Source organism: Salmonella sp. A1325 (assembly GCF_056991255.1).
Map to the genome: position 1 here is coordinate 1 of NZ_JAMLWO010000004.1, position 57,671 is coordinate 57,671.

55 protein-coding genes (1 of these 55 running past the window's edge) are annotated in these 57,671 nt (G+C 53.7%); 21 read left to right on the plus strand and 34 right to left on the minus strand.

Features of this window, described 5'->3' with window-relative positions; all coding sequences use genetic code 11:
- The 9 genes from NAZ64_RS09355 to fkpA form a co-directional block, all read right to left on the minus strand.
- A partial coding sequence (locus tag NAZ64_RS09355; protein WP_000031667.1) for a GTP-binding protein occupies positions 1–236 on the minus strand: 236 nt, incomplete at its 3' end.
- Between the two features lie 71 nt (positions 237–307).
- On the minus strand, positions 308–2,422 hold the full coding sequence (gene fusA, locus NAZ64_RS09360; RefSeq protein WP_000124693.1) for an elongation factor G: 2,115 nt from the start codon (positions 2,420–2,422) through the stop codon (positions 308–310).
- 96 nt (positions 2,423–2,518) lie between these two features.
- Positions 2,519–2,989 carry a 30S ribosomal protein S7 gene (gene rpsG / locus NAZ64_RS09365; RefSeq protein WP_001138042.1) on the minus strand — a complete coding sequence of 157 codons (471 nt, stop codon included), beginning with the start codon at positions 2,987–2,989 and terminating at the stop codon, positions 2,519–2,521.
- Between the two features lie 95 nt (positions 2,990–3,084).
- Positions 3,085–3,459, minus strand: a complete 375-nt coding sequence (rpsL, locus tag NAZ64_RS09370; protein WP_000246815.1) for a 30S ribosomal protein S12 — start codon at positions 3,457–3,459, stop codon at positions 3,085–3,087.
- Between the two features lie 125 nt (positions 3,460–3,584).
- Positions 3,585–3,872, minus strand: coding sequence for a sulfurtransferase complex subunit TusB (tusB, locus tag NAZ64_RS09375; RefSeq protein ID WP_000903398.1), 288 nt, complete (start codon positions 3,870–3,872; stop codon positions 3,585–3,587).
- A gap of 7 nt (positions 3,873–3,879) precedes the next feature.
- Positions 3,880–4,236: a sulfurtransferase complex subunit TusC gene (gene tusC, locus NAZ64_RS09380; RefSeq protein ID WP_000820703.1), complete on the minus strand. Its 357-nt coding sequence runs from the start codon at positions 4,234–4,236 to the stop codon at positions 3,880–3,882.
- On the minus strand, positions 4,236–4,622 hold the full coding sequence (gene tusD, locus NAZ64_RS09385; RefSeq protein WP_001268011.1) for a sulfurtransferase complex subunit TusD: 387 nt from the start codon (positions 4,620–4,622) through the stop codon (positions 4,236–4,238). The genes tusC and tusD overlap by 1 nt, the downstream gene beginning before the upstream one ends.
- Complete coding sequence (locus tag NAZ64_RS09390; RefSeq protein WP_000091471.1) at positions 4,622–5,344, minus strand: helix-turn-helix transcriptional regulator; 723 nt, start codon at positions 5,342–5,344, stop codon at positions 4,622–4,624. The genes tusD and NAZ64_RS09390 overlap by 1 nt, the downstream gene beginning before the upstream one ends.
- A 276-nt stretch (positions 5,345–5,620) precedes the next feature.
- A complete protein-coding gene (gene fkpA / locus NAZ64_RS09395) occupies positions 5,621–6,439 on the minus strand; it encodes an FKBP-type peptidyl-prolyl cis-trans isomerase (RefSeq protein WP_000838221.1) in 819 nt (272 codons plus the stop codon).
- A 219-nt stretch (positions 6,440–6,658) separates the two neighbouring features.
- On the opposite strand from fkpA, the gene NAZ64_RS09400 reads away from it, so the two are divergent.
- Entirely contained in the window at positions 6,659–6,877 is a 219-nt protein-coding gene (locus NAZ64_RS09400) for a protein SlyX (RefSeq protein ID WP_001152701.1), read from the plus strand.
- A 187-nt stretch (positions 6,878–7,064) separates the two neighbouring features.
- Here the strand turns inward: NAZ64_RS09400 and slyD are convergent, their stop codons facing one another.
- From slyD to kefG, 4 genes are all read right to left on the minus strand, one after another.
- Positions 7,065–7,655: a peptidylprolyl isomerase gene (slyD, locus tag NAZ64_RS09405; RefSeq protein ID WP_000861341.1), complete on the minus strand. Its 591-nt coding sequence runs from the start codon at positions 7,653–7,655 to the stop codon at positions 7,065–7,067.
- A gap of 94 nt (positions 7,656–7,749) precedes the next feature.
- Positions 7,750–7,950 carry a YheV family putative zinc ribbon protein gene (locus tag NAZ64_RS09410; RefSeq protein WP_001007735.1) on the minus strand — a complete coding sequence of 67 codons (201 nt, stop codon included), beginning with the start codon at positions 7,948–7,950 and terminating at the stop codon, positions 7,750–7,752.
- Positions 7,951–7,960: 10 nt separating this feature from the next.
- Positions 7,961–9,766, minus strand: a complete 1,806-nt coding sequence (gene kefB, locus NAZ64_RS09415) for a glutathione-regulated potassium-efflux system protein KefB (RefSeq protein ID WP_220569601.1) — start codon at positions 9,764–9,766, stop codon at positions 7,961–7,963.
- Positions 9,766–10,317 carry a glutathione-regulated potassium-efflux system ancillary protein KefG gene (gene kefG / locus NAZ64_RS09420; protein WP_000081820.1) on the minus strand — a complete coding sequence of 184 codons (552 nt, stop codon included), beginning with the start codon at positions 10,315–10,317 and terminating at the stop codon, positions 9,766–9,768. Before kefG ends, kefB begins: the two co-directional genes overlap by 1 nt.
- Positions 10,318–10,582: 265 nt before the next feature.
- Between kefG and NAZ64_RS09425 the strand changes: the two genes are divergently transcribed.
- Positions 10,583–12,490 (plus strand): ABC transporter ATP-binding protein, encoded by a 1,908-nt coding sequence (locus NAZ64_RS09425; protein WP_000634765.1) that lies wholly within the window; start codon positions 10,583–10,585, stop codon positions 12,488–12,490.
- Positions 12,491–12,505: 15 nt separating this feature from the next.
- Positions 12,506–12,727: a helix-turn-helix domain-containing protein gene (locus NAZ64_RS09430; protein WP_220569600.1), complete on the plus strand. Its 222-nt coding sequence runs from the start codon at positions 12,506–12,508 to the stop codon at positions 12,725–12,727.
- A 1-nt stretch (position 12,728) separates the two neighbouring features.
- Here the strand turns inward: NAZ64_RS09430 and NAZ64_RS09435 are convergent, their stop codons facing one another.
- Positions 12,729–13,040, minus strand: a complete 312-nt coding sequence (locus tag NAZ64_RS09435; RefSeq protein ID WP_000047689.1) for a monooxygenase — start codon at positions 13,038–13,040, stop codon at positions 12,729–12,731.
- A gap of 197 nt (positions 13,041–13,237) precedes the next feature.
- Between NAZ64_RS09435 and NAZ64_RS09440 the strand changes: the two genes are divergently transcribed.
- Genes NAZ64_RS09440 through NAZ64_RS09450 form a run of 3 tightly spaced genes read left to right on the plus strand, consistent with a single transcriptional unit; the run spans position 13,238 to position 15,441 of the window.
- Positions 13,238–14,305, plus strand: a complete 1,068-nt coding sequence (locus tag NAZ64_RS09440) for a hydrolase (RefSeq protein ID WP_115285617.1) — start codon at positions 13,238–13,240, stop codon at positions 14,303–14,305.
- Entirely contained in the window at positions 14,302–14,520 is a 219-nt protein-coding gene (locus NAZ64_RS09445) for a YheU family protein (protein WP_000586568.1), read from the plus strand. The genes NAZ64_RS09440 and NAZ64_RS09445 overlap by 4 nt, the downstream gene beginning before the upstream one ends.
- 51 nt (positions 14,521–14,571) lie before the next feature.
- Positions 14,572–15,441 carry a phosphoribulokinase gene (locus NAZ64_RS09450; RefSeq protein WP_001274690.1) on the plus strand — a complete coding sequence of 290 codons (870 nt, stop codon included), beginning with the start codon at positions 14,572–14,574 and terminating at the stop codon, positions 15,439–15,441.
- Positions 15,442–15,536: 95 nt separating this feature from the next.
- Here NAZ64_RS09450 and NAZ64_RS09455 read toward each other — a convergent pair whose 3' ends face one another.
- The gene (locus tag NAZ64_RS09455) at positions 15,537–15,941 is read right to left on the minus strand and encodes an OsmC family protein (protein ID WP_001148919.1); all 405 of its coding nucleotides are present in this window, start codon (positions 15,939–15,941) and stop codon (positions 15,537–15,539) included.
- Between the two features lie 307 nt (positions 15,942–16,248).
- On the opposite strand from NAZ64_RS09455, the gene crp reads away from it, so the two are divergent.
- Together crp and NAZ64_RS09465 are read left to right on the plus strand one after the other, a co-directional pair.
- Positions 16,249–16,881 carry a cAMP-activated global transcriptional regulator CRP gene (gene crp, locus NAZ64_RS09460; RefSeq protein ID WP_000242758.1) on the plus strand — a complete coding sequence of 211 codons (633 nt, stop codon included), beginning with the start codon at positions 16,249–16,251 and terminating at the stop codon, positions 16,879–16,881.
- 48 nt (positions 16,882–16,929) lie between these two features.
- Positions 16,930–19,017, plus strand: coding sequence for a YccS/YhfK family putative transporter (locus tag NAZ64_RS09465; protein ID WP_000269311.1), 2,088 nt, complete (start codon positions 16,930–16,932; stop codon positions 19,015–19,017).
- A 42-nt stretch (positions 19,018–19,059) separates the two neighbouring features.
- Here the strand turns inward: NAZ64_RS09465 and argD are convergent, their stop codons facing one another.
- The 5 genes from argD to ppiA all read right to left on the minus strand — a co-directional run bounded on the left by argD (position 19,060) and on the right by ppiA (position 22,398).
- Positions 19,060–20,277, minus strand: a complete 1,218-nt coding sequence (gene argD / locus NAZ64_RS09470; RefSeq protein ID WP_076935741.1) for a bifunctional acetylornithine/succinyldiaminopimelate transaminase — start codon at positions 20,275–20,277, stop codon at positions 19,060–19,062.
- A gap of 85 nt (positions 20,278–20,362) precedes the next feature.
- Entirely contained in the window at positions 20,363–20,926 is a 564-nt protein-coding gene (gene pabA, locus NAZ64_RS09475; RefSeq protein WP_220569599.1) for an aminodeoxychorismate synthase component 2, read from the minus strand.
- 31 nt (positions 20,927–20,957) lie between these two features.
- Positions 20,958–21,560, minus strand: coding sequence for a putative adenosine monophosphate-protein transferase Fic (locus NAZ64_RS09480; protein WP_001280665.1), 603 nt, complete (start codon positions 21,558–21,560; stop codon positions 20,958–20,960).
- Positions 21,550–21,717, minus strand: a complete 168-nt coding sequence (locus NAZ64_RS09485; protein WP_001519136.1) for a YhfG family protein — start codon at positions 21,715–21,717, stop codon at positions 21,550–21,552. Before NAZ64_RS09485 ends, NAZ64_RS09480 begins: the two co-directional genes overlap by 11 nt.
- 108 nt (positions 21,718–21,825) lie before the next feature.
- Positions 21,826–22,398, minus strand: coding sequence for a peptidylprolyl isomerase A (gene ppiA / locus NAZ64_RS09490; protein WP_000920478.1), 573 nt, complete (start codon positions 22,396–22,398; stop codon positions 21,826–21,828).
- A gap of 276 nt (positions 22,399–22,674) precedes the next feature.
- Between ppiA and tsgA the strand changes: the two genes are divergently transcribed.
- From tsgA to NAZ64_RS09525, 7 genes are all read left to right on the plus strand, one after another.
- Positions 22,675–23,856, plus strand: a complete 1,182-nt coding sequence (gene tsgA / locus NAZ64_RS09495) for an MFS transporter TsgA (RefSeq protein ID WP_000185267.1) — start codon at positions 22,675–22,677, stop codon at positions 23,854–23,856.
- 260 nt (positions 23,857–24,116) lie between these two features.
- Positions 24,117–26,660, plus strand: a complete 2,544-nt coding sequence (gene nirB / locus NAZ64_RS09500; protein ID WP_023217974.1) for an NADPH-nitrite reductase large subunit — start codon at positions 24,117–24,119, stop codon at positions 26,658–26,660.
- Positions 26,657–26,983, plus strand: coding sequence for a nitrite reductase small subunit NirD (gene nirD / locus NAZ64_RS09505; RefSeq protein WP_000084814.1), 327 nt, complete (start codon positions 26,657–26,659; stop codon positions 26,981–26,983). Before nirB ends, nirD begins: the two co-directional genes overlap by 4 nt.
- A gap of 194 nt (positions 26,984–27,177) precedes the next feature.
- A complete protein-coding gene (gene nirC, locus NAZ64_RS09510; protein WP_076935744.1) occupies positions 27,178–27,987 on the plus strand; it encodes a nitrite transporter NirC in 810 nt (269 codons plus the stop codon).
- Between the two features lie 11 nt (positions 27,988–27,998).
- Complete coding sequence (cysG, locus tag NAZ64_RS09515; RefSeq protein ID WP_076935747.1) at positions 27,999–29,372, plus strand: siroheme synthase CysG; 1,374 nt, start codon at positions 27,999–28,001, stop codon at positions 29,370–29,372.
- Between the two features lie 337 nt (positions 29,373–29,709).
- Entirely contained in the window at positions 29,710–35,616 is a 5,907-nt protein-coding gene (locus tag NAZ64_RS09520) for a BigA/YdbA N-terminal beta-barrel domain-containing protein (protein ID WP_220569598.1), read from the plus strand.
- Positions 35,617–35,809: 193 nt separating this feature from the next.
- Positions 35,810–35,980 (plus strand): YhfL family protein, encoded by a 171-nt coding sequence (locus NAZ64_RS09525; protein WP_000472323.1) that lies wholly within the window; start codon positions 35,810–35,812, stop codon positions 35,978–35,980.
- Between the two features lie 144 nt (positions 35,981–36,124).
- Here NAZ64_RS09525 and trpS read toward each other — a convergent pair whose 3' ends face one another.
- From trpS to NAZ64_RS09585, 12 genes are all read right to left on the minus strand, one after another.
- Positions 36,125–37,129, minus strand: a complete 1,005-nt coding sequence (gene trpS, locus NAZ64_RS09530; RefSeq protein WP_000165562.1) for a tryptophan--tRNA ligase — start codon at positions 37,127–37,129, stop codon at positions 36,125–36,127.
- Positions 37,122–37,880 (minus strand): phosphoglycolate phosphatase, encoded by a 759-nt coding sequence (gph, locus tag NAZ64_RS09535; protein ID WP_079944570.1) that lies wholly within the window; start codon positions 37,878–37,880, stop codon positions 37,122–37,124. The genes trpS and gph overlap by 8 nt, the downstream gene beginning before the upstream one ends.
- Positions 37,873–38,550 carry a ribulose-phosphate 3-epimerase gene (rpe, locus tag NAZ64_RS09540; protein ID WP_000816287.1) on the minus strand — a complete coding sequence of 226 codons (678 nt, stop codon included), beginning with the start codon at positions 38,548–38,550 and terminating at the stop codon, positions 37,873–37,875. The genes gph and rpe overlap by 8 nt, the downstream gene beginning before the upstream one ends.
- A 17-nt stretch (positions 38,551–38,567) precedes the next feature.
- Positions 38,568–39,404, minus strand: coding sequence for an adenine-specific DNA-methyltransferase (gene dam / locus NAZ64_RS09545; RefSeq protein ID WP_000742132.1), 837 nt, complete (start codon positions 39,402–39,404; stop codon positions 38,568–38,570).
- A 180-nt stretch (positions 39,405–39,584) separates the two neighbouring features.
- On the minus strand, positions 39,585–40,862 hold the full coding sequence (gene damX / locus NAZ64_RS09550; protein WP_220569597.1) for a cell division protein DamX: 1,278 nt from the start codon (positions 40,860–40,862) through the stop codon (positions 39,585–39,587).
- A gap of 97 nt (positions 40,863–40,959) precedes the next feature.
- The gene (gene aroB, locus NAZ64_RS09555; protein ID WP_000439820.1) at positions 40,960–42,048 is read right to left on the minus strand and encodes a 3-dehydroquinate synthase; all 1,089 of its coding nucleotides are present in this window, start codon (positions 42,046–42,048) and stop codon (positions 40,960–40,962) included.
- A 56-nt stretch (positions 42,049–42,104) separates the two neighbouring features.
- Entirely contained in the window at positions 42,105–42,626 is a 522-nt protein-coding gene (gene aroK / locus NAZ64_RS09560) for a shikimate kinase AroK (RefSeq protein ID WP_000818621.1), read from the minus strand.
- Positions 42,627–43,090: 464 nt separating this feature from the next.
- Positions 43,091–44,329, minus strand: a complete 1,239-nt coding sequence (gene hofQ, locus NAZ64_RS09565; RefSeq protein WP_076935753.1) for a DNA uptake porin HofQ — start codon at positions 44,327–44,329, stop codon at positions 43,091–43,093.
- The gene (locus tag NAZ64_RS09570) at positions 44,244–44,645 is read right to left on the minus strand and encodes a HofP DNA utilization family protein (RefSeq protein WP_000648140.1); all 402 of its coding nucleotides are present in this window, start codon (positions 44,643–44,645) and stop codon (positions 44,244–44,246) included. The genes hofQ and NAZ64_RS09570 overlap by 86 nt, the downstream gene beginning before the upstream one ends.
- On the minus strand, positions 44,635–45,108 hold the full coding sequence (locus NAZ64_RS09575) for a HofO family protein (RefSeq protein WP_220569596.1): 474 nt from the start codon (positions 45,106–45,108) through the stop codon (positions 44,635–44,637). Before NAZ64_RS09575 ends, NAZ64_RS09570 begins: the two co-directional genes overlap by 11 nt.
- Complete coding sequence (locus NAZ64_RS09580) at positions 45,092–45,631, minus strand: PilN domain-containing protein (protein WP_000951385.1); 540 nt, start codon at positions 45,629–45,631, stop codon at positions 45,092–45,094. Before NAZ64_RS09580 ends, NAZ64_RS09575 begins: the two co-directional genes overlap by 17 nt.
- Positions 45,631–46,410: a DNA utilization protein HofM gene (locus NAZ64_RS09585; protein ID WP_483640918.1), complete on the minus strand. Its 780-nt coding sequence runs from the start codon at positions 46,408–46,410 to the stop codon at positions 45,631–45,633. Before NAZ64_RS09585 ends, NAZ64_RS09580 begins: the two co-directional genes overlap by 1 nt.
- 120 nt (positions 46,411–46,530) lie before the next feature.
- On the opposite strand from NAZ64_RS09585, the gene mrcA reads away from it, so the two are divergent.
- Positions 46,531–49,083: a peptidoglycan glycosyltransferase/peptidoglycan DD-transpeptidase MrcA gene (mrcA, locus tag NAZ64_RS09590; protein WP_017441589.1), complete on the plus strand. Its 2,553-nt coding sequence runs from the start codon at positions 46,531–46,533 to the stop codon at positions 49,081–49,083.
- Positions 49,084–49,178: 95 nt separating this feature from the next.
- On the opposite strand, the gene nudE is transcribed toward mrcA, so the two are convergent.
- Positions 49,179–49,742 (minus strand): ADP compounds hydrolase NudE, encoded by a 564-nt coding sequence (nudE, locus tag NAZ64_RS09595; RefSeq protein ID WP_000045725.1) that lies wholly within the window; start codon positions 49,740–49,742, stop codon positions 49,179–49,181.
- Positions 49,743–50,064: 322 nt separating this feature from the next.
- Between nudE and igaA the strand changes: the two genes are divergently transcribed.
- The 4 genes from igaA (at position 50,065) to hslO (ending at position 54,245) form a co-directional block, all read left to right on the plus strand.
- Positions 50,065–52,197, plus strand: coding sequence for an intracellular growth attenuator protein IgaA (gene igaA / locus NAZ64_RS09600; RefSeq protein WP_000104092.1), 2,133 nt, complete (start codon positions 50,065–50,067; stop codon positions 52,195–52,197).
- 64 nt (positions 52,198–52,261) lie between these two features.
- Positions 52,262–52,930 (plus strand): GMP/IMP nucleotidase, encoded by a 669-nt coding sequence (yrfG, locus tag NAZ64_RS09605; RefSeq protein WP_001520508.1) that lies wholly within the window; start codon positions 52,262–52,264, stop codon positions 52,928–52,930.
- A 10-nt stretch (positions 52,931–52,940) separates the two neighbouring features.
- Positions 52,941–53,342 carry a ribosome-associated heat shock protein Hsp15 gene (hslR, locus tag NAZ64_RS09610; RefSeq protein ID WP_000660719.1) on the plus strand — a complete coding sequence of 134 codons (402 nt, stop codon included), beginning with the start codon at positions 52,941–52,943 and terminating at the stop codon, positions 53,340–53,342.
- A gap of 24 nt (positions 53,343–53,366) precedes the next feature.
- Positions 53,367–54,245 carry an Hsp33 family molecular chaperone HslO gene (gene hslO / locus NAZ64_RS09615; protein ID WP_001135571.1) on the plus strand — a complete coding sequence of 293 codons (879 nt, stop codon included), beginning with the start codon at positions 53,367–53,369 and terminating at the stop codon, positions 54,243–54,245.
- 110 nt (positions 54,246–54,355) lie between these two features.
- Here the strand turns inward: hslO and NAZ64_RS09620 are convergent, their stop codons facing one another.
- On the minus strand, positions 54,356–56,065 hold the full coding sequence (locus tag NAZ64_RS09620; RefSeq protein WP_483640919.1) for a DUF4153 domain-containing protein: 1,710 nt from the start codon (positions 56,063–56,065) through the stop codon (positions 54,356–54,358).
- Positions 56,066–56,444: 379 nt separating this feature from the next.
- On the opposite strand from NAZ64_RS09620, the gene pckA reads away from it, so the two are divergent.
- Positions 56,445–57,671, plus strand: the 5' portion of a protein-coding gene (gene pckA / locus NAZ64_RS09625; protein WP_020899320.1) for a phosphoenolpyruvate carboxykinase (ATP). It continues 393 nt past the right edge of the window; the window shows 1,227 of its 1,620 coding nt (coding positions 1–1,227); it begins with the start codon at positions 56,445–56,447; its stop codon lies beyond the right edge, outside the window.

A 57,671-nucleotide genomic window follows, 5' to 3' on the forward strand; every position in this document is an offset into this window, starting at 1 on the left:
TGTGCGTAGTGGCGGGTCGGGGTATCGTATTCAACGTGAGAAGTGTTGATGGTGATACCACGCGCTTTTTCTTCCGGAGCGTTATCGATCTGGTCGAATGCACGAGCAGCACCGCCGTAGGTTTTAGCCAGTACGGTGGTGATTGCAGCGGTCAGGGTAGTTTTACCGTGGTCAACGTGGCCGATGGTGCCGACGTTAACGTGCGGTTTTGTACGTTCAAATTTTTCTTTAGACACGGCTATATTCCTTACTATAGCGCTCTCCCCTTCAGGAGAGAGCACGGGATTTTGGTTTTTAACCCTGCGGCTTATTTACCACGGGCTTCGATTACGGCCTGAGCAACGTTGTTCGGCGCATCATCATACTTCAGGAATTCCATAGTGTACGATGCGCGACCTTTGGTCAGAGAACGCAGCTGAGTTGCATATCCGAACATTTCAGACAGCGGTACTTCAGCGTGGATCTTAACGCCTGTAACTTCAGATTCCTGACCTTTGAGCATACCACGACGGCGGCTAAGGTCGCCGATAACGTCACCGGTATTCTCTTCAGGTGTTTCTACTTCAACCTTCATGATCGGCTCAAGCAGAACTGGTTTTGCTTTCTTAAAGCCTTCTTTAAAGGCGATAGACGCAGCCAGTTTAAACGCCAGCTCAGAGGAGTCAACGTCATGGTAAGAACCGAAGTGCAGACGCACACCGAGATCAACTACCGGATAACCCGCCAGCGGGCCAGATTTCAGCTGCTCCTGGATGCCTTTATCAACGGCCGGGATGTATTCGCCAGGAATTACACCACCTTTGATGTCGTTGATGAACTCGTAACCTTTCGGGTTAGAGCCCGGCTCCAGCGGGTACATGTCGATAACAACATGACCATACTGACCGCGACCACCAGACTGTTTCGCGTGTTTACCTTCGATGTCGGTAACTTTCGCGCGAATCGCTTCGCGGTAAGCAACCTGAGGTTTACCCACGTTAGCTTCAACGTTGAATTCACGCTTCATACGGTCAACGATGATATCCAGGTGAAGTTCACCCATACCAGCGATGATGGTCTGGTTAGATTCTTCATCAGTCCATACGCGGAATGACGGGTCTTCTTTCGCCAGACGGCCCAGAGCCAGACCCATTTTTTCCTGGTCAGCTTTGGTTTTCGGTTCTACCGCGATGGAGATTACCGGCTCAGGGAATTCCATACGTTCCAGAATGATCGGGTTTTCCGGATCACACAGGGTGTCACCGGTAGTCACGTCTTTCAGGCCGATAGCAGCCGCGATGTCGCCCGCGCGAACTTCTTTGATCTCTTCACGTTTGTTGGCGTGCATCTGAACGATACGACCGAAACGCTCACGTGCGGTTTTCACGGAGTTCAGTACGGTATCACCAGAGTTAACCACACCGGAGTACACACGGAAGAAGGTCAGGTTACCCACAAACGGGTCGGTAGCGATTTTGAACGCCAGCGCAGAGAACGGCTCGTCGTCGCTTGCGTGACGCTCAGCCGGAGTATCTTTACCGTCGTCCAGAATACCGTTGATCGCAGGTACGTCTACCGGGGATGGCAGGTAATCAATTACCGCATCCAGCATCGCCTGAACACCTTTGTTCTTGAATGCAGAACCACAGGTTACCAGGATGATTTCGTTGTTCAGAACGCGCTGACGCAGAGCTTGTTTGATCTCTTCTTCAGTCAGTTCTTCACCACCCAGGTATTTTTCCATCAGCTCTTCAGAAGCTTCTGCGGCGGACTCGATCAGGTTCTGGTGCCATTCGTTAGCCAGGTCCTGCATGTCAGCCGGGATATCTTCGTATTCGAAGGTAACGCCCTGGTCGGCATCGTTCCAGTTGATGGCTTTCATTTTCACCAGGTCAACAACGCCGGTGAAACCTTCTTCAGCACCAATTGCCAGCTGCAGCGGAACCGGGTTCGCGCCCAGACGGGTTTTGATCTGACCAACAACTTTCAGGAAGTTCGCACCCATGCGGTCCATTTTGTTAACGAACGCAATGCGCGGAACTTTGTATTTGTTTGCCTGACGCCATACGGTTTCAGACTGCGGCTGAACACCACCAACTGCGCAGTAAACCATTACCGCACCATCGAGAACACGCATGGAACGTTCTACTTCGATAGTGAAGTCAACGTGCCCCGGGGTGTCGATGATGTTGATGCGATGCGGTTCATACTGCTTAGCCATACCAGACCAGAATGCAGTAGTCGCTGCGGAGGTGATAGTAATACCACGCTCCTGCTCCTGCTCCATCCAGTCCATGGTAGCTGCGCCGTCATGAACTTCACCGATTTTGTGGTTTACACCGGTGTAGAACAGAATACGTTCGGTAGTAGTGGTTTTACCGGCGTCGATGTGCGCACTGATACCGATATTACGGTAGCGTGCGATGGGTGTTGTACGAGCCATTTGATTCCTCGTTGATATCTTTAGGCGTTCAGTTAAGTTATCCAAAACGGGCGACTTACCTGAAGCGCCCGCCTGGTGACTATGACTCCGAAGGGATTACCAACGGTAGTGTGCGAACGCCTTGTTGGCTTCTGCCATACGGTGAACGTCTTCACGTTTCTTAACTGCAGTACCTTTGTTGTCTGCAGCATCAGAAAGTTCGTTCGCCAGGCGCAGAGCCATGGATTTATCACCGCGTTTACGAGCAGCTTCTACGATCCAACGCATTGCCAGAGCATTACGACGGACCGGACGGACTTCAACTGGTACCTGATAAGTAGAACCACCTACGCGGCGGGATTTAACTTCTACAGTCGGGCGAACGTTTTCGAGAGCGACTTCGAAAGCTTCCAGTTCAGATTTACCAGAACGCTGAGCCAGGGTCTCCAGCGCGCTGTATACGATTGATTCTGCAGTAGATTTTTTACCATCTACCATCAGGATATTGACAAATTTAGCCAGCAGTTCTGATCCGAACTTCGGATCCGGCAGAATTTTACGCTGACCAATGACGCGACGACGTGGCATGGAAATACTCCGTTGTTAATTCAGGATTGTCCAAAACTCTACGAGTTTAGTTTGACATTAATTTAAAACGTTTGGCCTTACTTAACGGAGAACCATTAAGCCTTAGGACGCTTCACGCCGTACTTAGAACGAGCTTGCTTACGGTCTTTAACGCCGGAGCAGTCAAGCGCGCCACGAACGGTGTGGTAACGAACACCCGGGAGGTCTTTAACACGACCGCCACGGATCAGGATCACGGAGTGCTCCTGCAGGTTGTGACCTTCACCACCGATGTAGGAAGTCACTTCAAAACCGTTAGTCAGACGAACACGGCAAACTTTACGCAGTGCGGAGTTCGGTTTTTTAGGAGTGGTAGTATATACACGAGTACATACGCCACGTTTTTGCGGGCATGCTTCCAGCGCAGGCACGTTGCTTTTCGCAACTTTGCGAGCACGTGGTTTGCGTACCAGCTGGTTAACTGTTGCCATTAAATAGCTCCTGGTTTTAGCTTTTGCTTCGTAAACACGTAATAAAACGCCCTCACACAATATGAGGACGCCGAATTTTAGGGCGGTGTCGAAAAGGTGTCAAGAAATATACAACGATCCCGCCATCACCAGGCCATCTGGTTGGCATACTTAACCGTGAGTCTGACAAACTCAGTATAGTCAACCCTGACGACACTGTCTGAAATTTGACCACCCAGGCCGCGGGCGTCAATGTCTTCTTTCAAGGCATAGACCGTTATGGGGGCATCGCGCAAACTTTCAAGGAAGCGGTTACCTTCAATCGCGACGGTAACGCCATCCTGGAGCAACAAAAGCGCATCGCCCTCTTTTAGCAGACGCAGCAAAGCGGGAAAATCAACGCCCGAGGCGCAATGAGGTAAGGTATGCAGCATAAACGCCTCAGAATCTCAGGATGACATCATAGTTGCCAAGCTCGCGGCGTAACGCTACGGGTTCAAGCGGCGTGGCGTCTACCACAAAATTAACGTTCTCCAGACCACGCTCGCGCAGCGATGCCGCGCAGATCCAGCATTGATCAATATCGTACAAATCAAAGAGCTTGAAAGTAGCAATATAGTCACGCGCCAGCACAGAGTCTGGTTTTTGTCCTGCTAATAACTGAAAGACGCCGTCACTGATAAAAAAGACGCCCAGCGCTTCCGTTAGCGCTGACGTCGCCAGCAGCGCATCCAGCCCTTCACGACCTGAAGCGCTACCGTGCGGCGCGGTGGAAAAGACAAATGCAATACGTTTCATTAAAACTGCACCACCCGATCGCAGGTGAGAGATGCCTCCGCCAGCGCGCCCAGGCCGCTTAGCGTAAAGCCCGGCTGAAGATTGGCGGACGGCAACTCCAGTCTGCCGGCTTCAGTTTCATCAATAATACCGCGACGAAGCGCCGCCGCGACACAGATGTTCAGCGCTACGCCATGCTGCGTATTCAATTTCTGCCAGGCGCGTACCAGATCATATTCATCGCTCGCCGGCGAGGTCAGGAGATTGGCGTTATAGACTCCTTCCCGATAGAAAAAGACGCTGGCTAACTCATGCCCCTCATTGAGCAGCGCGTGGGCGAACTGCAATGCGCTGCTGGCCTGCTGGGTGCCATATGCCGGCCCGGTGACCATAATGGCATAACGCATTATTTATCCTGCCCCTGAAAGTCGCCGCTTTTGAACTGGCGAATATAGAGGTAAACCGTGTGTTTTGAGATATTCAGACGATCGGCTACCTGGTTAATGGCGTCTTTAATATCGAAAATGCCTTTTTCGTAAAGGTTAAGGACGATCTGACGATTTTTCGCATTGTTAGAGACATTACGATCGGCATTTACCTCTTCGATCGTGAACTCCAGCGTCTGGGTGACTAAATCTTCGACTGAGGAGGCAAAATTAACCGCTGAACCCACTTCCGGCGTTTCCGGCGGAATAAAGGTATTCATAATCTGTGAAAATGGCACATCAAGATTCATGTTGATGCACAGTAGACCAATGACGCGCTGCTCGCGGTTGCGAATGGCAATCGTCAACGACTTCATCAAGACACCGCTTTTCGCGCGCGTGAAATAGCATTTCGACACGCTACTGTCCGCCCCTGTCATGTCGTGCAACATGCGCAACGCCAGGTCGGTAATCGGCGAGCCAATTTTACGGCCCGTATGTTCGCCATTGGCAATACGAATGGCTGAACATTTTAGATCCTGCAAAGAGTGCAATACGATTTCACAATGGGAACCTATAAGCATCGCTAACCCGTCCACTACCGCTTCGTAGGATTTCAGAATATCGAAGTCGGTTTGCTCGAAGGGACGCTGATCCAGCAAATCAAGTTCACTGGTTTCGTTGGTTAAAAGCGACCTGGACATGAAAAAAAACACTCCTTTTCAGGAGCCTGTCGTTATGTTTTCAGGGCAGGCTCATTATTTACGCGGATGATTAAATTAATACAGTGAGGGTTCATCTTTCCAGTACTAATTTGTTCGTCTATTTCAGGCTACGTGTGCGTTGGCGGTCATTCAGCCTACGGTCTCGCCCTTAACGACCAGCGCAAGCGCCGTTATCCGCAAATCAAATTATGGTGAGTAATATATCCGGCCTGCATAAAAAAAACCGCCGCTATTACAAGCGGCGGCTCTCAGTTTTTATTTTTTAGCAGCATCTGCGGCTTTAGCGTCAGCCGCATCGGCAGGTTTAGCATCCGCTTTCGGCGCTGGTTTGATATCCAGCAGCTCTACGTCGAATACCAGGGTGGAGTTCGCCGGGATACCCGGAACGCCCGTTTTACCGTAGGCCAGCGCCGGTGGGATAACCAGCTTGATCTTGCCGCCTTTCTTAATATTTTTCAGGCCTTCAGTCCAGCCAGGGATAACGCCGTCCAGACGGAAGGAAAGCGGTTCGCCGCGCGTGTAAGAATTATCAAACTCTTTACCGTCGATCAGCGTACCTTTGTAGTTCACCACAACGGTATCACTATCTTTCGGCGCCTCGCCTGTGCCTTCTTTCTCTACTTTGTAAAGCAGGCCGGTAGAGGAGGTTTTCACGCCTTTCTCTTTAGCAAAAGCGTCGCGGAACGTTTTACCTTTTGCTTCGTTATCGGCAGCGTCTTTTTCCATCTTCGCCTGAGCAGCGCTCTTCACGCGTGCTTCAAACGTCTGCAGCGTTTGCTCAATTTCCTGATCGGACAGTTTGCTCTTATCGGCAAAGGCATCCTGAACGCCGGCAATCAACTGATCTTTATCCAGTTTGATGCCCAACTTTTCCTGCTCTTTAAGCGAATTGTCCATGTAACGACCCAGCGAGGCGCCCAGCGCATAAGCCGCTTTTTGATCGTCGTTTTTAAATGCTGCTTTGCTATCAGCGGTAGCTGCCGGTTTCGCCGCATCAGCAGCAAAAGTGATCGGTGCATGCATAGCAACGGCCATCGTAGTTGCCAGCAGCGTGGCTTTAAACAGTGATTTCATCCATATCTCCAGGGCCGGGGCATCTCGCCCCATGTTAACTTACGTAAGAAGCGTACTATAAATCGTTGCAGAACAAATCAACATACGAACACGCCCTATTATCACTTCTTTTCAGACTCTTTTTGTTTAAATTAGTTTCGTAGGGCGCGTAATGGTTGCTGTGAAAGCCGGTAAAGTTAAGTAGAATCCGCCGACGGAGACAACATAAAGAGGTACATCATGCAGGATATCACGATGGAAGCTCGTCTGGCTGAACTGGAAAGCCGTCTGGCGTTCCAGGAGATTACCATAGAAGAACTAAACCTGACGGTAACCGCACATGAAATGGAGATGGCGAAGCTGCGCGATCATCTGCGTTTGCTCACGGAAAAGTTAAAAGCCAGTCAGCCGTCAAATATCGCCTCTCAGGCAGAAGAAACGCCGCCGCCGCATTATTGAGACGAAAAAAAAGCGGGGATAACCCGCTTTTTTGTGCCCGATGATTTATCGAACCAATGATAATACCCTAAAGATTTCGAGTCACAGCAAGGCGGCAAGCTTGAAAATTCCCCGGGAGCATAGATAACTATGTGACCGGGGTTTGAAAGCGTAGCCAACACCGCGGTGGCTTGAAAGACGACGGGGATTAATGGCAACCGCAGCCGCCTTTACCACCGCCACCGCAGCAGCCTTCGCCGCCGTGCTCGTGACCATGGTCATGACCATGACCGCCACAGCAGCCGTCTTCACCGTGATCGTGGTGGTGATCGTGCGCGCCGTGAACATGACCGTGAGCCAGTTCTTCTTCAGTCGCTTCACGAATCGCAACAACTTCGACGTTAAATTTCAGATTCTGGCCCGCCAGCATGTGGTTACCATCAACCACAACGTGATCGTCTTCCACTTCGGTAATCTCTACCGGTACCGGGCCCTGGTCGGTTTCCGCCAGGAAACGCATCCCTACCTGCAGTTCATCAACGCCCATAAAGACGTCTTTAGGCACACGCTGCACCAGGTTTTCATCATACTGGCCGTAAGCGTCGTTCGCGCCAACAGCGACATCAAATTTGTCGCCAACTTCATGGCCTTCCAGCGCGGTTTCCAGACCAGAGATCAGGGAGCCGTGACCGTGCAGGTAATCCAGCGGCGCACTCACCGGAGACTCATCAACCAACACACCGTCTTCTGTACGTACCTGATAGGCCAGGCTGACCACCAGGTCTTTTGCTACTTTCATGATATCTCCTGAGCATGGGAAGAATAGTGGCGCAGATTGTAGCGGAATTCTGCAGCCGTGTACCCCTTAGCTTAAAAAAACCTGCGGCATATCGCTAGTCCGGATGAAAAATCCCGATCACTTGCTCTTCTTTGCGAACATGCTCGCGAACGTCTTTATCCGCTTCCCGCATTTGATGCCCGCACTTAACGCATTCAACAATATCGACATTATTTTCACGCCACATCGCCATTGTATCCTGCGCCTGACAGGCCGGACATTTCGCGCCTGCAATAAAACGTTTACGGATTGCCATTGTTTTACCCCTACTCAAATTCATCCCAGCCATCCAACTGGCGCCGTTCCTGTTGCATTTCGCGCTGAAAAATCTCCTCCAGTTCGCGTCGGGCCTCTCTGGCGCGCGAAATCTGTACCATGTCGCTATGCTCCGGGATCAGCTCCCGCAACATTCGCATATCCAGCCGACGAAAATGCAACTGCGCGCGTTGCGCCTGATGCGGATGCATACCTAACGACACCAGAGTTTTACGTCCCAATTCCAGCGCGCTGGAAAACGTTTCACGGGAAAACTGCGTGACGCCAGCCTGTAATAACTCATGGGCCTCCACACGTCCACGCGCTCGCGCAAGAATATGCAGATGAGGAAAATGCTGCTGACACAGCGCCACCAGCTTCATCGTGTCTTCCGGTTCATTACACGTGATGACTATCGACTCCGCCGCCTCCGCGCCCGCAGAACGCAGCAGCTCGACTTGTGCAGCGTCGCCGTAATACACTTTATAACCATATTTGCGCATCAGATTAACGGCGCCGATATCGCGTTCCAGCACGGTGATACGCATCTTATTCGCCATCAATAAGCGAGCGATCACCTGACCAAAACGGCCAAAGCCGACGACAATCACCTGGGGCTTATCATCTTCAACCCACGGCTTTTCATCATTCTCTTCCGGGCCATTAAGACGGCGCGATAACCACTTATCAATCCCTTTCATCAGTAGCGGCGTGGTCATCATTGATAACGTGACAGTCACCAATAATAACGCCATCTGATCGCCCTGAAACAGGCGCTGAGAAGAGGCGGTAGAAAAGAGCACAAAAGCGAACTCGCCCCCCTGACTCAGCACGCTGGCAAACTGCATCCGTTCAGAACTTCTTATTCCATATAGCCGCGCCAGCAGATACAGCGTCAGCATTTTTATGACGACCAGAATAACAACGCTCGCCGCCACCCACAGTAAATGGGTATAAAGTACGCCGAGATTTAGCGACATACCGACGGAGATAAAGAACAGCCCAAGCAGTAAACCTTTAAAGGGATCGATAGCGTTTTCCAGCTCATGCCGGTATTCGCTCTCTGCCAGTAAAACGCCGGCAATGAAGGTTCCCAGGGCCATCGACAGTCCCAGCGCGTCCATAAATAAGGCGGCGCTCAACACCAGCAACAACGTCGCGGCAGTGAAGACCTCCCGCACGCCGGACGCAGCAATAAAACGAAATACCGGGCGCAACAGGTAACGACCGCCAATCAGCATTACCGCGAAGGCCAATACCTTCATTGCCACTTTAAACCAGTCGAAATGCTCGTCGACCGATCCCGCCAGTAAAGGCACCAACGCCAGCGCGGGGATCACCGCTAAATCCTGAAACAGTAAGACGGAAAACCCTAACTGCCCGGACTCGCTACGGTTCATGCCTTTCTCGCGCATCAGTTGTAGCGCCATCGCCGTCGAAGACATCGCCAGGCCAATCCCGCCGACGATCGCCGCCTGCCATAAGAAATCAGCAAGCATCAATAATCCCGCCAGCACCGCCGCGCTTAATAGCACCTGAGCAGCGCCGACGCCGAAGATAGAGCGCCGCAGTTGCCAAAGCCGGGACGGATTGAGTTCGAGACCAATGATAAACATCAGAAACACGACGCCCAATTCGGAAAAGTGCAGGATCTCGTCAACGTCGCTGATAAATCCCAGCCCCCACGGACCGATGGCGATTCCCGCCAGCAAATACCCTAGCACCGCGCCGATGCCCAGCCTGGCGGCTAACGGCACCGCCGCCACCGCCGCGAAGAGGAACAACACTCCCGCGGTCAATAAATCAGCACCTTCCATCAATAGCCTCCCGCGCTCACAGGATTCGCCAGCCACTCGCCATAGGCTTTCGCATGACTGGCCAGCGTCTGCGGCGACTGGCGGCGCGCCCAGTACACAATAATGGGCGGCATCCAGTGCATCCGGCACATGGCCGCGGTCAGTTCAAAAGGGCGGAGTACATCGCTCATTGGATAGCGGTTTAGCGCGTCATACCGGTAAGCGCTCTCCGGCTCGCCGGTCGTAATCACGCTACGCCAGTACTTTCCCACCAGTTGGTTTCCCCCTGGTCCGCTGGCGAACCCTCGACTCAACACGCGATCAAGCCATTCTTTCAGTAAAGCCGGACAGCTATAGGTGTAAAGGGGATGCTGAAAAACAATGACGTCGTGCTCACGTAACAGGGCTTGTTCATAGGGCGTGTCGATAAAAAAATCAGGATAGCGCGCATAAAGATCGTGCACGGTTACGTTATTGTGCTGTATGGCCGGTTTAAGCAGTACCCGGTTAGCAACCGAGTCCTGAGATTCCGGATGGGCATACAACAGCAAGACTTTCGCTGGCTGAGACATCAATCCCCCTCCCGGTTGTTTTGGGTCGATACATGCCATTCTTCAGGCCACTTCTACGTTGACAGCGTTTGTTTAACTCAGAAACGTACTCCATGTCCGCCGCTGGGGATTAATGAGAGATATTCTTGTCCCTCACCAAAGGCGGCCTGAATGATTTTGTGTATCGTTGTTGTTTTGAGCTACCATTGCGCTCCAGCGCGGCGGTACGCCCGAATATTACATTATCATAATGATAAATTAACATAGTCTGAACATACGGCGCCTTATGATTGTTTTCTCCTCGTTACAAATTCGTCGCGGCGTGCGCGTCCTACTGGACAATGCCTCGGCTACCATTAATCCAGGCCAGAAAGTCGGCCTGGTGGGTAAAAACGGCTGCGGTAAATCTACCCTGCTGGCATTGCTAAAAAATGAAATCAGCGCCGATGCCGGGAGTTTTACCCTGCCCGGAACCTGGCAATTAGCGTGGGTGAATCAGGAAACACCTGCGTTGCCTCAGCCAGCGATTGAGTATGTCATTGACGGCGACCGTGAATACCGGCAGCTGGAGGCGCAGCTTAACGACGCCAACGAACGTAACGACGGACATGCTATCGCCTCCATACATGGCAAGCTGGATGCCATCGACGCATGGACCGTTCGTTCGCGCGCCGCCAGCCTGCTACACGGTCTCGGCTTCTCTAACGATCAGCTGGAACGTCCGGTCAGCGACTTTTCCGGCGGCTGGCGGATGCGCCTTAACCTGGCCCAGGCGCTGATTTGCCGTTCCGATTTACTGCTGCTCGACGAACCGACCAACCACCTCGATCTGGATGCCGTTATCTGGCTGGAAAAATGGCTGAAGAGCTATCCGGGCACCCTGATTTTGATCTCCCACGATCGCGACTTTCTTGACCCGATAGTGGATAAAATTATCCATATCGAACAGCAGACTCTGTTCGAGTACACCGGCAACTACAGCGCGTTTGAAGTTCAGCGCGCCACGCGCCTGGCGCAGCAGCAGGCGATGTATGAGAGTCAGCAGGAGCGTGTGGCGCATCTGCAAAGCTACATCGACCGTTTCCGCGCCAAAGCGACCAAGGCCAAGCAGGCGCAAAGCCGTATCAAGATGCTGGAGCGTATGGAGCTGATTGCGCCGGCTCATGTCGACAACCCGTTCCATTTCAGCTTCCGCGCGCCGGAAAGCCTGCCGAACCCGCTGCTGAAGATGGAAAAAGTCAGCGCAGGTTATGGCGATCGCATCATTCTGGAATCCATCAAGCTGAACCTGGTGCCCGGCTCGCGTATCGGCCTGCTGGGCCGCAACGGTGCGGGGAAATCGACGCTGATTAAGCTGCTGGCGGGCGAACTGGAACCGTTGCACGGTGAAATTGGCCTCGCCAAAGGCATTAAGCTCGGCTACTTCGCCCAGCACCAACTGGAGTTCCTGCGCGCCGATGAATCCCCGTTGCAACATATGGCGCGTCTGGCGCCGCAGGAACTGGAGCAGAAGCTGCGCGACTATCTCGGCGGCTTCGGTTTCCAGGGCGACAAAGTAACGGAAGAGACGCAACGCTTCTCCGGCGGCGAGAAAGCGCGTCTGGTGCTGGCGCTGATCGTCTGGCAGCGTCCAAATCTGCTGCTGCTCGATGAACCGACCAACCACCTGGATCTCGACATGCGCCAGGCGCTCACCGAAGCGCTGATTGATTTTGAAGGCGCATTGGTCGTCGTGTCGCACGACCGCCACCTGATTCGCTCCACCACTGACGACCTCTATCTGGTGCACGACAAAAAGGTCGAACCGTTCGACGGCGACCTGGAAGATTATCAGCAGTGGCTGAGCGACGTGCAGAAGCAGGAAAACCAGGCCGACGACGCACCGAAGGAAAACAACGCCAACAGCGCCCAGTCACGCAAAGATCAGAAGCGTCGCGAAGCCGAGCTACGCACTCTGACGCAGCCGCTGCGTAAAGAGATTACCCGTCTGGAAAAAGAGATGGAAAAGCTCAACGCCCAGTTAGCGCAGGCGGAAGAGAAGCTTGGCGACAGCAGCCTGTATGACCCAAGCCGTAAAGCGGAGATGACCGAGTGCCTACAACTGCAGGCCAGCGCCAAATCCGGGCTGGAAGAATGTGAAATGGCATGGCTTGAGGCGCAGGAGCAGCTTGAGCAAATGATGCAGAACGACTAACGCGCGGGGCGGACGATGAACCTGTCAATCACCGATGACATTACCTTCCGCAAGCTCACCATCTTCATGATGTTTGTGAAGAAGGGTAACATCGCCCGCACCGCCGAGGCGCTGCACACGCTGGAAGAGAACGTTCGTTGTCCGCTGTTCGTCCATAAAGGCCTCTTCGGTACTCGTCCCGGTATAAAGGTTACCGTTGCGGTCGGCAGCACCGGAACAGAAGCCTGCGTTATGTGATTTAGCGGCAAAGGTTGCCGTGATTTATTTTCGTCAGCGCGTCGTTCACGCCAAATAATTTAAACGTCACCTCATCAACGCCAAGATTTTTCAGACGCGCAGTGTGTTTTTTAATATAAGCCTGCGCCGTTTCTTCGGATTCAAACAAGTAAATGCCGCCAGCTTGCTGGTTTTTCTCGCTTTCTGTCCAGATTTTCCAGATGAAGCCCGGCTCCTCATTGATAGACTCCGCCAGCCCGACCAGTTGCTGAGTCATCTCCTCGCCAAAAGGGCCGCTAAAGTTAAAATGGATCTGTAAAAGTGTCTTCGACATGCCTTCTCCTTGAGTCACATAACTATCGTGTTGCCACACTACCACGATTAATTCGGCTGATGCAGAGGTTCACGCGATTTCTGTGGGGTATTGCGCGCGCCTTGCATACCGCCCCCTCTGGTGAAATGAGGCGCAATTTTATTTCGCCAGACGACCAATTGAACGTAAAATCACATATTGACTAATCTGTGAACCTTATGCGCGGTATAGTATTGTTTCCAATTATCAATTGTTCTGGTGCTATGGTTGAGATCACGTCCACAGAAATGACCCCGCCTGTCAATGACTCGCATAAATTTATTCCCATGCGTGGCATTCGTAATCGCCATTTACAAACTATGCTGCCGCGCTTAATCCGCCGCAAAGTGAAGTTCAACGCCCACTGGCAGCGGCTGGAGCTACCGGACGGCGATTTTGTCGATCTGGCATGGAGCGAAGAACCGCAACAGGCAAAGCATAAACCGCGGCTGGTGGTCTTTCACGGTCTGGAAGGCAGCCTGAACAGCCCCTATGCCCACGGGCTGATTGAGGCGGCGCAAAAGCGCGGCTGGCTGGGCGTGGTGATGCACTTTCGCGGCTGTAGCGGCGAACCCAACCGTCTGAATCGTATTTACCACTCCGGTGAAACGGAGGACGGAGCCTGGTTTTTACGCTGGCTACAGCGGGAGCTCGGCGCCGTTCCGACAGCCGCCGTGGGCTATTCGCTCGGCGGTAATATGCTGGCGTGCCTGCTGGCGAAAGAAGGCCGCGATATTCCCATCGAGGCAGCGGTGATTGTTTCTGCGCCCTTTGTTCTCGAAGCCTGTAGCTACCACATGGACAAAGGGTTTTCCCGCGTCTATCAGCGTTATTTGCTTAATCTGTTAAAAGCGAATGCGTCACGCAAACTGGCGGCGTATCCCGGGTCGCTGCCGGTGAATCTGGCGCAACTGAAATCAATGCGCCGTATTCGCGAGTTTGACGACCTGATCACCGCGAAAATTCACGGCTTTGCCGACGCCATCGACTACTATCGTCAGTGTAGCGCCATGCCGTTGCTTAACCAGATTGCTAAACCGACGCTGATTATTCACGCTAAAGACGATCCGTTTATGGATCATCATGTGATCCCTAAAGCGGAAGATCTGCCCCCGCAGGTGGAGTATCAGCTGACTGAGCATGGCGGACACGTAGGATTTATCGGCGGTACGCCGCTGCGCCCTGAAATGTGGCTGGAACGCCGAATTCCTGACTGGCTGACAACGTACCTGGAGGCGTCATCATGATCATTCCCTGGCAGGGGCTCGCCCCCGACACGCTGGACAACCTGATCGAAAGCTTTGTGTTGCGCGAAGGCACCGATTATGGTGAACATGAACGTTCGCTTGAACAAAAAGTCGCTGACGTAAAACGCCAACTGCAATCCGGCGAGGCCGTGCTGGTATGGTCTGAATTACATGAAACGGTCAATATTATGCCGAAAAAGCAGTTTCGCGAATAAAACGCCTTTGCCGACAATACATTATTACTAAAGCTCAATCATGGAGTTGCCATGTCAGCCAAACATCCGGTGATAGCAGTAACAGGGTCAAGCGGCGCGGGGACCACCACCACCAGCCTCGCGTTTCGTAAAATTTTCGCGCAGTTAAATCTGCACGCCGCCGAGGTGGAAGGCGACAGTTTTCATCGTTACACCCGCCCGGAAATGGACATGGCGATCCGCAAAGCGCGTGACGCCGGGCGGCATATCAGCTATTTCGGGCCTGAAGCCAATGACTTCAGCCTACTGGAACATACCTTTATTGAGTACGGGCAGACGGGTAAAGGCCAGTCGCGTAAATATCTGCATACCTATGATGAAGCCGTGCCGTGGAATCAGGTTCCCGGCACGTTTACCCCCTGGCAGCCGCTTCCCGAACCGACCGATGTGCTGTTTTATGAAGGACTGCACGGCGGCGTCGTCACCCCGCAACATGATGTCGCGCGTCATGTTGATCTGTTGGTTGGCGTGGTGCCTATCGTCAACCTCGAGTGGATTCAGAAACTAATCCGCGACACCAGCGAGCGCGGACACTCCCGTGAAGCGGTGATGGATTCCGTGGTGCGTTCCATGGACGACTACATCAATTACATTACGCCGCAGTTCTCGCGTACCCATATAAACTTCCAGCGCGTGCCGACCGTCGACACGTCCAATCCGTTCGCCGCAAAGGGTATTCCCTCGCTGGATGAGAGTTTTGTGGTGATCCATTTCCGCAACCTGGAAGGGATCGATTTTCCCTGGCTCCTGGCGATGCTCCAGGGCTCGTTTATTTCTCACATTAATACATTAGTGGTGCCGGGCGGCAAAATGGGGCTGGCGATGGAGCTGATTATGTTGCCGCTGGTGCAGCGATTAATGGAAGGCAAAAAAATCGAATAACCGCGGTGAAATGCCCGATGGCGCTACGCTTATCGGGCCTACGAGATAAAAACGGGTAGGCCGGATAAAGCCACGCCGCCATCCGGCATCACATGTTACGCCGCAATCACTTCATACGAATGGGTAATATTGACCGCTTTTTCCAGCATTAGCGCCACCGAGCAATATTTTTCCGCGGAGAGATCGACAGCGCGCGCGACGGCAGCCTCTTTCAGATCGCTGCCGGTAACGATAAAATGCAGATTAATGTGCGTAAACAGGCGCGGCGCGTCTTCCCGGCGCTCGGATGTCAGCTTCACTTCGCAGTTGGTGACATTCTGACGGCCCTTTTGCAGGATTGATACCACATCAATAGCGCTACATCCGCCAGCCGCCATTAATACCATCTCCATCGGACTCGGCGCTTTGTCACCGGAGTTGCCATCCATTAAAATCTGGTGGCCGGAGGAGGACTCTCCGAGGAACGTGAGCCCTTCAACCCACTTTACACGCGCTTGCATATTTCGTAACTCCAATGTTTCAATTTTCCTGAAAGATTACGCGCATACAACAAAAGTCGCAATGGAAGGCGACCTGGGTCATGCTGAAGCGAGACACCAGGAGACACACGGCGAAAGCTATGCTAAAACAGACAAGATGCTACAGTAATACATTGACGTACTGCATGTATGCAGAGGACATCACATTACAGGCTACAATCTATTTTCGTAGCCCCCTTCCCAGGTAGCGGGAAGTATATTTTTGCAACCCCAGAGACAGTGCCGTTTTCTGGCTCTGGAGACAGCTTATAACAGAGGATAACCGCGCATGGTGCTTGGCAAACCGCAAACAGACCCGACTCTTGAATGGTTCTTGTCTCATTGCCACATTCATAAGTACCCGTCAAAGAGCACGCTGATTCACCAGGGTGAAAAAGCAGAAACGCTGTACTACATCGTTAAAGGCTCCGTGGCAGTGCTGATCAAAGATGAGGAAGGGAAAGAAATGATCCTTTCTTATCTGAATCAGGGTGATTTTATTGGTGAACTGGGCCTGTTTGAAGAAGGTCAGGAACGCAGCGCCTGGGTACGTGCGAAAACCGCATGTGAGGTCGCTGAAATTTCCTACAAAAAATTTCGCCAATTAATCCAGGTCAACCCGGATATTCTGATGCGCCTCTCTTCCCAGATGGCTCGTCGCTTACAAGTCACCTCTGAAAAAGTAGGTAACCTCGCCTTCCTTGACGTCACCGGGCGTATCGCTCAGACGCTGCTGAATCTGGCGAAACAGCCCGATGCCATGACGCACCCGGATGGGATGCAGATCAAAATCACCCGTCAGGAAATCGGCCAGATCGTCGGCTGCTCCCGCGAAACCGTTGGTCGTATTTTGAAAATGCTGGAAGATCAAAACCTGATCTCCGCGCATGGCAAGACCATCGTCGTCTACGGCACCCGTTAATTCCGTCAGAATGGCGCGTTTTATCATGCGCCATTTTTGTTTGCATCGATGTGGCGAAGACTGATTTATCACCCAGAGATTAATTACGCACTACGGCAAACGCTGGTGCTGTGCCTGCCTGTGGCTGTTGGTTTATTGATAGGCCAGCTACACCTGGGCTTGCTTTTCTCTCTCGTTCCCGCCTGCTGCAACATTGCAGGTCTGGATACCCCGCACAAACGCTTTTTTAAACGCCTGATCATCGGCGCGTCGCTGTTCGCCGGATGCAGTCTGGTAACGCAACTTCTGCTGGCGGAATCCATCCCCCTGCCGTTGATCCTGACCGGGCTCACGCTGGTGCTTGGCGTGACGGCGGAAATTAGCCCGCTTCACGCGCGGCTACTGCCAGCGTCGCTGATTGCCGCCATCTTTACCCTGAGTCTTGCGGGATACATGCCCGTCTGGGAGCCACTGCTCATTTATGCGCTGGGCACGCTATGGTACGGCGTGTTTAACTGGTTTTGGTTCTGGCTATGGCGCGAACAGCCGCTGCGCGAGTCATTGAGTTTGTTATACCGTGAACTGGCCGATTATTGCGAAGCGAAATACAGCCTGCTCACCCAACATATCGATCCGGAAAAAGCGCTGCCTCCCCTGCTGATACGCCAGCAAAAAGCGGTCGATCTCATTACCCAGTGTTACCAACAGATGCATATGCTTTCGGCGCACAACAATAATGATTACAAGCGTCTACTACGGGCTTTTCAGGAAGCGATGGATTTGCAGGAGCACATCTCCGTCAGCTTGCATCAGCCGGAAGAGGTACAGAAACTGGTAGAACGCAGCCATGCGGAAGAGGTGATTCGCTGGAATGCGCAAACGGTCGCCGCCCGCCTGCGCGTGCTGGCGGATGACATTCTTTATCATCGTCTGCCGACGCGCTTCTCCATGGAAAAACAGATTGGCGCTCTGGAGAAGATCGCCAATCAGCATCCTGAAAATCCGGTAGGCCAGTTCTGCTATTGGCACTTCAGTCGAATCGCCCGTGTGCTGCGTACTCAGCGACCGCTGTACGCCCGCGACCTGATGGCCGATAAACAGCGTCGTTTGCCGCTACTTCCGGCGCTGAAAAATTATATGTCTCTTAAATCACCGGCGCTACGCAACGCCGGACGCATCAGCGTGATGATGAGCATCGCCAGTCTGATGGGCAGCGCGTTGCACCTGCCTAAACCGTACTGGATACTCATGACAGTGCTGTTTGTCACCCAAAACGGCTATGGCGCGACGCGCGTACGTATTCTGCACCGTTCGGTCGGAACGCTGGTCGGCCTGGTGATTGCCGGCGTCACGCTGCACTTACATATTCCCGAAAGCATTACGCTGGCGGTCATGCTGGTACTAACGCTGGCAAGTTATCTGATTATTCGTAAAAACTACGGCTGGGCGACGGTCGGCTTTACGGTGACGGCGGTATACACCATCCAGTTACTGACGTTAAACGGAGAGCAGTTTATTGTGCCGAGGCTGATCGATACGCTGATTGGCTGTTTAATTGCCTTTGGCGGCATGGTCTGGCTGTGGCCGCAATGGCAAAGCGGGCTATTACGTAAAAACGCCCATGATGCGCTGGAAGCCGATCAAGAAGCTATCCGACTGATCCTCAGTAACGATCCGCAGGCCACCCCGCTCGCTTATCAAAGAATGCGGGTCAACCAGGCGCATAACACGTTATTCAACTCGTTAAATCAGGCAATGCAGGAACCCGGATTCAATACCCACTATCTGTCGGATATGAAACTATGGGTCACGCACAGCCAGTTTATTGTCGAGCATATCAACGCTATGACGACGCTGGCGCGGGAACACACCATGCTGACGCCGGATCTGGCGCAGCGCTATCTGGAATCTTGCGAGATTGCGATTCAGCGCTGCCAACAGCGCCTGGAGTACGACAGGCCAGGCGGCTCCGGCGATGTCAATATTCTGGAGTCGCCGGACATGCCGTCACATGGCTTATTGAGCACTCTGGAACAACATTTACAGCGCATCATTGGCCATCTGAACACCATGCACACCATTTCGTCGATGGCCTGGCGTCAGCGTCCGCATCACGGTATCTGGCTGAGTAAGCGGCTACGGGATACAAAAGGTTAAGACCGACTGCCGGATGCGCTACGCTTATCCGGCAATCCGCCATCAGGCCACCACCTTCCCTACCGCCTGCGCAAAGCGCTGCATTCCTTCCTCGATATCCGCGTCTTCCACCACCAGCGACGGCGCGAAACGCATCACGTCGGCTCCGGCATTGAGCACCATCACGCCGGCCTCCGCGCCTGCGTACAGAAAATCGCGCGCCCGACCTTTGTACTCCGGTTTCAGTTCCGCGCCAATCAGCAGCCCCATGCCGCGAATATCGCTGAAAATGTCAAATTGCTCGTCAATCGCCTGCAAATGTTGCACAAACTGTTGCCGCTTAGTGTGAATGCCTTGTAGCACCTCTGGCGTATTAATAATATCGAATGCCGCGCCAGCCACCGCACAGGCCAGCGGATTGCCGCCATAAGTTGAACCATGCGAACCGACATGGAAGGCCGAGGCTATTTCCTGCGTGGTCAGCATGGCGCTCACCGGAAAACCGCCTCCTAACGCTTTGGCGCTGGTGAGGATATCCGGCGTGACGCCGTAGTGCATATAGGCAAACAGGTCTCCGGTGCGCCCCATCCCGCACTGCACTTCATCAAACACCAGCAACGCCTGATGCTGGTCGCAGAGTTCACGTAAACCTTGCAGGAATTCTGGGGTTGCCGCAGTAACGCCGCCTTCCCCCTGAATTGGCTCAACCACCACCGCACAGGTGTGATCGTCCATCACCGCTTTTACCGCATGCAGATCGTTAAACGGCACATGGATGATATCCGCCGGTTTTGGTCCAAAGCCGTCGGAATATTTCGGTTGCCCACCAACAGATACGGTAAACAGCGAACGACCGTGAAACGCATTATGAAAGGCAATGATTTTGGTTTTGAACGGGCTGTGGCGTACACAGGCATAATGACGCGCCAGCTTAAAGGCGGTTTCGTTGGCTTCGGTACCGGAGTTCATGAACAGCACGCGCTCGGCAAACGTGGCGTCGATCAGTTTACGTCCCAGACGCAACGCCGGTTCATTGGTAAAAACGTTACTGGTATGCCACAAGGTTTCCCCCTGGGATTTCAGCGCCTCGACCAGCGCCGGATGGCAATGGCCCAGCGCAGTCACTGCAATCCCGCCGGCGAAATCGATATACTCTTTGCCCTGCTGATCCCATACGCGGCTGCCTTTACCTTTGACCGGAATAAAGTCCGCCGGTGCATAAACAGGCAGAATCACCTCATCGAAAGTTGCGCGCGTAATAGCCGTTTGTTCAGTTGCCATATCATTACCACCCGGTTAAGTAGAAATGCCAGTGAAATTATAATCACAAAATATGAATAAAAAATCACTCAATAGCAACCACAAATCAACGCCGGAGGAAATTTTCCAGCAGAGCGTGTCCTTGTTCGCTGAGAATACTTTCCGGGTGGAACTGCACGCCTTCCAGATCCCACTCGCGGTGGCGAATGCCCATAATCTCCTGCGTTTCGCTCCAGGCGGTGATCTCAAAACACTCAGGCAACGTGGCAGGGTCGACAATCAGCGAGTGGTAACGTGTCACGGTTAACGGGCTGGGCAATCCCCGAAACACGCCCTGTCCATTATGCGTAATAGGTGACGTTTTACCGTGCATCACTTTCGCTGCCCGCACCACCGACGCGCCAAAGGCCTGCGCCATCGCCTGATGACCCAGGCAAACGCCCAGCATCGGAATACGTCCGGCATAATGGCGGATGACCTCCAGTGAAATGCCAGCGTCATTCGGCGTACAGGGGCCAGGAGAGATAACGATTTTTTGCGGGTTCAAAGCGTCAATGTGCGCCAGCGTCAGCGCATCATTGCGCCGGACCTGCACTTCCGCGCCCAGTTCACAAAAATACTGGTAGAGGTTCCAGGTAAAGGAATCATAGTTATCGATAAGCAGGATCATGGCGGCTCCGGGTGAGTAGAACCGCACTATTTTACTCAGTTTCGCGAGCTTCGCTTATCGCTTTCTGAAAAATCGCCTGCAAAGCGGAGAGATCGCCCATCGCGCCGCTCTGGTTCGCCTGCTTCCATGTTTCAACCGCAATACCTTGCCAACTCAGCGCGTAGCCTGCATGTAGCGCCAGCTGTTCAAAGAAGATGCGCTGCGCCAGCCCGCTCCCCAAACGAAACGGATGAAGCACGTTAATTTCACAGTAGTAATGCGCCAGCCGCTCGACAAACTTCTCGTGCGCCAGACCGACCAGATAGCCCTCTTCTTCCAGATCCTGCATCAGAGCATTGCCCTCTTTTTCGATATAGGCAAAGTGGCAAAAACGGGTATCGCCCTGGTAAATATCGACCTCCCGCAGTTGCCCTGCCCAGTCGAAAATATCCTGATAGAGCTGGCGATGAATCGCGCACAGATGAGGCAAGCCGCGTATCAGCGGCCCCAGTTCAATCGTGGCGGCACGGAGCGCGGTCATTTCATATGCCGCTTGCGCCAGTCGCTGGGCCTGATGAATCCCCAGCCGATTACGCATCACATTCAGCCCCGGATAGAGGTACGGATCGCGCCCTTCGCCAAATTTATCGCTCATAGTGCCTCCGAAGCTCGTCAAGACGTGCCAGCGCTTCATCGGCGGTCAGAGTTACTAAAGGGATCTCAATACCTTCGAGACGGCGGCTTTGCTGGAAGTTAACGTTGCGCCTCTGTTCCCAAAAGCGTGACTTTTGTTTATCGGTAAGTTTCTTCACCGGGCCTCCCTGAATATGTCTGTGCTTGACCACAAGTATAAGCAGCAATTTCAGGTTACGCTGAGACAGGGAGAAAACGCGGGCGGCTCGCGCCCGCGCAGGCATGTTTTATGGCAGGACTTTCGCGGAAAGGATAACGACTGGTTTTGTCGGCACATTCTGATAAGGCCCGACATCGTGCGTCGGTACCTGCGAGATTTTATCGGCGACATCCATACCTTTTACCACTTTACCAAATACCGCATAGCCAAAGTCGCGCTGGCCGTGGTCGAGAAAAGCGTTATCCGCGACGTTAATAAAGAACTGGCTGGTGGCGCTGTCTTTATCTGCGGTGCGCGCCATCGCGATCGTGCCGCGAGTATTACGCAGACCGTTGTCGGCTTCATTCTTAATCGGCGGATTCGGTTTCTTCTGCTGCATCTGCTCGTTAAAACCACCGCCCTGAATCATAAAGCCAGGAATAACGCGGTGAAACGTAGTGTTGTTATAGAAACCACTGTTGACGTAATCGACAAAGTTTTTCACAGAAACCGGCGCTTTCTGGCTGTTCAGCTCCAGCTCAATATTCCCGGCGGAGGTGGTTAACAGCACATGAGGATCGCCTTTTGCTGCCAACGCTGCGGGAGAAAGAGCAGAAAGAGCGAAAACAGCTGCGACAGCCGCCAGAGTCGATTTGAGCATGAGATTTCCTTAAAGAGAGCAGAAATAAAGCAAGTGGAATGATTTTAAAGAGCCTTCCTGGGCCAGGCCAGCCCTTTACCTAATTTTACGTATATGAAACAAATGTAACGTTACGACGCAACGCCGTATTCTTGCAATATGATGTGACAAACATCACATTAAAAAATGCAATGAACATTACTATCACTAATAATTATTTAAATGCATCACAAAAGCGCCTAAAATCTGCCCGCTTAACGCGCCCTCCACGCGCTTCACTTCTCTTCAAGGCCAGACATGACTAACAGCAACCGCATCAAGCTCACATGGATCAGCTTTCTTTCCTACGCCCTGACCGGGGCGCTGGTGATTGTCACCGGGATGGTGATGGGAAATATTGCAGACTATTTTCAGCTGCCCGTTTCCAGCATGAGTAATACCTTTACTTTCCTGAACGCCGGGATTTTGATCTCGATCTTCCTCAACGCGTGGTTGATGGAAATCATCCCGCTGAAAACACAGCTACGCTTTGGTTTTATCCTGATGGTGCTGGCGGTGGCCGGGCTGATGTTCAGCCACAGCCTGGCGTTGTTCTCAGCGGCGATGTTTGTGCTGGGGCTGGTCAGCGGGATCACCATGTCGATTGGCACCTTCCTGATTACGCAACTGTATGAAGGGCGTCAGCGCGGTTCCCGACTGCTGTTTACCGACTCCTTCTTCAGCATGGCGGGGATGATTTTTCCTATGGTCGCCGCCTTCCTGCTGGCGCGTAGTATTGAGTGGTACTGGGTCTACGCCTGCATCGGCCTGGTCTACCTGGCGATTTTCATCCTGACCTTCGGCTGTGAATTTCCGGCGCTGGGTAAACATGCGCAGCACTCTCAGGCGCCTGTCGTCAAAGAAAAATGGGGCATTGGCGTACTGTTTCTCGCCGTCGCCGCGCTGTGCTATATCCTTGGCCAGTTGGGCTTTATCTCCTGGGTGCCGGAATACGCCAAAGGCCTCGGCATGAGCCTGAATGACGCCGGGGCGCTGGTGAGTGATTTCTGGATGTCCTATATGTTCGGCATGTGGGCGTTCAGCTTTATCCTGCGCTTTTTCGATCTGCAACGCATTCTGACCGTACTGGCGGGTATGGCGGCGGTACTGATGTATCTGTTTATTACCGGCACGCAGGCGCATATGCCGTGGTTTATTCTGACGCTGGGCTTCTTCTCCAGCGCCATTTATACCTCCATCATTACGCTGGGATCGCAGCAAACGAAAGTGGCCTCGCCTAAGCTGGTTAACTTTATTCTGACCTGCGGCACCATAGGAACGATGCTGACCTTCGTCGTCACCGGCCCGATTGTGGCGCACAGCGGCCCACAGGCGGCGTTACTCACCGCGAATGGTCTGTATGCGGTGGTCTTTGTGATGTGCTTTGCGCTCGGCTTTGTATCCCGTCATCGTCAGCATAGCGCGCCGGCTACGCATTGATAATCATTGCCGGATGGCGACGTCGCCCTCCGGCACTCTATCCCCTCCTGACGGGGTAGGCCTGTTGGTCTAAAAACCCCTCATTTTGTATGTTATTTGTACAAACCTGAAAAGCCTGACAATTCCGCCACTTATAAAAATCCAGACAAATCAGCCATATACCCATTAAGAGGTATATAAAGGTGAATTTGATTTACATCAATAAGCGGGGTTGCTGAATCGTTAAGGTAGGCGGTAATAGAAAAGAAATCGAGGCAAAAATGAGCAAAGTCAGACTCGCTATTATCGGTAATGGTATGGTCGGCCACCGCTTTATTGAGGATCTCCTTGATAAATCCGACGCTAGCCTGTTCGACATTACCGTGTTCTGTGAAGAACCCCGTAAAGCCTATGACCGTGTCCACCTGTCATCCTACTTCTCTCACCACACCGCGGAAGAGCTCTCTCTGGTGCGTGAAGGATTTTACGAGAAGCACGGCGTGAAGGTACTGGTTGGCGAACGCGCAATTACCATTAACCGTCAGGAGAAAGTGATTCACTCCAGCGCGGGTCGTACCGTTTATTATGACAAGTTGATCATGGCGACCGGTTCATATCCGTGGATTCCGCCGATTAAAGGCTCCGAAACCCAGGATTGCTTCGTTTACCGTACCATTGAAGACCTCAACGCTATCGAAGCCTGCGCCCGTCGCAGCAAGCGCGGGGCGGTGGTCGGCGGCGGTCTGCTGGGGCTGGAAGCCGCTGGCGCGCTGAAAAACCTCGGCGTGGAAACGCACGTCATTGAATTTGCGCCAATGCTGATGGCAGAACAGCTCGATCAGATGGGCGGCGAGCAGCTACGTCGCAAGATCGAAAGCATGGGCGTGCGTGTACACACCAGTAAAAACACGCAAGAGATTGTTCAGCAGGGTAACGAAGCGCGTAAGACTATGCGTTTTGCCGACGGCAGCGAGCTGGAAGTCGATTTTATCGTCTTCTCTACCGGTATTCGCCCCCGCGACAAGCTGGCTACCCAGTGCGGTCTGGCCGTCGCGCAGCGCGGCGGGATCGTGATTAACGACACCTGTCAGACGTCCGACCCGGATATCTACGCTATCGGCGAGTGCGCCAGTTGGAACAACCGCGTTTACGGTCTGGTCGCACCGGGCTATAAAATGGCCCAGGTTGCCGTTGACCATATCCTCGGCAGTGAAAACGCCTTTGAAGGGGCGGACCTCAGCGCCAAGCTGAAGCTGCTGGGCGTGGACGTCGGCGGCATCGGCGACGCGCATGGCCGCACGCCGGGCGCGCGTAGCTACGTTTACCTCGATGAAAGCAAAGAAGTCTACAAACGTCTTATTGTCAGCGAAGATAACAAAACGCTGCTCGGCGCAGTACTGGTCGGCGACACCAGCGATTACGGCAATTTGCTGCAACTGGTACTGAATGCCATCGAACTGCCGGAAAACCCGGATTCGCTGATCCTGCCGTCGCACGCGAGCAGTGGTAAACCCGCTATCGGCGTGGATAAACTGCCGGACAGCGCGCAGATCTGCTCCTGCTTCGATGTGACTAAAGGCGATCTGATCGCCGCTATCAATAAAGGCTGCCATACCGTGGCGGCGCTGAAAGCGGAAACCAAAGCCGGCACCGGCTGCGGCGGCTGCATTCCGCTGGTGACGCAGGTACTGAACGCCGAACTGGCGAAACAGGGTATTGAAGTCAACAACAACCTGTGCGAGCACTTTGCTTATTCTCGTCAGGAACTGTTCCACTTAATCCGCGTGGAAGGCATTAAAACCTTTGAAGAACTGCTGGCGAAACACGGTAAAGGCTACGGCTGCGAAGTGTGTAAGCCGACCGTCGGTTCGCTGCTGGCGTCGTGCTGGAACGAATACATCCTCAAACCGCAGCACACGCCGCTACAGGATACTAACGACAACTTCCTGGCGAATATCCAGAAAGACGGTACTTACTCGGTGATCCCGCGCTCCGCTGGCGGTGAAATCACCCCGGAAGGTCTGGTGGCCGTGGGTCGTATCGCCCGCGAGTTTAACCTCTATACCAAAATTACCGGTTCTCAGCGTATCGGTCTGTTTGGCGCGCAAAAAGACGATCTGCCGGAAATCTGGCGTCAACTGATTGAAGCGGGCTTCGAAACCGGTCACGCGTACGCCAAAGCGCTGCGGATGGCGAAAACCTGCGTCGGCAGCACCTGGTGCCGCTACGGCGTGGGCGACAGCGTCGGTTTCGGCGTCGAGCTGGAAAACCGCTACAAAGGCATTCGTACCCCGCACAAAATGAAATTCGGCGTCTCCGGCTGTACCCGTGAATGTGCGGAAGCTCAGGGTAAAGATGTCGGCATTATCGCCACTGAGAAAGGCTGGAACCTGTACGTCTGCGGTAACGGCGGCATGAAACCGCGTCATGCGGATCTGCTGGCAGCCGATCTCGATCGCGATACGCTGATCAAGTACCTCGACCGCTTTATGATGTTCTACATCCGTACCGCCGATAAGCTGACGCGTACCGCGCCATGGCTGGATAACCTGGAAGGCGGCATCGAGTATCTGAAATCGGTCATCATCGACGATAAGCTGGGCCTGAACGAACATCTGGAAGAAGAGATGGCGCGCCTGCGCGCAGCGGTGGTCTGCGAGTGGACAGAAACCGTTAACACCCCATCCGCACAGGTTCGCTTTAAGCACTTCATCAACAGCGACAAACGCGACCCAAATGTCCAGGTCGTCCCGGAACGTGAACAGCATCGACCGGCCACGCCGTATGAACGTATCCCGGTCACTCTGGTGGAGGAAAACGCATGAGCCAGTGGCAAAACATCTGCAAAATCGATGACATCCTGCCGGGAACCGGCGTCTGCGCGCTGTCAGGCGGCGAACAGGTGGCGATTTTCCGTCCTTACCATAGCGATCAGGTGTTCGCGATCAGCAACATCGACCCGTTCTTTGAGGCCAGCGTGCTGTCTCGTGGGCTGATTGCGGAACACCAGGGCGAACTGTGGGTCGCCAGCCCGCTGAAGAAACAGCGCTTTCGTTTAAGCGACGGTCTGTGCATGGAAGACGAACAGTTTTCTGTGAAACATTACGACGCGCGGGTAAAAGATGGCGTGGTGCAGTTGCGCGGTTAATTATTTTTGGGAGGCGCAACGCCTCCCCTTTTTTGTATTTTTTTCATTTTAATTGTTATCACAAAATCATTTGTACTGCATCGCGGCGGCAACTGAGCAAATCCCCAGGAGCATAGTTCACTATGTGACTGGGGTGAGCGAGGGCAGCCAACAAAGAGGCAGTGCAAAGGATGAAGTGAGAAAAGGATAATCAAATGTTTACAGACACTATCAATAAGTGTGCGGCTAACGCTGCGCGCATCGCACGCCTGTCGGCGAATAATCCGCTCGGCTTCTGGATCAGTTCGGCAATGGCCGGGGCTTATGTCGGTCTCGGCATTATTCTTATTTTCACCCTCGGCAATCTGCTCGACCCGTCCGTGCGTCCTTTGGTGATGGGAGCGACCTTCGGTATCGCCTTAACACTGGTGATTATTGCCGGTTCCGAACTGTTTACCGGCCACACCATGTTCCTGACGCTGGGCGTCAAAGCTGGCACCATCAGCCACGGTCAAATGTGGGCTATCCTGCCGCAAACCTGGCTTGGCAACCTGGTCGGCTCCGTCTTTGTCGCTCTGCTTTACAGCTGGGGCGGCGGCAGTTTGTTGCCGGTCGATACCAGCATCGTTCACTCAGTCGCGTTGGCGAAAACCACCGCGCCCGCCACGGTACTGTTCTTCAAAGGCGCGCTGTGTAACTGGCTGGTTTGTCTGGCAATCTGGATGGCGATCCGCACCGAAGGCACGGCGAAATTTCTTGCTATCTGGTGGTGCCTGCTGGCGTTTATCGCTTCCGGCTACGAGCACTCCGTCGCGAATATGACGCTGTTCGCCCTCTCCTGGTTTGGTCATCACAGCGACGCTTATACCCTGTCCGGAATCGGACACAACCTGTTATGGGTCACTCTGGGTAATACTTTGTCCGGCGTCGTGTTCATGGGATTGGGTTATTGGTATGCTACGCCGAAATCGGAGCGTCCTGTTCCGCAAAAAACCAACCAAATTAAGGTTACAGCCAACCATTAAGGGGTAATGTCGTGGACCATTTGCCTATATTTTGTCAATTACGCGACCGCGACTGTCTGATCGTCGGCGGTGGCGATGTCGCAGAACGCAAAGCACGGTTATTGCTGGAAGCAGGCGCACGTTTAACGGTCAATGCGCTCACCTTTATTCCACAGTTCACCGTATGGGCAAATGAAGGCATGTTGACTCTGGTTGAGGGACCGTTCGACGAAACGCTTCTCGACTCGTGTTGGCTGGCGATCGCGGCCACCGACGACGATACCGTCAACCAGCGCGTCAGCGAGGCGGCGGAGTCACGCCGTATCTTCTGCAACGTGGTGGATGCGCCGAAAGCCGCCAGCTTTATCATGCCCTCCATTATTGACCGCTCGCCGCTGATGGTCGCCGTCTCCTCGGGCGGCACTTCCCCGGTGCTGGCGCGTCTGCTGCGCGAGAAACTGGAATCGCTGCTGCCGCAGCATCTGGGGCAGGTCGCGCGCTATGCCGGGCAACTCCGCGCCCGAGTGAAAAAGCAGTTTGCCACGATGGGCGAACGTCGTCGCTTCTGGGAAAAATTTTTCGTCAATGACCGGCTGGCGCAGTCGCTGGCGAATGCCGATGAGAAAGCGGTTAACGCGGCAACCGAGCACCTGTTTAGCGAACCGCTGGATCACCGTGGCGAAGTCGTGCTGGTCGGTGCCGGGCCGGGCGATGCCGGACTGCTGACGCTGAAAGGATTACAACAAATCCAACAGGCGGATATCGTGGTTTACGATCGCCTCGTCTCCGACGACATTATGAACCTGGTACGCCGCGATGCCGATCGGGTCTTTGTGGGGAAACGCGCGGGTTATCACTGCGTCCCACAGGAGGAAATCAACCAGATCCTGCTACGTGAAGCGCAAAAAGGTAAACGCGTGGTACGCCTGAAAGGCGGCGATCCCTTTATCTTTGGTCGCGGCGGCGAAGAGCTGGAAACGCTGTGCCATGCCGGTATTCCTTTCTCGGTAGTGCCGGGGATTACCGCGGCTTCCGGCTGCTCCGCCTACTCCGGTATTCCGCTAACCCACCGCGATTACGCACAGAGCGTACGTCTGGTCACCGGTCACCTGAAAACCGGCGGCGAGCTGGACTGGGAAAACCTGGCGGCAGAAAAACAGACGCTGGTGTTCTACATGGGGCTTAATCAGGCAGCGACTATCCAGGAAAAACTGATCGCATTCGGTATGCAGGCCGATATGCCGGTTGCGCTGGTAGAAAATGGTACCTCCGTGAAGCAACGCGTCGTCCACGGTGTGCTGACGCAGCTCGGTGAATTAGCGCAACAGGTTGAAAGCCCGGCGCTGATTATCGTTGGCCGGGTCGTTGGCTTACGCGATAAATTAAATTGGTTCTCTAATCATTAATTAAAATAAAGCCCTGTTATTCAGGGCTTTATTTTACAACCACTCGTAATCTCAAATTATTTTTACTTAAAAGTTAATTAAGCAATCCATTTTAAATACACCAGGCGAATTTAAATAGTAACAATATTGCGTAAAAAGCCTTTCATTCGTCAAATTCACCCCTTATTCATTCACTCAACAAATAATATCGTTAAGCATTCAATTTGACCTGACCTGGTTATCGGGTGATAAAATAAACACTAAAGCATAATTTTTCTTCTGGCCGTTTCATCACTGCCCGTATCTCTATCTGCATATATTTAGTACGCAAGGAAAATATTAATTAAGGATGAACCCTATGCAAAAGAAAAAAATTATTTCTATCGCTATCGCTATCGCGCTACAAAGTTATTACATTCCGGCCATCGCCGCAGAAAATAACGATGATGAAAAAGAATGTCCCAGTAATATCTCCTCCCTGCCTAAAGAAAAACGCGCAAAACTCTCACCGACCTGCCTTGCTACTTTACCTGAAAATGATAATCACTGGGGCTGGGTTGCTGGCGGCGTTGCTGCACTGGTCGCAGGTGTGGCTATTGGCGTTGAAAATAACGGTGGCGGAGATTCCACTCATTCTTATACCCCCCCTACGCCCGACAATGGAGGCAACGTCACTCCGCCCGACGATGGCGGCGATGATGATGTAACCCCACCCGACGATAGCGGCGATGACAATGTAACCCCGCCTGACGATAGCGGCGATGACGATGTGACCCCGCCCGACGATGGCGGCGACGATGATGTAACCCCACCCGACGATAGCGGCGATGACGATGTGACCCCGCCCGACGATAGCGGCGATGACGATGTGACCCCACCCGATGATAGCGGCGATGACGATGTGACCCCGCCTGATGATAGCGGCGATGACGATGTGACCCCGCCTGACGATAGCGGCGATGACGATGTGACCCCGCCTGATGATAGCGGCGATGACGATGTGACCCCGCCTGACGATAGCGGCGATGACGACGACACGCCCACAGATAATTCTGTTACTACCTTCAGCAACGGCGTCACCATCGATAAAGGCAAAGACACCCTGGCCTTCGATAGCTTCAAACTGGATAACAGCAGCGTTCTCGAGGGCGCCGTGTGGGGTTATTCAAAACAGGATGACCAGTGGCAGCTCACCACCCCGGACGGTAAAACTCTGAACGTCACCGGCTGGGACGTGACCGACGCCAATGCCGCCGTGATTGAAGGCACCCAGGAAAACGGTCTCTACTGGAAGTACGACAGCCGGGGCTATCTGATCCTTGCCGACGATAAAACCACAGTTATCAGCGGCGATGACCAATCGAATACCTCCGCTCGCGGCATGGATATCAGCGGCCAGGGTCGCACCGGCGTGATTATTTCCGGCGATCGAACCGTCAACACGCTCACCGGGGACTCCAGTGTGGCCGACGGTGCCACCGGCATGGTTATCTCCGGCGAAGGCACCACCAACACCATTTCGGGCCACTCAACGGTGGACAACGCCACCGGCGCTCTGATTTCCGGCAGCGGCACTACCACCGATTTCTCCGGTGACATTACCGTGAGCGGCGGCGGCACCGCCATCATCATCGACGGCGACAACGCCACGATTAAAAATACCGGTACTTCTAACATCAGCGGCGCAGGCTCCACTGGCACCGTCATTGACGGCAATAACGCCCGCGTCAACAACGACGGTGATATGACCATCACCGACGGCGGTACCGGCGGTCATATTATCGGCGACAACGTGGTTATCGATAACGCCGGGAGCACCATCGTCAACGGCGCGGACTCTACGGCGCTGTATATCGATGGCGACAACGCGCTCGTTATCAACGAAGGTAATCAGACTATCTCCGACGGCGCCATCGGTACGCAAATTGACGGCGACGACGCCCATATCGCCAATACCGGCGATATCACGGTGGATGGCGCGGACTCTGCCGCCGTAGTTATCAATGGCGACAACGGCAACCTGACCCAGGCGGGTGATCTGCTGGTCACCGACAGCGCGATGGGTATCGTCACCAACGGCACCGGAAATGAAGCAAAAAATACCGGCAACGCCACCGTGCGCGATGATAATTCCGTGGGTTTTGTGGTCGCAGGGAAACAAAATACCCTCAAAAATAAAGGGAATATCGACGTTAGCCTGAATGGTACAGGTGCGCTGGTGAGCGGTCATACGTCACAGGTGATGCTGGATGGCGATATTAACGTTATTTCCGCGCAGGACAGCGATGGCGTATTCCGTGGCGCGACGGGCGTAAACGTGGGCGGCGACAGCAACACCGTAGATATCACCGGCAATGTGAATATGAGCGCTGAGTACGAACTGGATTCTCTGATCGCCAGCGATACCCCGCTAACCGGTGTCGTCGTCAGCGGCACCAACAATGAGATCACCCTGAATGGCGCACTTGGCATCAACGTCAACGATCTGTCGACAGTCAGTGAACAGTATCTGGACGTTATCGGCCTGAACGTTATAGGCGATGGCAACAACGTGGATATCAGCGGCGGTATCAACATTACCCATAACGAAAGTCCGAACGGAGACACCGTCACCGTCACGGGTATCAATATCGACGGCAACAGCGAAGTCACGCTGAGCGGCCATTCTACGGTGGATACGGCCACAGTAGTAGGCGGCAATGTCATACTGGCGCGAGTCAACAACGGCGGTTCCCTGATACTGGATGACGATTCAGCTATTGATATTAATGCCGATTATGTTAACACCAGCGCTTACACCAGCAATGCGCTATTAATCGCGGACGGCGAAGATTCATCTATTAAAAGCCAGGCCGATATCACAAGCTTCGGCGTGTACTCGATTATGCGCGCCGACAATGGCGCAGATATCAGCAATAGCGGAAATATTCTCATCTATGCAACCAGTAACAGCGGCGGCGATGACCGTACCGCCGTTACCCGCGCCGACGGCACGGGTGCAATGATTCATAACCAGTCTGGCGGCGATATCACTATCATATCCGACCAGCAACCGGTAAAGGTTAGCGGCATGGGCGCATACCCGGTGAAATGGTACTCCCACACCTTCTACGCAATGCTGGCGACAGGAAAAGGCGGTGGTGACGTCATTAACGATAAAGGCGCAACCATCCATTTACAGGGCGCAGGCGTGTATGGCGTTAGCGCCAGTAAAGGAACGGCGTTAAACGAAGGCGATATTTATCTGGACGGCTTTGTCCCGACGCTGGATGACGAAAACAACATCACCAGTACAAGTTACTGGTCACCATCGCAGCTGTATCTCACCAGTTCAGGCATGGTTGCAGGCTCAACAGACGGTGATGGCGACGCCACGGCCACCAATACCGGTACCATTAACGTTAATAACGCCGGGTTCGGTATGATGGCGCTCAACGGCGGCACCGCCATTAACCAGGGCATCATTAATCTCACCGCCGATGAAGGCGTCACCAAAACCGATGACAATCAACTGGTGGGCATGGCAGCGCTCAACGGCGGGCTCGTCATCAACGATACCACCGGTATTATTAATATTGACGCAGATTATGGTAAGCCTTTCCTGACTGACAGCAGCAGCACCGTGGTTAACTACGGCACCGTGTGTTTTGACAGTGACTGCCAGAGCAGCGACGAATATAACCCAACGGATGCCTATATTAGCCTGGCGATGTTTGACGGGGTCATCGCGGAGACGGGCGAAACGGTTAATCTCCCCCAGGATATGGTTATTCTGGGGAATGTATCCAATAAAGGAACGGTTAATGATTACCAGATCGTTATTAAAAATAGTGACGGTATTCTGACCAATAATGCATCCGGCATAATTAACAGTACCGTCACCATTAATGGCGGCACACTGGATAATAAAGGCACCGTCGTAAATACAGTGACACTCAACAGCGGTATACTGGATAACGAAGGCACCGTAAATGCAGTAACGCTCAACGGCGGCACCTTCAATAACGAAGGAACCGCTGATGCTCATATTGCAGTAAATAATGGTACGTTTAATAATCTTGCCGGGGGTAACGTTAACCGCAGCGCCACGCTCAGCAACTATGCGGTTGTGAACAACAACGGCACCTGGCAGCTGGGTTATCAGGGGGAAGGCTCCGATAAGAGCACGCTGGATCTTAATCAAAGCTCGGTGTTTAACAACAGCGGCGAATTTATTATTGATAATACCCAAAACGCGGTAAACATGCGTGGTGCAAGTACATTTTACAACACGGGCCATATGCAGTTAACTACATCGGCCTATAATGGCGCAATAAACGTCTGGAATGGTTCAGGTCATTTCATTAACGATGGTGTTGTGGACGCCACCACAAAATCGGTATTTGCCAGCGGCGGTAACGCCAACGGCGATTACGATTCCTTCTTCTGGAACCAGACGAACGGCGTTATAAATTATGATCTTGATGGCGGAGCCGTAGTCAAAATCGCCCACAGCAACTTCGTGGCACAAAACGACGGTACCATGAACGTTAGCGGCAATAACGCTTACGGCATGTACGGCAGCAAAAACGCGCAACTGGTCAATAACGGCACCATCAATCTGGGTACAAAAGGGACCACCGATACCGGCATGGTGGCCATGGCGCTGGATTCAGGCGCAACGGCTAGTGCGGTTATTGAGAACAACGGCATCATTAATATCTATGCCAGTGACTCTTATGCTTTCAGCGTGGCAGGCGCAGGGCATGTGGTCAATAACGGTACGGTCATCATTGACGATGGCGTAACGGGTTCCGGCCTGATCAAACAGGGCGACAGCGTCAACGTCGAAGGCATAAATGGTAATAACGGTAACGATACCGAAGTCCATTACACCGACTACCAGATACCAAACGATCCGGCGAATACCGTGGTTAACGCTTCCGGGAGCAGCGCTTCTTCCACCACCAACAACCTGTCCGGCTACGTGGTCGGCACCAGCGCCGACGGCAGCGCCGGTAAGCTTAAGGTCAGCAACGCCAGCATGAACGGCGTGGAAATCAACACCGGCTTTGCCGCAGGCACCGCCGACACCACCGTCAGCTTTGACAACGTGGTCGAAGGCAGCAACCTGTCTGACGCAGGCGCTATCCAGTCCACCACCGTGGTATGGAACGCCCAGGGAAGTACTGACAGCGACGGTAACATTGACGTCACGATGACCAAAAACGCCTATGCCGATGTGGCCACCGACGCCAGCGTTTCTGGCGTGGCGAGTGCGCTGGACGCCGGTTATACCAACAACGAGCTGTACACCAGCCTCAACGTGGGCACCACCGCCGAACTGAACAACGCCTTGAAACAGGTGAGCGGCGCTCAGGCAACCACCGTGTTCCGCGAAGCGCGCATCCTCAGTAACCGCTTCAACATGCTGGCCGACGCCGCCCCGCAGATGGGCAACGGCCTGGCGTTTAACGTGGTGGCGAAAGGCGACCCGCGCGCGGAGCTGGGCAACGACACCCAGTACGACATGCTGGCGCTGCGCCGGACGCTGGATTTGACCACAAGCCAGAATCTGACGCTGGAGTACGGTATTGCGCGTCTGGATGGCGACGGTTCGAAAACTGCGGGCGATAACGGCCTGACCGGTGGCTACAGTCAGTTCTTTGGTCTGAAGCACAGCATGGCGTTTGATGAAGGTCTGGCGTGGAACAACAGCCTGCGCTATGACGTCCACAACCTCGACAGCAGCCGTTTCGTCTCGTATGGCGATACCAACAAAGTGGCGGATTCCGACGTACGTCAGCAGTACCTTGAGTTCCGCAGCGAAGGGGCGAAAACCTTCACCCTGATGAGTGATACGCTGAAAGTCACGCCGTATGCCGGGGTGAAATTCCGTCACACGCTGGAAGATGGCTATAAAGAGCACAGCGCCGGAGATTTTAACCTGTCCATGAACTCTGGCAACGAAACGGCGGTAGACTCTATTGTCGGTCTGAAGCTGGATTACGCCGGGAAAGACGGCTGGAGCGCCACCGCTACCCTGGAAGGCGGCCCGAACCTGAGCTACAGCAAGAGCCAGCGTACAGCGTCATTACAGGGTGCGGCGGGTCAATCGTTCGGCATGGATGACGGTCAAAAAGGCGGCGGCGTTAATGGCCTGGCAACCATCGGCGTGAAATACAGCAGCAATGATACCGCGCTACATCTGGATGCGTACCAGTGGAAGGAAGACGGTATCAGCGATAAAGGCTTTATGCTTAACGTTAAGAAAACATTTCGTTAAATAAACGACATTATATAACACTAATACAGGCCGCTTATTATTAAGCGGCCTTTTTTAAATCAGATTTCCAGGTAAAGATGAAGTCCTTATTTGGACTACCTGCATGGTTTATTAATTGCTATCGTACTATACGCTAAATAGATCTTATATTTATTCCACCATTAGTGTTCGTTTTATCAACAAGGATTTTGACATGTTCAAATTTGTAAAAATTGCCGTTGTGGCAGGGGTTCTGGCAACGCTCACCGCCTGTACTGGTCATATCGAAAACAAAAAAAACAACTGCAGCTACGATTATTTGCTGCACCCTGCAATTTCTATTTCTAAAATTATTGGTGGTTGCGGCCCGGCTGCCGATCAATAATAGAAACGACTGCGCAGATACAAAAAAACCGGGATTTTCCCGGTTTTTTTACAGGTCTGATAAACGGTACGGCGCAGATGCCTTGTCCAACTTACGCTCGTTTGTAGGCCCGATAAGCTCGCGCCATCGGGCAAGCAATAACCCTTACGGTTTCGCCACAAAGCCAATGGCTTCGTAAACGGCTTTCAGCGTTTCGGCCGCACGTGCGCTGGCTTTTTCCGCCCCGTCTTTCATCACCTTCTGCAAGAACGCTTCGTCGTTGCGGAAACGGTGATAGCGCTCCTGCAACTCAGACAGCATTCCGGAAACCGCCTCCGCCACTTCGCCTTTCAAATGGCCATACATTTTACCTTCAAACTGTTTTTCCAGTTCAGGAATGCTCTGACCGGTCACGGCGGAAAGAATATCCAGCAGGTTAGAGACACCCGCTTTCTCTTTCACATCATAACGCACTACCGGCGGCTCGTCGGAGTCAGTGACCGCACGTTTGATTTTCTTCACTACCGATTTCGGATCTTCCAGCAGGCCGATCACGTTATTACGGTTATCGTCCGATTTGGACATTTTCTTCGTCGGCTCCAGCAGCGACATCACACGCGCGCCGGATTTTGGAATAAACGGTTCCGGTACTTTGAAAATATCGCCATACAGCCCGTTAAAACGCTGGGCGATATCGCGGCTCAGTTCCAGATGCTGCTTCTGATCTTCGCCTACCGGCACCAGATTGGTTTGGTACAACAGGATGTCTGCCGCCATCAACACCGGGTAATCAAACAGGCCGGCGTTAATGTTTTCCGCATAGCGCGCAGATTTATCTTTAAACTGCGTCATACGGCTCAGCTCGCCGAAATAGGTATAGCAGTTCAGCGCCCAGCCAAGCTGCGCATGTTCCGGCACATGGGACTGAACGAAAATAGTGCTCTTTTCAGGATCAATACCACATGCCAGGTACAGCGCCAGCGTATCCAGCGTCGCTTTACGTAGCTGCTGCGCGTCCTGACGCACGGTAATAGCATGTTGGTCTACGATGCAATAGATGCAATGATAGTCATCCTGCATGTTTACCCACTGACGCAATGCCCCCATATAGTTGCCAATGGTCAATTCACCTGAGGGCTGTGCGCCACTAAAAACGATGGGCTTAGTCATTTTTTATTTCCTGGTTATCGCTATGCGGAAGCCCAAGTGCGGGCAAAAGATCGTTAAAACTGTCATAAATGACGTCCGGCTCGCTAAGAGCGATCACTTCGCCATAATTGTAGCCGTATGTCAGGCCAACCGAAGGGCAACCCGCCGCTTTTGCAGCCTGAATATCATTACGCGAATCGCCGACAAAAAGCATCTGCTCCGGCATCATGCCCAGTCGGCTTGCCACCAGCAACAGCGGCTCCGGATGCGGCTTCTTATTTTGCACATCATCGCCGCCGATAACCACACTAAAGTATTTGGCGATATCAAGCGATTCCAGCAACGGCGCGACGAACGGCGTCGGTTTGTTGGTCACCAAACCTAATGACAATCCGCTGGCGTGCAGCGCGCCCAGCGTGTCGGCGACATGCGGAAATAAAAAGGTGCCTTCTTCCGCCACTTCGCCATAATACCTGTCGAACAGTTTACGCAGAATGCGTACCTGTTCCTCGGCAGGAATATCTTCATCAACGGGCGGTTTCCCCATCGTCTTACGCAGCGTGGCGCGCTCCTCGCGAGCCCAGGTCAGCGCGCGTTCCATCAATACGTCTGCGCCGTTACCAATCCAGGTAATCACGCGCTGCTCGCCCGCGACCGGCAGTTCCAGCGCATACAGCGCCATATCCACCGCCGCGGCAAGACCCGGCGCGCTATCCACCAGCGTACCGTCAAGATCAAAGGCGACGCCCCGAATATTCTGCAACTTATCCATGAGTTACCTTTGCCAGCTCACTGCGCATTTCATCAATCACTTTTTTGTAGTCGGGTTTATCGAAAATTGCCGACCCCGCAACAAACATGTCCGCACCTGCTGCGGCGATCTCGCCGATATTGTTCACCTTCACGCCGCCGTCCACTTCCAGGCGAATGTCGTAACCGGAGGCATCAATGCGGCGACGCACTTCGCGCAGTTTATCCAGCGTCTGCGGAATAAAAGACTGGCCGCCAAAGCCTGGGTTCACGGACATCAGCAGGATCACATCCAGTTTGTCCATGACGTAATCGAGATAACTGAGCGACGTTGCCGGGTTGAATACCAGCCCCGCTTTACAGCCGTGTTCTTTAATCAACTGTAGCGTGCGGTCAACATGTTCGGAGGCTTCCGGGTGAAAAGTAATGATGCTCGCGCCAGCGGCGGCAAAGTCGGGCACGATACGGTCGACTGGCTTGACCATCAGGTGGACATCAATAGGCGCGGTAATACCGTATTGACGCAGGGATTTCAGCACCATCGGGCCGATAGTCAGGTTCGGCACATAGTGATTATCCATGACGTCAAAGTGTACAACATCAGCACCGGCAGCCAGCGCTTTGGCGGTGTCTTCACCCAGGCGAGCAAAATCAGCCGACAGAATTGAGGGGGCAATCAAATACTGTTTCATCCGCTTCTCCTTGAGAATTATTTTCTTGCAGGCGTTGCGACTCCTGGTTGGTACAGAGCCAGCAGTTCGTCCACCTTTTTACGTGTGCCGCCGTTGCTGCTTATACTGCGTCTAACTTTGACGACATGCAATTTTGCGAGTTGATACCACTCGCGTGTGAGCGCCGTATCATGGTTGGAAATGAGCACCGGTATCCGGTTACTGACCAGATTCTCAGCGATTTCCGCCAAATGCGCTTGTTGCGTCAGGCTAAAACTATTGGTGTGATACGCTGTGAAGTTAGCCGTGGCGGACAACGGCGCATAAGGCGGATCGCAATAGACCACCGACGACTTGTCCGCACGCGCCATACTGTCTGCGTATGACTCACAGTAAAAGAACGCATTCTGCGCTTTTTCTGCAAAGTGGTACAACTCCGCTTCCGGGAAGTAAGGTCTTTTATAACGACCAAACGGTACATTAAATTCCCCGCGCAAGTTATAGCGACAGAGTCCGTTATAACCGTAGCGGTTCAGATATAAAAACAGTACCGCCCGACGAAAGGGGTCCTGGCAGGTGTTGAACTCCTCACGGAGTTGGTAATAGACCTCAGCCTGGTTAGTTTCAGGCATAAACAGCTCGCGCGAAGCCTGTACGTACTCGTCAGTACGTAACTTCACGATGTTATAGAGGCTAATAAGGTCGCTGTTGATATCGGCGAGGATATAACGAGAAAAGTCGGTGTTAAGAAACACCGATCCGGCACCCACAAAAGGTTCGACAAGGCACTCGCCTTTTGGCAAATGTCGTTTGATATCATCAAGCAGAGGGTATTTTCCCCCTGCCCACTTCAAAAAAGCGCGATTTTTTTTCATGCTGACTAACTAATTACACCTTCTCCGGCTGTGGAGAAAGCTCCGACAGCATCCTGCGCTTTAGGCTGTGCCGCGTTGCTTTACGGCGCATTTGACGGTAGCAAATGCGCCCCTCGCGCCTGTCCTGAACAAAAATAGCTGTCAGCGACACTCACAGGCAATTGCAGGACACAGCCTGGATTATTTCAGATCGGCCTGAACCTGATGCAACGGTTTTGCCCACGGGTTTTTCGCCTGCACATCGGCAGGTAAGGTGGACACCGCACGTTTAGCATCTTCTTTCGAAGCATACATCCCCGTTACCAGCACATACCACGGTTGTCCATTACGCGTCGTCTCGTATACCACATAATTTTTCAGGTTCTCTTTCTTCGCCCAACCGTTCAGGTTGTCGTAATTTGAAGAACTACTGAGCTGCAATGTGTAGTGGCTGGATGGCGCGCTCTTTAACGCGCCAACGTTGCCGGCGCTTTTCCCGCCGCCTGCGACAGGCGTTGTCGAGGCTTGCGCTGGCTTCGCGGTTTGTACCGGCGCAGTGCTTGCCGTCGCTGTCGGCGCAGCCGTCGTGGTGGTCGCTTTCGGCGTCGCGGCTGGCGCTGCCGGTTCCGTGCGTTTCACTGGCGCGACCGGTTTCTTCGGTTCCGCAGTGGTGGTTTTCGCCGTGGTCTGCGGTTTCTTAGGTTCAATGACGGCCTGTTTACGTTCCGGACGCGTGGTATGACGCTCACCAGGTTCGCTAACCGCCGCCTGACGCGTCGTGCTGCCATTGCGAACTGGCGCGACGGTTGCAGGCTCTGTCGGCAACGTAGAGTTCACCGCAACATTGTTCATCTGCTCTGGATTCTGCGTCAGCGCATTATTCAGATCGCCCTGCACTTCCACGCGCTGCTGACCGTCAGCGACCACAGGCGATTGTCCCTGCGTCGGCGTTGAAGAAATCGGCGGCAAAGAAATATTCTGCGACGTATTGCCCGCGGTTTGTTCTGCGGAGGTGGCGCCCGGCGCAGGCTGGGTCGCATTCGCCTGATCGGCGGCGTTACCGGAAAGATCGATACTCTTTTCGCCAGAGGCCGACGGCTCGCTGGAAGACGTTGAGGGGGCTTTCAGCGCGGAGCCGATACCGATAATCAATAGCAGCAGCACCAGTACACCAACGCCCATCATCATGTACTGACGAGAGGCTGGCTTATGGGCCGCTTTTTTACGCTTACGTGGACGGCGTTCAACACGCTCTTCGTCCACCGTATCGTCTTCATCGGATTCGTACTCTTCTTCAACTTCAGGTTCTTCACTACGCGCTTTACGCGTACGCGTCGGACGGCGATCGTCGGCATCCAGATCAACGTCATCAAAGTTGATCTGCGGCTCATTATCGCGTTCTGAAGATTGACGAGAACGACCAGTACGACGATCGCTGGGATCGGGTTTCAGCTCGTCTTCTGGTTTGAATTCATCCATTTAACACCCCACTCAAAGGTTAATGCTTACGACATTGCACATAACCTGAAGCTAAAAGACTGACATCTACGCAATATCAGTCTGACCTTTCTTGTTGTTACGCCTGCTGACAGTCAGCAATCGCGCTAAGAACGACTTCGTGCGACACTCCGCCGCGCACTTCACTTTTCCCTATGGCCAGCGGAAGCACTAAACGCAGCTCCCCCGCTAACACTTTTTTATCTCGCAGCATGTGCGGCAAATAGTCCTGCGCGGACATCTCGCAAGGGCCATTGACTGGCAACCCGGCCCGTTCGAGTAGAGCGATGATGCGCTGCGTATCAGCAGAACTGAACTGCCCCAAACGCTCGGATGCGCGCGCAGCCATCACTATACCTGCGGCAACGGCTTCACCATGTAACCAATTGCCATATCCCATTTCCGCTTCAATGGCGTGGCCAAAGGTATGTCCAAGATTCAGTAAAGCACGTAAGCCCGCTTCACGCTCGTCGGCGGCAACAACTTCGGCTTTCAGCTCGCAACAACGACGAATACAGTACGCCATCGCCGGGCCGTCCAGACGCAATAGCGCATCCAGATTATCCTCAAGCCAGGTGAAGAAGTCTGCGTCGAGTATAATGCCGTATTTGATCACCTCTGCCAGTCCCGATGCCAGTTCGCGTGCGGGAAGCGTTTTCAGGCAATCAAGATCGACAACCACAGAAGCGGGTTGGTAAAACGCGCCAATCATGTTTTTGCCAAGGGGATGGTTGACGGCGGTTTTCCCGCCCACGGAAGAATCAACCTGCGACAGTAAGGTAGTTGGCACCTGGATGAAACGTACGCCTCGCTGGTAGCTGGCCGCCGCAAAACCGGTGAGATCGCCAATCACGCCGCCGCCAAGCGCGACCAGCGTGGTATCACGACCATGCGGTTTTTTCAGTAACGCCGTAAACACCGTATCCAGCACCGTCAGGCTCTTATACTGCTCGCCGTCAGGAAGAATCACGCTGTCTACGTTAACGCCCGCCCGTTCGAGTACGCCGCGAACCTTGTCCAGATAAAGCGGCGCCAGGGTTTCGTTGGTCACTAACATGACCTGATCGCCTGATTTCAGCGGCAAGAATGAAGCTGGTTCGTTAAACAAACCAGCCGCGATGGTGATCGGGTAACTACGTTCCCCGAGAGTGACTGTAATCCTCTCCATGACGCGACATCCACCTTAGTTACTTGTGCCCGCTTACCCAGCGTATTCTGCTTGAATTAGTTGCTTTCCAGCATATGAATAATCTGGTTTGCCACAACCTTAGCGCTTTGATCGTCGGTGCGAATGGTGACGTCGGCAATCTCTTCGTACAGCGGATTGCGTTCGTTAGCCAGCGCTTCCAGAACTTCGCGAGGCGGCGCTTCAACCTGCAACAGCGGGCGTTTTTTATCACGCTGCGTGCGCGCCAGTTGTTTTTCGATGGTCGTTTCAAGGTAGACCACGACGCCACGCGCGGAGAGACGGTTACGCGTTTCACGCGATTTTACAGAGCCACCGCCGGTTGCCAGCACAATACCCTGTTTTTCCGTCAATTCGTTGATAACTTTTTCTTCACGATTACGGAAGCCGTCTTCACCTTCAACATCGAAGACCCAGCCCACATCAGCTCCGGTTCGTTTCTCAATCTCTTGATCAGAATCGTAAAATTCCATATTGAGTTGTTGAGCTAACTGGCGCCCAATAGTGCTTTTTCCGGCACCCATAGGCCCAACCAGAAAGATATTGCGTTTCTCTGCCATTTTTTCGGTACTACTAAGACTATTCGTTAATGGTAAACCCGCTTCACAGACACCCAGCGCAGCAGGACATGAACTGAAACCTCATAAGATATTGCGAGAGTCAGACTGAAAATTATCTCAATACTCAAGCGGGTTTGGCAACTGAATAAATCACCAAGCCTGATTGTTGCAAAACCCGAGTTAGCGTTGCCGGATGGCGACCAGAACAACATATCCGGCCTACAAATTGCTCTACTTTCAAACAATTGTGCGAAATCCGCAGAACCAATACGTCTGCATCAGCGGACATTCAGCCGTTTATCATCGGTCTTATGCACACCTTCGGCAAGGCAAAGCGCATTAATCAATGCGTCAGCAACGAAAAGCACGACTCTCAAATCGGTACTCCTTGTATGCTAAATACATCCGCACGTCAAATCCCGCAGATGCGTTCAGTGCAAAAACAGCGCTTTTTTATGCATAAATTATTCTGTCGCCACCAGTCTGGGGGTGATAAACACCACTAATTCGCGTCGCTCGTCCTCTTTGCCGTCATGGCGGAAGAGCTGACCAAGCCAGGGAATATCCCCCAACAGCGGCACGCTATCGCTACCCGATTTATTTTTTCGCGAAAAAATGCCGCCCAGCGCCAGCGTCTCGCCGCTTTTTACCTCTACCTGCGTTTCAATTTCCTGTTTATCTATCGCCAGCACTTCGCCGTCAGCCTGTTGTAGTACCTGACCGGGAACATTCTGGCTGATATGTAACTTCAGGCGGATGCGCCCTTTTTGCAAAACGGTGGGCGTCACCTCCATTCCCAGCACCGCTTCTTTAAATTCAACGGAGGTCGCGCCGCTTTCGCCGCTGGAAACCTGATAAGGAATTTCGCTGCCTTGCTTGATACTGGCTGGCTGCAGATGGGAAGCCAGCAGCCGGGGGCTGGCGATAATATCCAACTGCTGCTTTTGCTCCAGCGCTGACAGTTCCAGATCCAGCAAGCGTCCGTTAATGCGCCCGATGTTAAACCCGACGCGTGAGGTGGCGGCGGCGACGGATAAATCACTGGAAAGCGTCGTCACGTCACCCACCGCGCCCGCTTGCGTCGCGTCAGCCAGCGTCCACTTTACGCCCAGTTCCCGTAGACTCTTTTCGTTAATGGTGACGATATGCGCCGCCAGCTCCACCTGCGCCACCGGCAGATCCATTTGCGATACCCATTTTTCCAGCTCCGCCAGGACCGCGCGGTTATCGCGCAACAGCAGGCGGTTGGTGCGCTTATCTACCATGATGGTTCCCTTCGCGCTCAGGAGTTTCTCGCCCGCTTTCGCCAGTTCGCCGGCATCGGCGTATTGCAGGCTAATGCTGCGGTTTTCCAGCGGTAAATTAGCCTGAAGCCTTAACCGCTCGGCATCCTGCCGCGCACTATGTTCTTTCTGCCAGGCCTGTGAATGAACATGGAGAATATTCCCCTCCTGACGCAGCACCAGCCCCGCGCTATTGACCACCGTCTGTAGCGCCTGTTTCCATGGCACATCCGTCAGATGTAGCGATAATGTCCCGCTGACGTCCGGCGACACCACCAGATTCTGCCGCTCCTGCTCGGCTAAAGCCTGCAAAACCTGCACCACAGGGACGTCATCAACCACCAGCGTCACTTTCGCCGCTTTTCCCGCCTGCACGGCGGGCATCAAGGCTATCAGTATTATGGCTATCCATCGCTTCATTGTCCGCTCCCTGACGTAGCCACCGCCACTGCGGCGGCGCACAATTTTTACCGGTCGTTAACGTTAAGGCTTCCGCCGTCAGGCGGACAATCGTCCAACCGTTTTCCAGCGTCTGCCCTTCTTCCACTCGTCGCCATTTTTGCTGACTGTCTTTAAGAATGCCTGTCCATCGCTCGCCTTTACGCACCGCGCCCTGATACCGCCACTGCGAGAGTTCCGCTATCCGGCAGCGATCTTCCGGCGGGCGGAAGGGATCGCGCATTCCCGTCAACGTCAGCAAACAAAAACAGAGCAATACACTGCGGCTAGCCTTCATTCGCCAGGCGCTCCAGTTGCAGAGTCATCAATAATTCCGCCCCCTCTTTACGCAATGAAAACCGACTTACGATCATCTCGCTTTCGGCCAACCGGACAAACAGCGACGGCACCGCATCCCAGGACGTTTTCAGCGCCATTTCTCCCCCCTGCGCCGATGGCTGCCAGTGCAGCAAACTCAGGGGAGGCGCCTGGAAATCTAACGGCGAAAAAGGACGCGGATTTTCAACGGTGCCCCCGAAAAGCGGTTCAGCCGCGATGCTCAGACGGCGCAGATTACGCCACTGTTGCCGGGCGGCCTCGCGCTGCTGGCTTAACCGCGTTTGTTGCGTATCCAACGTCTTCCAGCCGGGATAGCCCACAGATGACGCGACCGTCAGCGTCAGGCACAGCACGCCTGCACACCAACAAAAAACCCGACCACGGCGCGACATCCCGTACCAGATATCAAAGAGCGCGTTCACGGGCGGCGCTCCTCGTTAACTGATAATGGAACTGCCAGCGCCCTTGCGCATCCTGCCGCGTGGCGCCCGTGCGGTTTAGCGGAAAACTGACATAGTGACGAAGCGATGTCTCAAGCGTGAGCAGGGCGTCAAACGTTCTCGCCAGCCCTTCCAGCTCTAGCGTCTCTTGCTGATAATTGAGGCTTGTCAGCCATGCCTGCTCTGGCAACAGGTTGGCAAGGTCAATCAAGATAGATTGCCAGGCTTGCGTCAGTTCACGCTGCGCCTGACGTTGTAATCGCGCCTGTTGCTGTCGCTGACGCTGCTGCAACTGCGGTATGTTCGCCGCAAGCGCTGTCGTGCGTCCGTTTTCCGCCGTCAGTAGCAGCTCGTTAATCCTCCCCTCCTGCCAAAAAACCAACCGGGCGATCGTCGCGAGGCTTGCTATCAGCAGCAGGGACGCGCCCCATACCACGCACCACAGCCGCAGACGCGCTACGTAATGTTGGCGCCGCCAGGGGAGCAAATTGACAGAATGCGCCATCAGCGTATCTCCCCCATGGCTAAACCCAGCGCAATCGCAAAGCGATAACCGTCCGGCGGAACCGGCGGTTGGCGGACGGTAACGGCGCGCCAGGGGTCGAATTCGCCTTCGGCGCATAATGAAATATGTTCCGGCACGACGGATAATGTTGCGGCAAGGTCATGCAGCGTCGTCGCCTCGCGCGCCGATTTACGCCCCCACGCATAGCGCGTCGCCCACAGCCACTGGCTCTCATCGCGCCAGACCAGACATTGCCGCCCCGAAGGTATAAACGGCAGCAAGCGCTGTAACGCACAGGCATCGGGCGTTACAGCAGCGATGCGCACATTGAGCGTTTGCGCCAGCGTTAACAGCGCTGAAATTTCTTTGCTTTGCACGGCGGTAACGTTGAACGCGGGGCTTAACGCATCGTCCTGAAAGTCGAAACGCAATAAGTCCGGATCCATATCCAGCTCACGCGCCATCGTTTGTGAAAGCCATGCGATTTGCTCACGTTCCCGCAGCCGCATCGGCGGATGTGGAAAAGCGCGTTGCAATGTCCGATTTGCGGGAAAAGAGAGATAAATACGGTGACGCAGCGGCAGCTCACGACTCCAGGGTCGCAGTACGTGAGCCAGCGATTGCGGGTCAGGAATCGTACCCTCTGCCGTGGAGGCGTTCATCAGCGGCAGTCGCCACCAACGTTGCAGAGACCAGTCCGATGCGCCGCGAATAACGGCGATGGCCAGCGCTTCATGCTGCTGAATGTGCAATCCTATTTGCCAGGTTTTAAAAGCCATAACGGTCGATCTCCTTATCACCCGTCGCGTTAACGGGTATATCAATGCGTCTGGCTTGCCTTTATACTACCGCGCGTTTGTTTATAAACTGCCCAAATGACACTAAATGGGAAATCTCCAGTGAAGTTCGTAAAGTATTTATTGATCCTTGCAGTATGTTGCATCCTGCTGGGAGCAGGCTCGATTTATGGCCTTTATCGCTATATTGAGCCACAGCTACCTGACGTCGCGACATTGAAAGATGTGCGTTTGCAAATTCCGATGCAGGTTTACAGCGCGGATGGCGAACTTATCGCGCAATATGGCGAAAAACGTCGTATTCCCGTTACGCTCGATCAAATTCCGCCGGAAATGATCAACGCCTTTATCGCCACCGAAGATAGCCGCTTTTATGAGCATCACGGCATTGACCCGGTAGGTATTTTCCGTGCGGCCAGCGTCGCGCTCTTCTCCGGTCACGCATCGCAGGGAGCAAGTACCATTACCCAGCAACTGGCGCGAAACTTCTTCCTTAGCCCCGAACGCACGCTGATGCGCAAGATCAAGGAAGCGTTTCTGGCGATTCGTATTGAGCAGTTGCTGAATAAAAATGAGATCCTCGAACTCTATCTGAACAAGATCTATCTCGGCTACCGCGCCTATGGCGTTGGCGCGGCGGCACAGGTCTACTTTGGTAAGACGGTCGACCAGCTTAGCCTAAGCGAAATGGCGGTTATCGCCGGGCTACCTAAAGCGCCTTCTACCTTTAACCCGCTCTACTCGATGGATCGGGCGATAGCGCGCCGTAACGTAGTGCTTTCGCGAATGTTAAGCGAGGGATATATCACTCAGGCGCAGTACGATCAGGCCCGTAGCGAACCTATCGACGCAAATTATCACGCGCCGGAAATCGCCTTCTCCGCGCCTTATCTATCGGAAATGGTGCGCCAGGAAATGTATAACCGTTATGGCGAAAGCGCCTACGAAGATGGTTATCGTATTTACACGACCATCACCCGCAAAGTGCAGCAGGCCGCGCAACAGGCGGTACGTAATAACGTGCTGGACTATGACATGCGCCACGGTTATCGCGGCCCGGCGAATGTGCTATGGAAAGTGGGCGAAACGGCGTGGGACAGTAAAAAAATTACCGATACGTTGAAAGCGTTGCCGACCTACGGACCGCTGCTTCCCGCCGTGGTCACCAGCGCTAATCCGCAAGAGGCGACCGCTGCGCTTGCCGACGGTACGTCCGTTTCGCTACGTATGGAAGGAATGCGTTGGGCGCGGCCTTACCGCTCGGATACACAGCAGGGGCCGACGCCGCGTAAAGTTACCGATGTCGTCCAGACAGGTCAGCAAATCTGGGTTCGTCAGGTGGATAACGACTGGTGGCTGGCGCAGGTACCGGAAGTGAACTCCGCGCTGGTTTCGCTTAACCCGCAAACAGGCGCGGTACTGGCGCTGGTCGGCGGTTTCGATTTTAATCAGAGTAAATTTAACCGCGCGACGCAAGCTTTGCGTCAGGTGGGGTCGAACATCAAACCGTTCCTCTACACCGCCGCAATGGATAAAGGGCTGACGCTCGCCAGTATGCTCAACGATGTGCCGATTTCCCGCTGGGACGCCGGGGCAGGTTCAGACTGGCGTCCGAAAAACTCCCCGCCGCAGTACGCCGGACCGATTCGTTTACGCCAGGGGCTGGGGCAGTCGAAAAACGTGGTGATGGTACGCGCCATGCGCGCCATGGGCGTCGACTATGCGGCGGAGTATCTGCAACGCTTCGGCTTCCCGGCGCAGAATATCGTGCATACCGAATCGCTGGCGCTGGGCTCCGCCTCCTTCACGCCGATGCAGGTTGCGCGCGGTTATGCGGTGATGGCGAACGGCGGTTTCCTGATCGACCCGTATTTCATCAGCAAGATTGAGAACGATCAGGGCGGCGTGATCTTCGAAGCGAAACCGAAAATCGCCTGCCCGGAGTGCGATATCCCGGTCATTTACGGCAATACGCAGAAATCCGACGTGCTGGAAAACACCAATGTGGAAGAGGTCGCGGTTTCGCAAGAGCAGCAAAACAGCGCCGTACCGATGCCTGAGCTGGAACAGGCAAACCAGGCGCTGGTCGCGCAAAACGGCACGCAGGAATACGCGCCGCATGTGATCAATACGCCGCTGGCGTTTCTGATCAAAAGCGCGCTGAACACCAATATCTTCGGCGAACCCGGCTGGATGGGTACCGGTTGGCGTGCGGCGCGCGACCTTAAACGTCGCGATATCGGCGGCAAAACCGGTACGACCAACAGCTCGAAAGACGCATGGTTCTCCGGCTATGGTCCTGGCGTCGTCACTTCCGTATGGATCGGCTTTGACGATCACCGCCGTGATTTAGGCCGCACCACCGCTTCCGGCGCGATCAAAGATCAAATCTCCGGCTATGAGGGCGGCGCGAAGAGCGCGCAACCTGCATGGGACGCCTATATGAAAGCCGTGCTGGAAGGCGTGCCGGAACAGCCGCTAACGCCGCCGCCGGGCATCGTCACGGTGAATATCGACCGCAGTACCGGACAACTGGCGAGCGGCGGTAACAGCCGTGAAGAGTATTTCATCGAAGGCACGCAGCCGACACAACAGGCGGTACACGAGGTGGGAACTACCATTATTGATAATGGTGAAACACACGAACTGTTCTGATCAAAAAAGGCGCTCCGGCGCCTTTTTTATTGTGTTTAGCGGATGACGGCGAACGGGGAGACAAACTTTCCGTTGGCTTGATCAACGCCGCGCCATCAGGCAATTCGGCCCTGCGCTTTCAACCACTCGCGTACCAGAAACAGCGCGCTGACGTTGCGGGCCTCGTTAAAATCGGGGTCTTCCAGCAGATCCATTAAATGCGCCAGCGGCCAGCGTACCTGCGGCAATGGCTCAGGCTCGTCGCCTTCCAGCGACTCCGGATAGAGATCTTCCGCCACCACGATATTCATTTTGCTGGAAAAATAAGAGGGCGCCATGCTGAGTTTTTTTAAGAAGGTCAGGTTATGCGCGCCAAACCCGACCTCTTCTTTGAGCTCCCGGTTCGCCGCTTCAAAAACGGTCTCGCCCGGGTCGATCAATCCTTTCGAGAAGCCCAGCTCATAGGATTCGGTTCCCACCGCATACTCACGAATAAGAATCAGATGCTCATCAACGATCGGCACAATCATTACCGCCTCACGGGTTGATGGTCGCATACGTTCATACACGCGACGCACGCCGTTGCTGAACTCCAGATCCACGCTTTCTACGTTAAACAGTCGGGATTGTGCGACGGTTTCCACTTTCAGAATGGTGGGTTTTTGTAATGATTTGCTCATTGTGAGAATCTTTGCAGTGTAATCTGTGGTCATTGTGCGACATACCGCACGGTTTCGGCAATGCGAATTGCCGTTTATTTACATTTATGTAACGTAATAAAAATTAATTCTTATTTCAAATTAAAAGTCAATAGGTTGAAATAACTCCAGGAATTTGCTGATATTCCGTTTTTGGTGGTATTGCTATGATTTGCCTTCACTGGGATGCGCTTTACAATGCTCAAGTTCAACTCCACGCTTGCCGATAGCCAACCACAGAAAAATGTTTATTGGACAGGGTGCGACTGACCACGCCTGACAGACTTAGTAAGATGGGGAAAGCATGAGCACCATTCTGATTTTTATAGCTGCTTTGCTGGCCTGCTCTCTACTGGCAATATGGCGGTTCCGGGTAAAGTCCAGACGAGGGAGCTTACCGTGGATCAGCGCCTTTCAGGACGCGCAAACGCGTAAACTGTTGCCCGAAGAGCGCAGCGCGGTAGAAAACTATCTCGATAACCTTAGCCAGATCCAGCAAGTTCCGGGGCCGACAGGCGCCAGTGCTGCGCCCATCTCGCTGACGCTGAACGCGGAAAGCAACAGTGTCGTGATACTGACCCACTCCATCACCCGCTACGGCATTACCACTGACGATCCTAATAAATGGCGCTACTACCTCGACTCCGTCGAAGTCCATCTGCCGCCTTTCTGGGAACAGTACATCAATGATGAAAACAACGTTGAGCTGATCCTCACGGATACGCTGCCGCTGGTGATCTCTTTAAACGGCCATACGCTGCAAGAGTATATGCAGGAGTCGCGCGGCTACGCGCTACAGAATACGGCCTCTACGCAGGCGTCGATTCGCGGCGAAGAGAGCGAGCAGATTGAGCTGTTGAATATCCGTCAGGAGACCCACGAAGAATATGCGCTCAGCCGCCCGGCTGGCTTGCGCGAAGCGTTGTTAATCGTCGCCTCCTTTTTGTTATTCTTTTTCTGTCTGATAACGCCAGACGTTTTTGTACCGTGGATGATAGGCGGCGCTATCCTGCTGCTGGCAGCCGGACTTTGGGGACTTTTTGCGCCGCCGTCGAAAAGCGCGCTGCGGGAAATTCACTGTCTGCGGGGAACGCCCCGCCGCTGGGGACTGTTTGGGGAGAATAATCAGGAGCAGATTAACAATATTTCGCTGGGCATCATCGACCTTATTTACCCTGCCCACTGGCAACCCTACATTACGCAGGATCTTGGGCAACAAACGGATATTGATATTTACCTTGATCGCCATGTCGCCCGCCAGGGCCGTTTTTTATCCCTGCATGATGAAGTGAAAAACTTTCCGTTGCAGCACTGGTTACGCAGCACTGTTATTGCTATCGGTTCGCTGCTGGTGTTGTTTATGCTGCTGTTCTGGATCCCGCTGGATATGCCAATCAAGTTCACGCTCTCGTGGATGAAAGGCGCGCAAACCATTGAAGCGACAACGGTAAAACAGCTTGAAAAAGCTGGCGTGCGGGTGGGCGATACGCTGCATCTGAGCGGTAAAGGAATGTGTAATATTCATTCCGGCGCGACCTGGAGCGGCCAGTCTAACTCACCGTTTATGCCGTTCGATTGCTCGCAAATCATCTGGAATGACGCGCCTGCGCTACCGCTGCCGGAATCAGACCTGGTGAATAAAGCGATGGCGCTAAGCCAGGCGGTAAATCGTCAGCTCCATCCCAAACCCGAAGACGACTCGCGCGTCAGCGCATCTTTACGCTCCGCGATCCAAAAATCGGGCATGGTATTATTAGATGACTTTGGCGATATTGTTCTGAAAACCGCTGATTTGTGCGCGGCGGAAGACGAGTGCGTGCGCCTGAAAAATGCGCTGGTTAATCTCGGTAACAGTAAGGACTGGAACGCGCTGGTGAAACGCGCGAACGCCGGCAAACTGGACGGCGTCAACGTGCTGCTACGCCCCGTAAGCGCAGAGTCGCTGGAAAATCTGGTCACGACCTCAACGGCGCCGTTTATTTCTCGCGAGACCGCGCGTGCCGCCCAGTCGCTGAATAGCCCCGCTCCCGGCGGATTCCTGATCGCCAGCGATGAAGGCAGCGAACTGGTTGATCAGGCCTGGCCGTCAACGCCGCTGTATGACTATCCCGCGCAGGAACAGTGGAGCGCCTTCCAGCGTCTGGCGCAAACGCTCATGCAGACGCCATTTAGCGCCGAGGGCATTGTCACCAGCGTGTATACCGATGCCAACGGCACGCAGCATATCAGCCTGCATCGTATCCCCGATAAATCCGGCTGGTGGCGTTACCTCGGCACCACGCTGCTGATGCTGGCAATGATAGTGAGCGCGGTCTACAACGGCATTCAGGCGTTCAGACGTTACCAACGCCACCGTACCCGTATGGCGGACATCCAGGAATACTATGAAAGCTGCCTCAATCCCAGGTTAACTGTCTCTCCGGAAAATCTCATCTGATAGCGCCGCCGTGCGACAGGGTATGCTACCCTGTCGCGCAAATTGCGTTACCCTGGAGTTCCCCATGCATATTGATATTGACTGGCAAAACGTGGATACCGTTTTGCTGGATATGGACGGCACGCTGCTCGATCTCGCGTTCGATAACTATTTCTGGCAAAAGCTGGTACCGGAAACCTACGGCGCGCAGCAGGGTATTTCGCCGCAGGACGCGCAGGAATATATTCGCCAGCAGTATCATGCCGTACAGCATACGCTAAACTGGTACTGTCTGGATTACTGGAGCGAGCGTCTGGGTCTGGATATTTGCGCCATGACGACGGCGCAAGGGCCGCGCGCCGTTTTGCGCGACGATACCGTACCGTTTCTGAATGCGTTAAAAGCCAGCGGGAAACGTCGGATTCTGCTCACCAATGCGCATCCACATAACCTGGCGGTGAAGCTGGAGCATACCGGTCTGGCCTCACACCTTGATTTATTACTTTCCACCCACACATTTGGTTATCCCAAAGAGGATCAGCGGTTATGGCGCGCTGTCACTGAGGAAACGGGAATAAGCGCAGAGAAAACGCTGTTTATCGATGACAGCGAACCGATTCTCGACGCCGCCGCCCGGTTTGGTATTCGCTACTGTCTTGGCGTGACGAATCCCGATTCCGGCCTGGCGGAAAAGCACTATACGCGCCATCCGTCCCTGAACGACTACCGCCGTCTGATCCCCTCGCTGATGTGAAGGAGACGCCATGAAAGAAAAGTCCTCCGTTGAGGTCAGACTGGATAAATGGCTGTGGGCCGCGCGTTTTTATAAAACCCGCGCGCTGGCCCGCGAGATGATTGAAGGCGGTAAGGTGCATTACAACGGCCAGCGCAGTAAGCCGAGCAAAATCGTCGAGCTGAACGCAACCCTTACCCTGCGTCAGGGAAATGACGAACGGACGGTGATCGTTAAAGCCATCACCGAACAGCGCCGTCCGGCCAGCGAAGCCGCCGCGCTGTATGAAGAGACGGCGGAAAGCGTGGAAAAACGCGAAAAAATGGCGCAGGCGCGCAAGCTTAACGCCCTGACCATGCCGCATCCGGACAGGCGACCGGACAAGAAAGAGCGCCGCGACCTGTTACGATTTAAACACGGCGACAGCGAATAACTGTCACCCGCAAGAGAGATGATTATGCCGCAACATGACCAATTACATCGTTATCTGTTTGAAAACTTTGCCGTTCGCGGCGAGCTGGTGACCGTTTCGGAAACCTTGCAACAGATCCTCGACAATCATACCTACCCGCAGCCGGTGAAAACCGTACTGGCCGAACTGCTGGTCGCCACTAGCCTGCTGACCGCGACGCTGAAGTTTGCCGGTGACATTACGGTACAGCTCCAGGGCGACGGGCCGTTAAGCCTGGCGGTGATCAATGGCAATAATCAGCAGCAGATGCGCGGCGTGGCTCGCGTTCAGGGCGACATCCCTGACAATGCGGATCTCAAAACGCTGGTTGGCAACGGCTATCTGGTGATCACCATTACGCCGGAAGAGGGTGAACGCTATCAGGGCGTGGTGGGTCTGGAAGGCGATACTCTGGCGGCGTGCCTGGAAGATTACTTCCTGCGCTCCGAGCAGTTGCCGACGCGCCTGTTTATTCGTACCGGCGATGTCGACGGTAAACCGGCGGCAGGTGGAATGTTGCTCCAGGTGATGCCGGCACAGAACGCGCAGGCGGAGGATTTCGACCATCTGGCCATGTTGACGGAAACCATTAAAAGCGAAGAGCTGCTGACGTTACCGGCAAATGACGTGCTGTGGCGTTTGTATCACGAAGAAGAAGTCACGCTCTACGATCCGCAAGATGTTGAATTCAAATGCACCTGTTCACGCGAACGTTGCGCGGGCGCGCTGAAAACATTGCCGGATGAAGAAGTGGACAGCATTCTGGCGGAAGAAGGCGAAATCGATATGCACTGCGATTACTGCGGCAATCATTATCTGTTCAATGCGATGGATATCGCGGAGATCCGTAACAACGCCTCTCCTGCCGATCCACAGGTTCACTAATCGCCTCGTAGTCAGCAACGTCATTGCCTGATGGCGCTGCGCTTATCTGGCCTACAGCATCCCGCTCCGTAGGCCGGATAAGGCATTTATGCCGCCATCCGGCAAAAAGCTTACTCGTTGTAGTAATCCACATCCAACCGCTTACCATCAACAATGATATCGCGCCAGGCTTTGGGGGCTGAGTCTAACCGATGCCCGGCAATCGCGTGCAACAGTTGCGTCTTAGAAAACCCGTCCGGCAATCGGGCGAACGCTTTCTGCGTCCATTTCCCCTCTTTTAAGCCGTAGACCTGGCTCTCGGCAACAATAAAGTTATACAGCACCTGCTCAGGCTGACCGTCGCCGTTAAGATCCTGACTCACCAGCACGCAGGCATCCGGTTCAAGGCAGGAATCGTCCGAATAACTCTGCTCTTTGACAAACGCCCAAAATGCGGCATCCGGCTTCTGGCTACCGGGCGCAATCATCACCACCCGCGCTAAATCGTCCGCCGTCGGAGAGATCTTATTTCTCTGCAAAAACGTCATCAGTTCACGATTGCGCTTTCTGTTCTGCGTAAACGCCTCGTCATCCCGCAACGATTTCAGCGCTTCCTGGCCAGGTTTACCGCTGTGATCCAGCATATACAGGCTGATCTGATCCGCAGTAATTTTACCGCTATGGTAACGCGCCATATGGCTGTTGACGCTAATACGCCAGACATCAAGTACAGGCGAGGCCAGCAACAGCAATATCACCAGTGTCAACAAAGAGACGCTCAGTATCACCTTGCCTTGCCACTCACCAGGGTCGCGTCCGCGGCGTAACAGACCGATCAGATAACCGAAGGACCATACCAGCAAGACAGACACCGTCAGCGCGCCATACAGACGATCCGGCGTCCAGCCGTATTGCTGAATGCGTACCCATAACGCCCAGCCCGCCAGCAGCATATATATCGGGGCAACGCACAGCGAGGCGCTAATCATGCCGCGTAGTACGCGCGGATAGGGTAATACGCGCTTTTGCGGTTCGTTGACAATCGCCACGAGGAGCAGCAGCATCAGCGTCAGCGTGGATAGCAGCCCCGCAGCGGAAACACGCGCAGAAATCGCCTCCAGTCCGGTAAAGGGTAACGTCACAATAAACAGCAATGCCAGCAGCGACACCACCGGCAGTAAACCCGTCGCGATCAGCGTCAGCAGCTTTTGCACCGCCGCCACAAGGCGCGACTGCGTGCGGGCGAGAATGACCGCCAGCGCCGTAATCAGGCCGATGGTCACATAAATAAAGGCTTCAGTTTCAAAGAAGAGGGTGCTGAAAAAGCGGATGCCCACCAGCCTGAATAGCGCGCTCCAGAGCAGAAGCACCAGCCAGAACAGTCCGTTGGCGACCAGGACGATAAACAATGTCAGTACGTTATGCCATAACCGCATATAAAACTGGGGATAACGCGCCGAACCGGTTTGCGAATGTAGCTGATATTGCATCCAGGGTAATACCAGCATCGCCATCAACACAAGCCGGAGACCATACAGCCAGAGGAGCTCGGCCAGGCGCCATTTCTCCACCGTCTCAACCTGCCATTTCAGCCAGCCGCTCATTGCCAGCACGACCACAAAGGTCAGCCCCAGCCAGCCCCACAGCGCGCGCTGTTTAAAAGAGACCATGGTAAGCAATAGCATTGACGACAACGCTATCGTCGCAGGCATACCATAGAACAGCCAGTCGCTATTTTGTGGTACCAGCCAGGCCATCAGCAGGTAGCACAAGACGCCCTGCAGCAAACCGGTGAGCAACATACCCCAGCGAGTAGTACGTGAAAGCGCTACACTTTCCATGTCGTTATCCAGAATGATGAGAAAGCCGCATTATTGCATCATCTGTTCACCGCCAGGCGTCGTCATGCATAATTCAGAAAAAAACGCAGAGAGGTGAATCGATATTGTTAATGTTGGTGTTACGTAACTTTCTTACATGAATGCGATTACAGTCACATTATGCCGGTCAAAAACACTTCCTTTTAACGTTTTCAGAACATTTTCCACAACAAAAGTAGGTTTCCTGCCATAATAACCGCCGCTGCGTGACAGGAGTCACAGTGTTTTTCGTCAATCGTGATTTTGTCCAGATACGTAAATCTATGAGCCTTGTCGCGGTTAACCAACCTCAAAAAACCTTACTATTTTCGGTAATATATATTGGCTAAGGAGCAGTGATATGCGCGTTAACAATTTAACCCCGCAAGATCTCAAGGCTTATGGTATCAACGACGTCCAGGATATCGTTTACAATCCCAGCTACGACACCCTTTATCAGGAAGAACTTAATCCTGGTCTGGAAGGCTATGAGCGTGGCGTGTTAACTAACCTGGGCGCTGTTGCCGTTGATACCGGTATTTTTACCGGTCGTTCGCCTAAGGATAAGTATATTGTTCGCGACGACACCACGCGTGATACGCTGTGGTGGTCCGATAAGGGTAAAGGTAAAAACGATAATAAGCCGCTTTCTCAGGAAACCTGGCAACACCTGAAAGGTCTGGTGACGCATCAGCTTTCCGGTAAACGCTTATTCATTGTTGATGCGTTCTGCGGCGCAAATGCCGATACGCGTCTTTCCGTGCGCTTTATTACGGAAGTCGCCTGGCAGGCCCACTTCGTTAAAAATATGTTCATTCGCCCAACGGACGAAGAGCTGGTAGGCTTCAAACCTGACTTTATTGTCATGAACGGCGCGAAGTGCACCAACCCGCAGTGGAAAGAGCAAGGGCTGAACTCGGAAAACTTCGTGGCGTTCAACCTGACTGAACGTATTCAGCTTATTGGCGGCACCTGGTACGGCGGCGAAATGAAAAAAGGGATGTTCTCGGTAATGAACTACCTGCTGCCGCTCAAAGGTATCGCCTCAATGCACTGTTCCGCCAACGTGGGTGAAAAAGGCGATGTCGCGGTCTTCTTCGGCCTTTCCGGTACCGGAAAAACCACTCTGTCCACCGACCCGAAACGTCGTCTGATTGGCGATGATGAGCACGGTTGGGATGACGACGGCGTGTTCAACTTTGAAGGCGGCTGCTACGCCAAAACCATCAAACTGTCGAAAGAAGCGGAGCCAGAAATTTATCATGCGATTCGCCGTGATGCGCTGCTGGAAAACGTCACTGTGCGCGAAGACGGCAGCGTTGATTTCGACGATGGTTCCAAAACCGAAAACACCCGCGTCTCTTACCCGATCTATCATATCGATAACATCGTTAAGCCCGTGTCCAAAGCAGGTCACGCCACCAAGGTTATCTTCCTGACGGCGGATGCTTTCGGCGTGTTGCCGCCGGTTTCCCGTTTAACCGCTAACCAGACGCAATACCACTTCCTGTCGGGTTTCACCGCTAAACTGGCCGGCACCGAACGCGGCGTCACCGAACCGACCCCCACCTTTTCCGCCTGCTTCGGC

Excerpts from the sequence above, each read along its gene's own strand:
- NAZ64_RS09480 (WP_001280665.1), bottom strand. The coding sequence starts at position 21,560 with ATGAGCGATAAATTTGGCGAAGGGCGCGATCCGTACCTCTATCCGGGG.
- pabA (WP_220569599.1), bottom strand. The coding sequence starts at position 20,926 with ATGATCCTGCTTATCGATAACTATGATTCCTTTACCTGGAACCTCTAC.
- NAZ64_RS09410 (WP_001007735.1), bottom strand. The coding sequence starts at position 7,950 with ATGGCAATCCGTAAACGTTTTATTGCAGGCGCGAAATGTCCGGCCTGT.
- nirB (WP_023217974.1), top strand. The coding sequence starts at position 24,117 with ATGAGCAAAGTCAGACTCGCTATTATCGGTAATGGTATGGTCGGCCAC.
- NAZ64_RS09465 (WP_000269311.1), top strand. The coding sequence starts at position 16,930 with ATGTGGCGAAGACTGATTTATCACCCAGAGATTAATTACGCACTACGG.
- NAZ64_RS09445 (WP_000586568.1), top strand. The coding sequence starts at position 14,302 with ATGATCATTCCCTGGCAGGGGCTCGCCCCCGACACGCTGGACAACCTG.
- gph (WP_079944570.1), bottom strand. The coding sequence starts at position 37,880 with ATGGATAAGTTGCAGAATATTCGGGGCGTCGCCTTTGATCTTGACGGT.
- NAZ64_RS09400 (WP_001152701.1), top strand. The coding sequence starts at position 6,659 with ATGCAGGATATCACGATGGAAGCTCGTCTGGCTGAACTGGAAAGCCGT.
- NAZ64_RS09580 (WP_000951385.1), bottom strand. The coding sequence starts at position 45,631 with ATGGCGCATTCTGTCAATTTGCTCCCCTGGCGGCGCCAACATTACGTA.
- NAZ64_RS09450 (WP_001274690.1), top strand. The coding sequence starts at position 14,572 with ATGTCAGCCAAACATCCGGTGATAGCAGTAACAGGGTCAAGCGGCGCG.
- NAZ64_RS09425 (WP_000634765.1), top strand. The coding sequence starts at position 10,583 with ATGATTGTTTTCTCCTCGTTACAAATTCGTCGCGGCGTGCGCGTCCTA.
- aroK (WP_000818621.1), bottom strand. The coding sequence starts at position 42,626 with ATGGCAGAGAAACGCAATATCTTTCTGGTTGGGCCTATGGGTGCCGGA.
- fkpA (WP_000838221.1), bottom strand. The coding sequence starts at position 6,439 with ATGAAATCACTGTTTAAAGCCACGCTGCTGGCAACTACGATGGCCGTT.
- hofQ (WP_076935753.1), bottom strand. The coding sequence starts at position 44,329 with ATGAAGCGATGGATAGCCATAATACTGATAGCCTTGATGCCCGCCGTG.
- yrfG (WP_001520508.1), top strand. The coding sequence starts at position 52,262 with ATGCATATTGATATTGACTGGCAAAACGTGGATACCGTTTTGCTGGAT.
- NAZ64_RS09435 (WP_000047689.1), bottom strand. The coding sequence starts at position 13,040 with ATGTCGAAGACACTTTTACAGATCCATTTTAACTTTAGCGGCCCTTTT.
- tusC (WP_000820703.1), bottom strand. The coding sequence starts at position 4,236 with ATGAAACGTATTGCATTTGTCTTTTCCACCGCGCCGCACGGTAGCGCT.
- NAZ64_RS09620 (WP_483640919.1), bottom strand. The coding sequence starts at position 56,065 with ATGGAAAGTGTAGCGCTTTCACGTACTACTCGCTGGGGTATGTTGCTC.
- kefB (WP_220569601.1), bottom strand. The coding sequence starts at position 9,766 with ATGGAAGGTGCTGATTTATTGACCGCGGGAGTGTTGTTCCTCTTCGCG.
- dam (WP_000742132.1), bottom strand. The coding sequence starts at position 39,404 with ATGAAAAAAAATCGCGCTTTTTTGAAGTGGGCAGGGGGAAAATACCCT.
- nirC (WP_076935744.1), top strand. The coding sequence starts at position 27,178 with ATGTTTACAGACACTATCAATAAGTGTGCGGCTAACGCTGCGCGCATC.
- NAZ64_RS09390 (WP_000091471.1), bottom strand. The coding sequence starts at position 5,344 with ATGTCCAGGTCGCTTTTAACCAACGAAACCAGTGAACTTGATTTGCTG.
- NAZ64_RS09520 (WP_220569598.1), top strand. The coding sequence starts at position 29,710 with ATGCAAAAGAAAAAAATTATTTCTATCGCTATCGCTATCGCGCTACAA.
- NAZ64_RS09525 (WP_000472323.1), top strand. The coding sequence starts at position 35,810 with ATGTTCAAATTTGTAAAAATTGCCGTTGTGGCAGGGGTTCTGGCAACG.
- rpsL (WP_000246815.1), bottom strand. The coding sequence starts at position 3,459 with ATGGCAACAGTTAACCAGCTGGTACGCAAACCACGTGCTCGCAAAGTT.
- nirD (WP_000084814.1), top strand. The coding sequence starts at position 26,657 with ATGAGCCAGTGGCAAAACATCTGCAAAATCGATGACATCCTGCCGGGA.
- trpS (WP_000165562.1), bottom strand. The coding sequence starts at position 37,129 with ATGACTAAGCCCATCGTTTTTAGTGGCGCACAGCCCTCAGGTGAATTG.
- crp (WP_000242758.1), top strand. The coding sequence starts at position 16,249 with ATGGTGCTTGGCAAACCGCAAACAGACCCGACTCTTGAATGGTTCTTG.
- nudE (WP_000045725.1), bottom strand. The coding sequence starts at position 49,742 with ATGAGCAAATCATTACAAAAACCCACCATTCTGAAAGTGGAAACCGTC.
- ppiA (WP_000920478.1), bottom strand. The coding sequence starts at position 22,398 with ATGCTCAAATCGACTCTGGCGGCTGTCGCAGCTGTTTTCGCTCTTTCT.
- hslO (WP_001135571.1), top strand. The coding sequence starts at position 53,367 with ATGCCGCAACATGACCAATTACATCGTTATCTGTTTGAAAACTTTGCC.
- fusA (WP_000124693.1), bottom strand. The coding sequence starts at position 2,422 with ATGGCTCGTACAACACCCATCGCACGCTACCGTAATATCGGTATCAGT.
- igaA (WP_000104092.1), top strand. The coding sequence starts at position 50,065 with ATGAGCACCATTCTGATTTTTATAGCTGCTTTGCTGGCCTGCTCTCTA.
- tsgA (WP_000185267.1), top strand. The coding sequence starts at position 22,675 with ATGACTAACAGCAACCGCATCAAGCTCACATGGATCAGCTTTCTTTCC.
- NAZ64_RS09455 (WP_001148919.1), bottom strand. The coding sequence starts at position 15,941 with ATGCAAGCGCGTGTAAAGTGGGTTGAAGGGCTCACGTTCCTCGGAGAG.
- damX (WP_220569597.1), bottom strand. The coding sequence starts at position 40,862 with ATGGATGAATTCAAACCAGAAGACGAGCTGAAACCCGATCCCAGCGAT.
- NAZ64_RS09570 (WP_000648140.1), bottom strand. The coding sequence starts at position 44,645 with ATGAAGGCTAGCCGCAGTGTATTGCTCTGTTTTTGTTTGCTGACGTTG.
- NAZ64_RS09585 (WP_483640918.1), bottom strand. The coding sequence starts at position 46,410 with ATGGCTTTTAAAACCTGGCAAATAGGATTGCACATTCAGCAGCATGAA.
- rpsG (WP_001138042.1), bottom strand. The coding sequence starts at position 2,989 with ATGCCACGTCGTCGCGTCATTGGTCAGCGTAAAATTCTGCCGGATCCG.
- kefG (WP_000081820.1), bottom strand. The coding sequence starts at position 10,317 with ATGTCTCAGCCAGCGAAAGTCTTGCTGTTGTATGCCCATCCGGAATCT.
- tusB (WP_000903398.1), bottom strand. The coding sequence starts at position 3,872 with ATGCTGCATACCTTACCTCATTGCGCCTCGGGCGTTGATTTTCCCGCT.
- NAZ64_RS09430 (WP_220569600.1), top strand. The coding sequence starts at position 12,506 with ATGAACCTGTCAATCACCGATGACATTACCTTCCGCAAGCTCACCATC.
- slyD (WP_000861341.1), bottom strand. The coding sequence starts at position 7,655 with ATGAAAGTAGCAAAAGACCTGGTGGTCAGCCTGGCCTATCAGGTACGT.
- NAZ64_RS09440 (WP_115285617.1), top strand. The coding sequence starts at position 13,238 with ATGCGCGGTATAGTATTGTTTCCAATTATCAATTGTTCTGGTGCTATG.
- rpe (WP_000816287.1), bottom strand. The coding sequence starts at position 38,550 with ATGAAACAGTATTTGATTGCCCCCTCAATTCTGTCGGCTGATTTTGCT.
- tusD (WP_001268011.1), bottom strand. The coding sequence starts at position 4,622 with ATGCGTTATGCCATTATGGTCACCGGGCCGGCATATGGCACCCAGCAG.
- argD (WP_076935741.1), bottom strand. The coding sequence starts at position 20,277 with ATGGCAACTGAACAAACGGCTATTACGCGCGCAACTTTCGATGAGGTG.
- aroB (WP_000439820.1), bottom strand. The coding sequence starts at position 42,048 with ATGGAGAGGATTACAGTCACTCTCGGGGAACGTAGTTACCCGATCACC.
- hslR (WP_000660719.1), top strand. The coding sequence starts at position 52,941 with ATGAAAGAAAAGTCCTCCGTTGAGGTCAGACTGGATAAATGGCTGTGG.